Origin of the sequence: Microbacterium sp. Root1433D1 (genome assembly GCF_001426835.1) — a bacterium.
Lineage (GTDB): Bacteria > Actinomycetota > Actinomycetes > Actinomycetales > Microbacteriaceae > Microbacterium > Microbacterium maritypicum.
This window is the reverse complement of sequence record NZ_LMFN01000003.1, coordinates 849740-906801: the sequence shown is the minus strand read 5'-3', so window position 1 is coordinate 906801 and position 57062 is coordinate 849740. Positions and strand designations below refer to the sequence as shown.

The 57062-nt window shown below is 68.7% G+C and carries 54 protein-coding genes (2 of these 54 running past the window's edge); 28 read left to right on the top strand and 26 right to left on the bottom strand.

Annotation, left to right across the window (positions count from 1 at the left end):
* Positions 1 to 1211, top strand: partial view of a nicotinate phosphoribosyltransferase gene (locus ASD13_RS15305; protein WP_055870944.1) — the 3' portion only. It extends 115 nt beyond the left edge of the window; 1211 of the gene's 1326 nt are visible here — the last part of the coding sequence; its start codon lies off the left edge, out of view; its stop codon occupies positions 1209 to 1211.
* A gap of 2 nt (positions 1212 to 1213) precedes the next feature.
* Here the strand turns inward: ASD13_RS15305 and ASD13_RS15300 are convergent, their stop codons facing one another.
* From ASD13_RS15300 to ASD13_RS17830, 3 genes are read right to left on the bottom strand one after another with little or no spacing between them, the layout of a single operon-like run.
* Positions 1214 to 1480 (bottom strand): DUF3039 domain-containing protein, encoded by a 267-nt coding sequence (locus ASD13_RS15300; RefSeq protein WP_017828506.1) that lies wholly within the window; start codon positions 1478 to 1480, stop codon positions 1214 to 1216.
* Positions 1481 to 1520: 40 nt separating this feature from the next.
* Positions 1521 to 3086 carry a hypothetical protein gene (locus ASD13_RS15295; protein WP_055870942.1) on the bottom strand — a complete coding sequence of 522 codons (1566 nt, stop codon included), beginning with the start codon at positions 3084 to 3086 and terminating at the stop codon, positions 1521 to 1523.
* Positions 3062 to 4927, bottom strand: a complete 1866-nt coding sequence (locus ASD13_RS17830) for an ATP-binding cassette domain-containing protein (protein WP_442922330.1) — start codon at positions 4925 to 4927, stop codon at positions 3062 to 3064. Before ASD13_RS17830 ends, ASD13_RS15295 begins: the two co-directional genes overlap by 25 nt.
* Positions 4928 to 5176: 249 nt before the next feature.
* Here ASD13_RS17830 and ASD13_RS15285 point away from each other — a divergent pair, with 249 nt between their 5' ends.
* The 4 genes from ASD13_RS15285 (at position 5177) to ASD13_RS15270 (ending at position 8806) form a co-directional block, all read left to right on the top strand.
* Complete coding sequence (locus tag ASD13_RS15285; protein ID WP_055870939.1) at positions 5177 to 5869, top strand: phosphocholine cytidylyltransferase family protein; 693 nt, start codon at positions 5177 to 5179, stop codon at positions 5867 to 5869.
* Between the two features lie 79 nt (positions 5870 to 5948).
* Entirely contained in the window at positions 5949 to 6887 is a 939-nt protein-coding gene (locus ASD13_RS15280) for a hypothetical protein (RefSeq protein WP_055870936.1), read from the top strand.
* An 81-nt stretch (positions 6888 to 6968) separates the two neighbouring features.
* Entirely contained in the window at positions 6969 to 8558 is a 1590-nt protein-coding gene (locus ASD13_RS15275; protein WP_373695445.1) for an acyl-CoA carboxylase subunit beta, read from the top strand.
* Complete coding sequence (locus tag ASD13_RS15270; protein WP_229778879.1) at positions 8555 to 8806, top strand: acyl-CoA carboxylase epsilon subunit; 252 nt, start codon at positions 8555 to 8557, stop codon at positions 8804 to 8806. The genes ASD13_RS15275 and ASD13_RS15270 overlap by 4 nt, the downstream gene beginning before the upstream one ends.
* Positions 8807 to 9155: 349 nt before the next feature.
* Here ASD13_RS15270 and ASD13_RS15265 read toward each other — a convergent pair whose 3' ends face one another.
* The 5 genes from ASD13_RS15265 to ASD13_RS15245 form a co-directional block, all read right to left on the bottom strand.
* Positions 9156 to 10355 (bottom strand): ROK family transcriptional regulator, encoded by a 1200-nt coding sequence (locus ASD13_RS15265; protein WP_055870932.1) that lies wholly within the window; start codon positions 10353 to 10355, stop codon positions 9156 to 9158.
* A 319-nt stretch (positions 10356 to 10674) separates the two neighbouring features.
* Positions 10675 to 11667, bottom strand: coding sequence for a hypothetical protein (locus ASD13_RS15260; protein WP_235562614.1), 993 nt, complete (start codon positions 11665 to 11667; stop codon positions 10675 to 10677).
* Positions 11664 to 12899 (bottom strand): ATP-binding protein, encoded by a 1236-nt coding sequence (locus tag ASD13_RS15255; protein WP_055870926.1) that lies wholly within the window; start codon positions 12897 to 12899, stop codon positions 11664 to 11666. The genes ASD13_RS15260 and ASD13_RS15255 overlap by 4 nt, the downstream gene beginning before the upstream one ends.
* A complete protein-coding gene (locus ASD13_RS15250) occupies positions 12889 to 13548 on the bottom strand; it encodes a response regulator (RefSeq protein WP_055870922.1) in 660 nt (219 codons plus the stop codon). The genes ASD13_RS15255 and ASD13_RS15250 overlap by 11 nt, the downstream gene beginning before the upstream one ends.
* Before the next feature lie 40 nt (positions 13549 to 13588).
* A complete protein-coding gene (locus ASD13_RS15245) occupies positions 13589 to 14833 on the bottom strand; it encodes a class I SAM-dependent RNA methyltransferase (RefSeq protein ID WP_055870914.1) in 1245 nt (414 codons plus the stop codon).
* A 23-nt stretch (positions 14834 to 14856) separates the two neighbouring features.
* On the opposite strand from ASD13_RS15245, the gene ASD13_RS15240 reads away from it, so the two are divergent.
* Together ASD13_RS15240 and ASD13_RS15235 are read left to right on the top strand one after the other, a co-directional pair.
* Positions 14857 to 15495 (top strand): Maf family protein, encoded by a 639-nt coding sequence (locus tag ASD13_RS15240; RefSeq protein WP_055871245.1) that lies wholly within the window; start codon positions 14857 to 14859, stop codon positions 15493 to 15495.
* A gap of 78 nt (positions 15496 to 15573) precedes the next feature.
* Positions 15574 to 17340, top strand: a complete 1767-nt coding sequence (locus ASD13_RS15235; protein WP_055870912.1) for an acetyl/propionyl/methylcrotonyl-CoA carboxylase subunit alpha — start codon at positions 15574 to 15576, stop codon at positions 17338 to 17340.
* A 63-nt stretch (positions 17341 to 17403) separates the two neighbouring features.
* Here the strand turns inward: ASD13_RS15235 and ASD13_RS15230 are convergent, their stop codons facing one another.
* A complete protein-coding gene (locus ASD13_RS15230) occupies positions 17404 to 18852 on the bottom strand; it encodes an NAD(P)H-quinone dehydrogenase (RefSeq protein WP_055870910.1) in 1449 nt (482 codons plus the stop codon).
* A 48-nt stretch (positions 18853 to 18900) separates the two neighbouring features.
* Here ASD13_RS15230 and ASD13_RS15225 point away from each other — a divergent pair, with 48 nt between their 5' ends.
* From ASD13_RS15225 to ASD13_RS15215, 3 genes are read left to right on the top strand one after another with little or no spacing between them, the layout of a single operon-like run.
* Positions 18901 to 19734 (top strand): purine-nucleoside phosphorylase, encoded by an 834-nt coding sequence (locus tag ASD13_RS15225; RefSeq protein WP_017828488.1) that lies wholly within the window; start codon positions 18901 to 18903, stop codon positions 19732 to 19734.
* Complete coding sequence (locus ASD13_RS15220; protein ID WP_055870909.1) at positions 19731 to 21401, top strand: phospho-sugar mutase; 1671 nt, start codon at positions 19731 to 19733, stop codon at positions 21399 to 21401. The genes ASD13_RS15225 and ASD13_RS15220 overlap by 4 nt, the downstream gene beginning before the upstream one ends.
* A gap of 2 nt (positions 21402 to 21403) precedes the next feature.
* Positions 21404 to 21667 (top strand): HPr family phosphocarrier protein, encoded by a 264-nt coding sequence (locus ASD13_RS15215; protein WP_017828486.1) that lies wholly within the window; start codon positions 21404 to 21406, stop codon positions 21665 to 21667.
* 13 nt (positions 21668 to 21680) lie between these two features.
* Here ASD13_RS15215 and ASD13_RS15210 read toward each other — a convergent pair whose 3' ends face one another.
* Positions 21681 to 23603, bottom strand: a complete 1923-nt coding sequence (locus tag ASD13_RS15210) for a BglG family transcription antiterminator (protein WP_055870907.1) — start codon at positions 23601 to 23603, stop codon at positions 21681 to 21683.
* A gap of 167 nt (positions 23604 to 23770) precedes the next feature.
* Between ASD13_RS15210 and ASD13_RS15205 the strand changes: the two genes are divergently transcribed.
* From ASD13_RS15205 to ASD13_RS15160, 10 genes are all read left to right on the top strand, one after another.
* Positions 23771 to 24088: a PTS sugar transporter subunit IIB gene (locus tag ASD13_RS15205; protein ID WP_055870904.1), complete on the top strand. Its 318-nt coding sequence runs from the start codon at positions 23771 to 23773 to the stop codon at positions 24086 to 24088.
* The gene (locus ASD13_RS15200) at positions 24085 to 24366 is read left to right on the top strand and encodes an HPr family phosphocarrier protein (RefSeq protein WP_055870903.1); all 282 of its coding nucleotides are present in this window, start codon (positions 24085 to 24087) and stop codon (positions 24364 to 24366) included. The genes ASD13_RS15205 and ASD13_RS15200 overlap by 4 nt, the downstream gene beginning before the upstream one ends.
* Positions 24363 to 26048, top strand: coding sequence for a phosphoenolpyruvate--protein phosphotransferase (gene ptsP, locus ASD13_RS15195; RefSeq protein WP_082531528.1), 1686 nt, complete (start codon positions 24363 to 24365; stop codon positions 26046 to 26048). Before ASD13_RS15200 ends, ptsP begins: the two co-directional genes overlap by 4 nt.
* Positions 26045 to 27679: a PTS mannitol transporter subunit IICB gene (locus tag ASD13_RS15190; protein ID WP_055870901.1), complete on the top strand. Its 1635-nt coding sequence runs from the start codon at positions 26045 to 26047 to the stop codon at positions 27677 to 27679. Before ptsP ends, ASD13_RS15190 begins: the two co-directional genes overlap by 4 nt.
* Positions 27676 to 28110 (top strand): PTS sugar transporter subunit IIA, encoded by a 435-nt coding sequence (locus ASD13_RS15185; protein ID WP_055870898.1) that lies wholly within the window; start codon positions 27676 to 27678, stop codon positions 28108 to 28110. The genes ASD13_RS15190 and ASD13_RS15185 overlap by 4 nt, the downstream gene beginning before the upstream one ends.
* Positions 28107 to 29264: a mannitol-1-phosphate 5-dehydrogenase gene (locus tag ASD13_RS15180; protein ID WP_055870895.1), complete on the top strand. Its 1158-nt coding sequence runs from the start codon at positions 28107 to 28109 to the stop codon at positions 29262 to 29264. Before ASD13_RS15185 ends, ASD13_RS15180 begins: the two co-directional genes overlap by 4 nt.
* Positions 29265 to 29349: 85 nt before the next feature.
* Positions 29350 to 30642: a flavin-containing monooxygenase gene (locus ASD13_RS15175; RefSeq protein ID WP_055870892.1), complete on the top strand. Its 1293-nt coding sequence runs from the start codon at positions 29350 to 29352 to the stop codon at positions 30640 to 30642.
* Positions 30639 to 31589, top strand: coding sequence for a bile acid:sodium symporter family protein (locus tag ASD13_RS15170; protein ID WP_055870889.1), 951 nt, complete (start codon positions 30639 to 30641; stop codon positions 31587 to 31589). Before ASD13_RS15175 ends, ASD13_RS15170 begins: the two co-directional genes overlap by 4 nt.
* Positions 31589 to 32554 (top strand): SDR family oxidoreductase, encoded by a 966-nt coding sequence (locus tag ASD13_RS15165; protein ID WP_055870886.1) that lies wholly within the window; start codon positions 31589 to 31591, stop codon positions 32552 to 32554. The genes ASD13_RS15170 and ASD13_RS15165 overlap by 1 nt, the downstream gene beginning before the upstream one ends.
* 9 nt (positions 32555 to 32563) lie before the next feature.
* The gene (locus ASD13_RS15160; protein ID WP_055870883.1) at positions 32564 to 33310 is read left to right on the top strand and encodes an alpha/beta hydrolase; all 747 of its coding nucleotides are present in this window, start codon (positions 32564 to 32566) and stop codon (positions 33308 to 33310) included.
* A gap of 3 nt (positions 33311 to 33313) precedes the next feature.
* Here the strand turns inward: ASD13_RS15160 and ASD13_RS15155 are convergent, their stop codons facing one another.
* From ASD13_RS15155 to ASD13_RS15095, 13 genes are all read right to left on the bottom strand, one after another.
* The gene (locus tag ASD13_RS15155; RefSeq protein WP_055870880.1) at positions 33314 to 34195 is read right to left on the bottom strand and encodes a carbohydrate kinase family protein; all 882 of its coding nucleotides are present in this window, start codon (positions 34193 to 34195) and stop codon (positions 33314 to 33316) included.
* A gap of 26 nt (positions 34196 to 34221) precedes the next feature.
* Positions 34222 to 35331 (bottom strand): polysaccharide deacetylase family protein, encoded by a 1110-nt coding sequence (locus tag ASD13_RS15150; protein WP_055870878.1) that lies wholly within the window; start codon positions 35329 to 35331, stop codon positions 34222 to 34224.
* Positions 35331 to 36446, bottom strand: a complete 1116-nt coding sequence (locus ASD13_RS15145) for an adenosine deaminase (protein WP_017828472.1) — start codon at positions 36444 to 36446, stop codon at positions 35331 to 35333. Before ASD13_RS15145 ends, ASD13_RS15150 begins: the two co-directional genes overlap by 1 nt.
* 50 nt (positions 36447 to 36496) lie before the next feature.
* Positions 36497 to 37810 carry a thymidine phosphorylase gene (locus tag ASD13_RS15140; protein ID WP_055870876.1) on the bottom strand — a complete coding sequence of 438 codons (1314 nt, stop codon included), beginning with the start codon at positions 37808 to 37810 and terminating at the stop codon, positions 36497 to 36499.
* A complete protein-coding gene (locus ASD13_RS15135) occupies positions 37807 to 38205 on the bottom strand; it encodes a cytidine deaminase (protein ID WP_017828470.1) in 399 nt (132 codons plus the stop codon). The genes ASD13_RS15140 and ASD13_RS15135 overlap by 4 nt, the downstream gene beginning before the upstream one ends.
* Positions 38206 to 38231: 26 nt before the next feature.
* Positions 38232 to 39515 carry an ABC transporter permease gene (locus tag ASD13_RS15130; RefSeq protein ID WP_017828469.1) on the bottom strand — a complete coding sequence of 428 codons (1284 nt, stop codon included), beginning with the start codon at positions 39513 to 39515 and terminating at the stop codon, positions 38232 to 38234.
* The gene (locus tag ASD13_RS15125; protein WP_055870872.1) at positions 39515 to 40834 is read right to left on the bottom strand and encodes an ABC transporter permease; all 1320 of its coding nucleotides are present in this window, start codon (positions 40832 to 40834) and stop codon (positions 39515 to 39517) included. Before ASD13_RS15125 ends, ASD13_RS15130 begins: the two co-directional genes overlap by 1 nt.
* Positions 40831 to 42345 (bottom strand): ABC transporter ATP-binding protein, encoded by a 1515-nt coding sequence (locus ASD13_RS15120; RefSeq protein ID WP_017828467.1) that lies wholly within the window; start codon positions 42343 to 42345, stop codon positions 40831 to 40833. Before ASD13_RS15120 ends, ASD13_RS15125 begins: the two co-directional genes overlap by 4 nt.
* Positions 42346 to 42453: 108 nt before the next feature.
* The gene (locus tag ASD13_RS15115; RefSeq protein WP_017828466.1) at positions 42454 to 43575 is read right to left on the bottom strand and encodes a BMP family lipoprotein; all 1122 of its coding nucleotides are present in this window, start codon (positions 43573 to 43575) and stop codon (positions 42454 to 42456) included.
* Positions 43576 to 43735: 160 nt separating this feature from the next.
* The gene (locus tag ASD13_RS15110) at positions 43736 to 44851 is read right to left on the bottom strand and encodes a mannose-1-phosphate guanylyltransferase (protein WP_017828465.1); all 1116 of its coding nucleotides are present in this window, start codon (positions 44849 to 44851) and stop codon (positions 43736 to 43738) included.
* A 44-nt stretch (positions 44852 to 44895) separates the two neighbouring features.
* Entirely contained in the window at positions 44896 to 45525 is a 630-nt protein-coding gene (locus tag ASD13_RS15105; RefSeq protein ID WP_055870866.1) for an AmiS/UreI family transporter, read from the bottom strand.
* 82 nt (positions 45526 to 45607) lie between these two features.
* Positions 45608 to 46816, bottom strand: a complete 1209-nt coding sequence (locus tag ASD13_RS15100) for an acetamidase/formamidase family protein (RefSeq protein ID WP_200935195.1) — start codon at positions 46814 to 46816, stop codon at positions 45608 to 45610.
* 82 nt (positions 46817 to 46898) lie between these two features.
* Positions 46899 to 47324, bottom strand: a complete 426-nt coding sequence (locus ASD13_RS15095; protein ID WP_055870862.1) for a MarR family winged helix-turn-helix transcriptional regulator — start codon at positions 47322 to 47324, stop codon at positions 46899 to 46901.
* Between the two features lie 153 nt (positions 47325 to 47477).
* Between ASD13_RS15095 and ASD13_RS15090 the strand changes: the two genes are divergently transcribed.
* The 7 genes from ASD13_RS15090 (at position 47478) to ASD13_RS15060 (ending at position 54421) form a co-directional block, all read left to right on the top strand.
* The gene (locus tag ASD13_RS15090) at positions 47478 to 48548 is read left to right on the top strand and encodes a substrate-binding domain-containing protein (RefSeq protein ID WP_055870859.1); all 1071 of its coding nucleotides are present in this window, start codon (positions 47478 to 47480) and stop codon (positions 48546 to 48548) included.
* Positions 48549 to 48759: 211 nt separating this feature from the next.
* Positions 48760 to 49194 (top strand): succinate dehydrogenase, cytochrome b556 subunit, encoded by a 435-nt coding sequence (gene sdhC, locus ASD13_RS15085; protein WP_074731658.1) that lies wholly within the window; start codon positions 48760 to 48762, stop codon positions 49192 to 49194.
* On the top strand, positions 49194 to 49643 hold the full coding sequence (locus tag ASD13_RS15080; RefSeq protein WP_055870856.1) for a succinate dehydrogenase hydrophobic membrane anchor subunit: 450 nt from the start codon (positions 49194 to 49196) through the stop codon (positions 49641 to 49643). The genes sdhC and ASD13_RS15080 overlap by 1 nt, the downstream gene beginning before the upstream one ends.
* Positions 49644 to 49660: 17 nt before the next feature.
* Positions 49661 to 51487, top strand: coding sequence for a succinate dehydrogenase flavoprotein subunit (gene sdhA / locus ASD13_RS15075; protein WP_017828463.1), 1827 nt, complete (start codon positions 49661 to 49663; stop codon positions 51485 to 51487).
* Between the two features lie 2 nt (positions 51488 to 51489).
* Positions 51490 to 52257, top strand: a complete 768-nt coding sequence (locus ASD13_RS15070) for a succinate dehydrogenase iron-sulfur subunit (RefSeq protein ID WP_017828462.1) — start codon at positions 51490 to 51492, stop codon at positions 52255 to 52257.
* Between the two features lie 105 nt (positions 52258 to 52362).
* The gene (locus ASD13_RS15065; RefSeq protein WP_055870853.1) at positions 52363 to 53571 is read left to right on the top strand and encodes a YihY/virulence factor BrkB family protein; all 1209 of its coding nucleotides are present in this window, start codon (positions 52363 to 52365) and stop codon (positions 53569 to 53571) included.
* Between the two features lie 10 nt (positions 53572 to 53581).
* Complete coding sequence (locus tag ASD13_RS15060; RefSeq protein WP_200942488.1) at positions 53582 to 54421, top strand: exodeoxyribonuclease III; 840 nt, start codon at positions 53582 to 53584, stop codon at positions 54419 to 54421.
* Here ASD13_RS15060 and ASD13_RS15055 read toward each other — a convergent pair.
* Genes ASD13_RS15055 through ASD13_RS15045 form a run of 3 tightly spaced genes read right to left on the bottom strand, consistent with a single transcriptional unit; the run spans position 54415 to position 56404 of the window.
* Positions 54415 to 55083 carry a DUF4166 domain-containing protein gene (locus tag ASD13_RS15055; RefSeq protein WP_055870847.1) on the bottom strand — a complete coding sequence of 223 codons (669 nt, stop codon included), beginning with the start codon at positions 55081 to 55083 and terminating at the stop codon, positions 54415 to 54417. The genes ASD13_RS15060 and ASD13_RS15055 overlap by 7 nt on opposite strands.
* A complete protein-coding gene (locus tag ASD13_RS15050; RefSeq protein ID WP_055870844.1) occupies positions 55080 to 55763 on the bottom strand; it encodes a DUF4166 domain-containing protein in 684 nt (227 codons plus the stop codon). Before ASD13_RS15050 ends, ASD13_RS15055 begins: the two co-directional genes overlap by 4 nt.
* Positions 55760 to 56404, bottom strand: a complete 645-nt coding sequence (locus tag ASD13_RS15045; RefSeq protein ID WP_082531527.1) for a hypothetical protein — start codon at positions 56402 to 56404, stop codon at positions 55760 to 55762. The genes ASD13_RS15050 and ASD13_RS15045 overlap by 4 nt, the downstream gene beginning before the upstream one ends.
* A gap of 45 nt (positions 56405 to 56449) precedes the next feature.
* On the opposite strand from ASD13_RS15045, the gene trpS reads away from it, so the two are divergent.
* Positions 56450 to 57062: the 5' portion of a tryptophan--tRNA ligase gene (gene trpS / locus ASD13_RS15040; protein ID WP_081603831.1), read on the top strand. Its footprint extends 392 nt past the window's final position; the window shows 613 of its 1005 coding nt (coding positions 1–613); it begins with the start codon at positions 56450 to 56452; its stop codon lies beyond the right edge, outside the window.

Genomic DNA, 57062 nt, shown 5'->3' with positions numbered 1-57062 from the left:
TGTCCGGGGGCCGCCGCTTCGGTGTCGTCGCCGGCACCGGCCGCCTGCTCGGTCTCCTGCGCGACTTCCGCTTCGGTGACGACGAGCTGCGGTTCCTCAGAGACCAGAACGTCGTCGATGCGTCGTCGATCGCTCACCTCGAGGACTACCGGTTCTCGGGAACGATCCGCGGCTATCGCGAGGGTGAGCTGTACTTCCCCGGCTCCCCCATCCTCACCGTCGAGGGCACGTTCGCCGATGCCGTCGTACTCGAGACGCTCGCCCTGAGCGTGCTCAATCACGATTCCGCCGTCGCGACCGCTGCCTCTCGCATGAGCATCGCCGCCGGTGAGCGTCCGCTGGCAGAGATGGGATCACGACGCGCAGCCGAGCGCTCGGCCGTCGCCGCCGCCCGGGCTGCCTACATCGCCGGCTTCGGCGCCACGAGCAACCTCGAGGCCGGACGAAGCTGGGGCATCCCCACCATGGGCACGGCCGCCCACTCCTGGACGCTGCTGCACGACTCCGAAGAGGAGGCGTTCCGCTCGCAGGTCGAGAGCATGGGCATCGGAACGACGCTGCTCGTGGACACGTACGACATCCGCACGGGCGTCGAGACCGCCATCCGGGTCGCCGGCACGGAGCTCGGCGGCGTGCGGATCGACTCCGGCGACCTCCCCATCGTCGCCGGAGACGTTCGCGCGCAGCTCGACGAGCTCGGGGCGACGTCCACTCGCATCACGGTGACCAGCGACCTCGACGAGTATGCGATCGCCGCCCTGGCCGCATCGCCGGTCGACGCCTACGGTGTCGGAACGTCGGTGGTCACCGGATCCGGGTATCCGACCGCGAGCATGGTCTACAAGCTCGTGGCACGACAGGATGCCACCGGATCCTGGATCGGTGTCGCGAAGGCATCGGCGGACAAGGCGTCGCACGGTGGTCGCAAGGCCGCTTTCCGGACCCTGGTGGACGGCGTCGCCACCGCCGAGACGGTCGTCGTCTCCGATGGTTTCGAAGAGCTCGACACCGCGGCGGAGCATCCCGACGGCCGCCCACTGCAGGTGACCTTCGTCGAGGCTGGTGACATCGACTCGAGCTACGAAGGCGTCGAGGGCACGGCAGCCGCGCGGGCGCACCATCTGCGCGTGCGCGAAGAACTCCCGGTGCGCGCTCTCGCGCTCAGCAAGTCCGACCCGGCGATTCCCACCGTGTACGTCGAAGCAGACTGAGGTCAGCCCATCATCGACTCGTAGATCTCCTTGCACGTGGGGCAGATGGGGAACTTCTCCGGGTCGCGGCCCGGGGTCCACTTCTTGCCGCACAGTGCCCGCACCGGCTTGCCGGTGATCGCGGACTCGAGGATCTTGTCCTTCTTCACGTAATGCGAGAAGCGCTCATGGTCGCCCGGTTCGAGATTCTCCTCACGGAGGAGCTCTTCCAGTTCGCGATCAAGCGTTGCCACGCCGCCCTGATCGGGGCTGTCCAGCGGAGTACTCATCCCGTGAGTCTAGCGGCGTCGAATGCCTCGTGGGCGGTCGTCACGCTGTCTCGACGAACTCCATCAGGCGCTCCCCGCTGCGCTCGAAGATGCGACCGCCGATGACCGCCCCCGCGGCCAACACCGCGAGGCCGCCGAGGAGCCCGACCCAGAAGGTCGCCGGGGCGTATGCGGAGCCCTCGAGCATCGTGGCCGCGAACAACCAGATGGTGGGGGCGCTCAGCACGATCGCTCCGAGGAACGCCGCTGCGGGACCGTATGTGCCTCGGGACGTCGGCCGTTGCGGCTGCTGGAACGGGCTGTCACCGGGTCGCGAGACCGCGTACGGGGCGACGACCGAGACGATGCTCGAGATACCCAGAGCGCAGAAGAGCAGGCTCGCGGCCACGCCGCCCATCGGCAGCAGCAGGCTCCAGTTGCCGACGAGGAGGAGCGACAGGGGAACCGCGATCGCGAGCACCGGAATCGCGACGAGAAGGACCGGCACCAGGCGTCCGAGACGGTCGGGAAGACCCCGGACGCCACTGGCCACGTGGGTCCACAGCGCCGTCGAGTCGTAGGCGACGTCGTTGTGCGGCAACCAGCCGAAGAACAGCGCCATCACGGGCACGGGCACGAGCGCTGCGACCTCCAACGGGACACCGGCGACGATGAGCGGAAGCACGGTGAGGACACCGGCCACCGGCACCACGATGATGTTCATGATGTAGCGACGGTCGCGAAGCCAGTAGACGAGGCTTCGAGCCGCGATCGCACCGAAGGCGTTCGACGGCAGCAGACCGAACCAGCCGAGGCCCGTGCGCTCCCTCAGCGTGACCGGACGCTCCGTCGTCGTGAGCAGACGCCGCACGAGCCAGGCCCATGCGATCCCGAGCAGAACGACCGTGAGGACCGCGATGACGCCGCTGACCCACGCCGAGGCGGTCGCCCCGGCTGCGGAGTCGAAGAGGAACGCGGGTGCCGCGGCGAACGGGCTGAAACCGAAGACGCTCGAGAGCGTCGCGAGCGACGGCGGCACGAGGCCGTCCCAGCGGAGCGATCCGAAGAACACCGCGACGGGGAACGCGATCACGATCAGCGCGAGCGCGAACAGCGCCGTGAGCTCTCGGGATCGGCGCTCCGGAAGAAGCAGAGCGTTGAGCGCCATACCGATCCTCGAGACCAGCATCGTCGTGATGACACCGATGATCGTCATCAGCACCGCCAGCGGCCAGGGAGTCCCTGCTCCGATCGCCACGATGCAGACGCTGATGTAGACCGCGAGAAGCGCCAGGCTGGGCACGCTGATGAAGGCGGCCAGCGTGAGCACCCAGGGCATCTGCCGCTCATCGACACCGAAGACCGCGAACCGTCGGGGGTCGAGCTGGTCGACGGCACCGACGAGGATCGGGCCGACGAGGAAGCCGATGAGGAGGGCGGCCCCGCCGAGCACGGTGACTGCGCGTGCCACCGGTACCGGGGCTGCCGCGAGGCTGAACACGGCGATGCACACCACGGCGGTGACGGCGATGACCGCCGCGAGCGAGATGAGCGTCCGGATCCGACGATCGCCGCGCACAGAGCCCAGCAGCAGCGCGAGCCTCAGTCGGAGAACGTGTGCAGCCACTCGAGCCCCTCCACCTCTCCGCTGGAACCGGCGAGCTCGACGAAGCGCGCCTCGAGAGTCTGACCCGCGCGGACCTCGTCGATCGTGCCTTCGGCGAGAACCTCTCCGCCGACGATGATCGCGACGCGTGAGCAGACACGCTCGACCAGATCCATGCCGTGGCTCGACAGGATCACGGTGCCGCCGTGCGAGACGTAGGCGCGGAGGATGTCCAGGATGACCGCCGAGGAGACAGGATCCACCGACTCGAACGGCTCATCGAGCACGAGCACGCGCGGCGAGTGGATCATGGCCCCGGCGAGCATGATCTTCTTCGTCATGCCGGCCGAGTAGTCGGAGACGACGCGGCTGAGGGCATCGCCGAGATCGAAGGCTCGCGCGAGGTCGGCGGCGCGCTTCTCGATCACATCCGCCGCGAGGCCGCGCAGCAACCCGTAGTAGTAGAGCAGCTGACGACCGGTGAGACGGTCGAAGGTGCGCAGCCGATCAGGCAGCACGCCCATCAGCCGCTTCGCCGCCAGCGGCTGCTTCGCCTGATCGATGCCGCAGATGACGACGCTGCCCGCGTCGGCGCGCAGAAGCCCGGCGACGATCGAGAGTGTCGTGGTCTTACCCGCGCCGTTGGGACCGACGACCCCGTAGAACGAGCCGGCCGGCACGGTCAGGTCGATGCCGTCGACGGCTCTGTTGTCACCGAACTGCTTGACGAGACCGCGAATGCTGATCGCCTCGCCGGCGGAGCCGGCATCGTGGGGATCCACGACCCCGGAAGCCGCATCGTCGGACTCCGCCACCGCCGCGGCGATCTCGACGGAACCATCGGGTTCGACTGCGGCAGCAGCCTCCGCAGGCCCGGCATCGACAGGATCGGCCTCGACGGGTTCGGCCTCGACGGGTTCCGAGGCGACCGTCGCTTCCGCGACGGCCGCGGTCTCGACGACGGCGGGCTCGACGACGGCGGGCTCGACGACGGCGGGCTCGACGGCCACGGTATCGACGACGGTGACCTGCTCGATCGCCGCGGGAGTGGAATCGGCCGTCGGGGTGAGTTCCACCGCGGGAGCCGTCTCGACGGTCACCGGCTCGATGACGGGAGTCGCTTCCGGCGCCGCCGTGGCGGTGTCCGCCGCGGCCTTCGCCGCCGCATCGGCAGCCTTCTTCGCCGCGGCCTTCTTCGCAGCCGCCGCCTTCGCGGCCGTGGTCTTGGCCGCCGTGGTCTTCGCTGCGGCCGATCGCGCAGTGGACTTGGACGCCGCTGCCTTGGTCGCCGCCGTCCTCGCCGCTGCCGTCTTCGCGGCGGTGGTCTTCGCCGCGGTGGTCTTCGCTGCCGCCGTCTTCGCCGCGGTGGTCTTCGCTGCCGCCGTCTTCGCCGCGGTGGTCTTCGCCGCAGTCGTCTTCGCCGCGGTGGTGGCCTTCGCGGCGGCCGTGTTCTTCGCGGCGGCCGAGCGTGCGGCTGTCGTGCTGCGGGGGGAGCTCGTGGTCGACGACGGCTCACTCGTCTGGCCGGGCATCGCCTTCACGAGCGGTTCCACCACCACTTCCGCTGTCGGCGCCGCCTTCTCCGCAGCAGCCTTCGTGGCTCCGGTCTTCGCCGCGGATGCCTTTGCCGCAGCGGGCTTCCTCGCGGCGGAGGCCGTGGTCGTACGAGTGGTCGCCGGGCGCTTCGCGGCCGGCCTCTTCGCCGCCGGCTTCTTCACAGCGGGCGCGGACGAGGTCTCATCGGCGGCCGCTGCCGCGGTGGGGGTCTGCTTCTTGGCCGGCGCGCGCTTCGCCGACGTCTTCTCTTGCGCGATCTCGGTTTGGTCCACCTGGGCGGTGCGGTCGTCAGGGGAGGCAGTCACCGTCCTACGGTATCAACGGGTGGCTGTACGCCAAGGCCGCCGCGCAATAAACTGCCCTCGGATCGCGCAGATCCGCCGAGATCCCGAGGCGATCGGAACCCTGTGCATCCGGTGTGTAGTCGATCACGAAATGACAACGGGGGCCTCCTCACCCCGAGGTTCCCAGGCGGAATCGATACCATGACAACGGCACGACGAAGTGTCTGGTCGGTTAATCGACCGTGAACACAACTTCCTTTAGGAGCACTCGTGACTCTTCAGACCGTCATCCTCGCCGCCGGAATGGGCTCGCGCCTCGGCCGCGCGCTGCCGAAGCCGCTCACCGAACTGAGCGACGGCCGCACGATCATGGGCCAGCAGCACGACAACATCCGCGCCGCTTTCGGTTCCGACGCCCGCATCACCACCGTGGTCGGCTACCGCGCAGAGACCATCATCGATGCGTTCCCCCAGGTGAACTACGTCCACAACGAACGCTACGACGAGACCAACACCTCGAAGAGCCTGCTGAGGGCCCTCGGTGCGACCGGTCGCAGCGGAGTGCTGTGGATGAACGGAGACGTCGTCTTCGACCCGATGATCCTCGGCCGCGCGCTCGAGTACATCGAGCGCGACCAGTCCTTCGTGACGGTGAACACCTCCAAGGTCAGCGATGAAGAGGTGAAGTACACGGTCACGGCCGAGGGCTTCATCAACGAGCTGTCCAAGACCGTCAAGGGCGGTCTCGGCGAGGCCGTCGGCATCAACTACATCTCGTCCGCACACAAGAAGGCGTTCATGCGTCAGCTGCAGCGTGTCGAGGACCAGGACTACTTCGAGCGCGGTCTCGAGCTCGCGATCGCCGAAGACGGCCTGCTGCTCGAGCCGATGGATGTCTCCGACCTGTACGCGGTCGAGGTCGATTTCGCCGAAGACCTGGAGCGGGCGAACCTCTTCGTCTGATCGCCGGTCACGAAAGCCCGGTCCCTCCGAGGGACCGGGCTTTCGGCGTTTTCGCGGACTGGCTCCATAGGATCGCAGCATGGCTCCCAAGGTGCACAAGATCCATTCGCTCCCGGACGACGCCCCGTGGGACAAGGGGGTGCCTCCCACCGGATCGGCGGAGCATCCGATGATGGTGCGCGGCCTCGACCGCGTGCTGTCGATCCAGCGCCCGCTCGTGCTAGCGCACATCCGGAGCATCCGCCTGCGCAATCCGCAGGCCTCGCCGGCCGAGATCATCCGCATCCTCGAGCGTCGCTACCTGGCGGCCGTGACCACCGGTGGAGCCGCGGTCGGCGCGACCGCTGTCGTCCCGGGCATCGGCACGGGTGTCACGCTCGCACTCTCCGGCGTGGAGACGGTCGGCTTCGTGGAGTCCACAGCTCTGTTCGCGCAGTCGGTCGCCGAGGTGCACGGGATCGCGGTCGCGAACCCGGATCGCGCCAGAGCGCTGGTGATGACGCTGATGCTCGGGAAGGAGGGCGTCGACCTGGTCGGACAGCTCGCCGGGCAGGTGGCAGGGCGCGGCGGGAGCAGATCGTCGTACTGGGGCGAGCTCGTCACGAAGTCACTCCCCCGCGCCGCCGTCGGACCTCTCGTCGACCAGCTCAAGAGCATGTTCGTGAAGCAGTTCGCTGCCAAGGGCGGCGCGTCGGTCATCGGCAAGGCCCTCCCGTTCGGGATCGGTGCCGCGATCGGAGGCGCGGGGAACAACATCCTCGGCCGCCGCGTGCTGACGACATCCCACAAGGCCTTCGGTGCCGCCCCGATCGACCTTCCCCTCGAACTGGAACCCGTACCCGGCGCCGAGAAGCTGGAGTTGCGGGTGCTGCGTGGTGCCCGCTACGCCGGCAATGCGGTCGCGGGAGCGGCCGGTACGACCGTCCGCGGGGTGGAATGGGCGGGACGCAAGGCCCGCTCGATCGGCCGCCGCCCCAAGGCCGACCCGGAACTCGAGTCCGGTGAGCCCGAGGGCTGAGCGCACCTCGCCAAAGGATCGGCCGACCCGTTGTGGCGAGCATCCAACAGCCGGAGGCGAGCCGACGATAGGGTGGAATCCGTGACGGACAAGCCCGACCTCTTTACCACCGCCGGCAAGATCGCGGATCTGCGCGCTCGCTATACAGAAGCCGTCGTCGACGCGGAAGCGAAGGCGAAGGAGAAGCAGCACGCGAAGGGCAAGATGACCGCCCGCGAGCGCATCGAGCTGCTCGTCGACCCCGGGAGCTTCGTCGAGTTCGACGAGTATGTGCGCCACCGCACCACGGCCTTCGGCATGGATCGTTCGCGACCCTACGGCGACTCGGTCGTCACCGGCGTGGGCACGATCAACGGCCGCACGGTCGCGGTGTACTCGCAGGACTTCTCGACCTTCGGCGGTTCGCTCGGCGAGGTCGCCGGCGAGAAGATCATCAAGATCATGGAGTTCGCCCTCGCCGGAGGGATGCCCTGCATCGGAATCCTCGACTCCGGTGGCGCGCGCATCCAGGAGGGCGTCGTCGCCCTCGGCAAGTACGGCGAGATCTTCCGCCTGAACACCCGTGCATCCGGCGTCATCCCGCAGATCTCCATCATCATGGGCCCGGCTGCGGGCGGAGCGGTGTACTCCCCCGCCCTCACCGACTTCGTGATCATGGTCGACAAGACCAGCCAGATGTTCGTCACCGGCCCCGACGTGATCAAGACCGTCACGGGCGAGGACGTGGGCATGGAAGAGCTCGGCGGTGCGTACACGCACAACACCCGCTCGGGCGTCGCGCACTACCTCGCCGAGGATGAGGACGACGCGATCGACTACGCGCGCACGCTGCTGAGCTTCCTCCCGGACAACAACATGGCGGAGCTGCCGTCGTACGAGAGCGCCTTCGAGTTCGAGACCACCGACGCCGATCGCACGCTCAACACGATCGTCCCCGATTCGACGAATCAGCCGTACGACATCCACACCGTCATCGAGCATGTCGTCGATGAGGGCGACTTCCTCGAGGTCCAGCCGCTGTTCGCGCCCAACATCGTGATCGGATTCGGACGCATCGAGGGCCGGTCGGTGGGTATCATCGCCAATCAGCCCTCGCAGATGGCCGGCACCCTGAACATCGAGGCCGGAGAGAAGGCGAGCCGGTTCGTGCGCTTCTGCGACGCCTTCTCGATCCCGATCGTCACGCTCGTGGATGTGCCCGGCTATCTGCCCGGCACCGACCAGGAATGGACCGGAGTCATCCGCCGTGGCGCGAAGCTGCTCTACGCCTACGCAGAGGCCACCGTGCCCCTCGTCACCGTGATCCTGCGCAAGGCCTACGGCGGCGCATACATCGTGATGGGCTCGAAGCAGCTGGGCGCGGATGTGAACCTCGCGTGGCCGACAGCGGAGATCGCGGTCATGGGTGGCCAGGGCGCCGTCAACATCCTGTACCGCGGCGAGATCAAGAAGGCCGAGGAGGCCGGTGAGGACGTCGCCGCCGTGCGCACCCGGCTCGCGAACGAGTACACCTACAACGTGGCGTCGCCCTTCCTGGCGGCAGAGCGCGGCGAACTCGACGGCATCATCGAGCCGGCGAACACCCGCGTCTCGATCGCCAAGGCGCTGCGCGCTCTGCGCGGCAAGCGTGCGGAGCTGCCTCCGAAGAAGCACGGGAACATCCCGCTGTGACCGCGCAGAACGCTCAGGACGGCACACCGGCCCCGGAGACCCCGGAGGCGCCGATGCTCGACATCACCCGCGGGGCGGCCACCGAGGAAGAGCTCGCCGCGCTCATCGCGGTGATCAGCGAGGCCTATGCGACGGAGGCGGCTGCCGCCGTCGCCGACGAGCCGTCCGTGTCGGCATGGACGCGGACGCAGCGACCGCTGCGACGCCCGCTTCGTCGCGACATCCCCTGGGGGCGCTTCTCCGGCTGACCGCCGCGCGCAGCTGCGGGACGCAGGCGTCTGGAAGGAATCCGACTACGTCTGCGTGATCCGTGAACCCTCCGCCTCACGAATCACGCAGACGATCGTCGCAGGACCCCCAGCGCCCTGCTCGGCGACGTTCCCCGTCGCCGCCTCGCCCTGCCCTGTGCAGGATGGGGCGTGTTCACCCCGACTCGGACCGGGACCGCTTCCCCCCTGCATGCCACGGTGCCGAGCATGCGGAGAGAGGGCGCAGTTCCGTGATCCGACGATGAGGGAACCCTAAATATTACATCGATTAGACATATACCCGCAAGCCCTGATCCGTCGACGGCAGAGACCGGGACGGCGTCTCGGATCAGCTGTCGAGCAGCAGATCCGAGGCACGGGGACTGAGGACCGAGTCGAGGACCACGCACCCGGCACCCACCGCACCGACGTCGTCCCCCACCACCGTGCCATCGACAGGAAGCGTGCGCACCGCGCGCGTCGCACTGGCACGATCGAGCCTGGCGGGGATCTCCCGCAGGTAAACGTCGGCGAGCCGAGCCCAGAAAGGCCCGCCGAACACGACCCGATCCACGTCGAGCATGTTGGTCAGCGCCGCCGTCAGCACGGTGATGTGCGCAGCCGCCTGTCTCAGCACCCCGACAGCCGCTTCATCGCCCTCGGCCGCTCGCTCGCACAGCCGACTGAATCTCTCATGGACGGCGGCGACGTCGCTCGCCTGGCGGTCGTCGCCGAAGACACCCGCACGCTCCGCCTGTTCGACGATCGCCTGCGGGGTGCAGACGACCTCGACGCACCCGCGGGACCCGCACGAGCAGGAGGGCCCGTCCGGGTCGACGATGATGTGCCCGATCTCGCCGATGTTGCGCGTGCTGCCACGCACCGCCTCCCCGTCTCTGGCCAGGGCCGCGCCGATCCCGGTGCCGAGGTAGACGAAGACGAACGAGTCGTCGGCCGACTCGCGTCGAGTCCACAACTCCCCCACCGCGGCAGACGTCGTGTCCTTCTCCAGCACCACGGGCAGCCCGGTGGCCTCCGCCAACACCTCGCGCAGCGGAACACGGTGCCAGCCGACGAGCTTCGGGGGATCGATGACCGTGCCCTTCTCCACGTCGAGCGGGCCGGGGGCCGCGACCCCCACCCCCGCGATCCGCGAGCGATCCACACCCGATCCCACGATCAGGGCGTCGATCGTCGTCGCCATGGCCTCGACGATCCGGTGCGGATCCTCGGCGGGCGTGCGCACGCTCAGGCGTCGAACGATGGCACCCGACAGGTCGAGCAGCACGAATGTCATGAGGGCGGGGTCGAGGTGCACTCCCACCGCGAAGCGGCTGTCTGCGACGAGCCTCAGGGTGACGCGCGGCTTGCCAGGCCCGTTGATCGTGCGCCCGGCCTCCCTGATGAACCCGTCATCGAGGAGCCTCCGGGTGATGTTCGTGACGGTCTGCGCCGAGAGCCGGGTCGCCGTCGCGAGCTCGATCCTGCTCAACCCCTCGCCGGACTGGCGGATGGCCTCGAGAATCACGGACTGGTTGAAGTCACCCATACGCGGGAGATTGGTGCCACGACGCGTTGCCATCGTCCAATGATCCACCATCGAGGCGGATTCTTGTCCCCCAAAATACCTACAGACAATGTTTGCGCAAGCCATCAGACTGAGGGAGACGCTTCGCGTTCGGCTGGTCTCTCTGTCCCAGGGTAGACAGACGCTGATCGGCCACCAGCGGACGGTTTTCGGGTAACTGTCCGCACGGAGAGGGGCAGGCGGATTCGCCGCCCCTCTCCCACTCTCATCATCCTCGACTCCGGTCGCCTCCCCCGGCCGGGGCCGAGGACGTTCGCGAACCGCGTCAGACGACCGGCATTCAGCGCGGGATCTCGTGCCAGAGGTCGACCGCGTCATCGTCGCCGGACGATCGCGAACCGGCGCGGCCGACCACGGTCACCGCGATACGAGGGTCCGGTGACGAGCGGATGATGAGTCGAGAGGTCTGCGCCCGGCTGAGCACCACCGCCAGTTCGTCTCGGATCGCTTTGCGACGCGCCTCGTCGATACCGTCGAAGCCGCCCTCATCGAACACGGTGACGACCACGCCGCGCCGTCGCGCCGCCTCGATCGCGTTGCGCACCGCGTCGTTGAGGAGGTCGGCTCCGCGCAACTCGTCGCGCAGCCGCCCCTCGGCGAGACGTGCATCCAGACGCTCCTGATCGTTCAGCGCGCCCCTCGCCGCCACGACCCTGCTGAGGACCGGGCCGGCGACGGCCAGGGCGAACTGCGTGCGAAGACGCCGCTCACGCTGCCGGACCCGCTGCGTGGCGTGCCATGCGGACACCGCCTGCTGGATCTCTGCGAGACGCTCGGTGTCGCGCACCGCCCGGTCCCAGAACATCACGAGCAGTCGCGCAACGGCCACCCACATGATGGAGCCGACCAGCCCGAGGTTGAGCGCCACGACGAAGCCCAGCGACGCGGACGCCGCCACCACGAGCACCACGAGCACGAGCCAGCCGATCAGGGACCGCCGGCGAACGACGCACACGATGCCGAGCAGGCCGAGAGCACCGATGTACCAGGTCGCGAAAGGGGCGGTGCGATCCGCCGGTTCGAGCGAGAAGGTGACGAGCACGGGGATCACCGCACTCGCCAGCAACGCGAGGACCGCCGACCACATCGGCATCTTCACCGAGGCGCCGTCGCCGAGGATCGCGATGTTCACGACCACCAGGTACACGGCGATCGCGAGGACCATCAGCAGCGGAGCGGTCGGCTGCTCGATCCACCAGATCCCGCGGGCGACGAAGTACAGTGCGAAACCGACGGCGAGAGAGGTGGCGACGCTGCGCACGGTGCGGTTCACGAGCGCACCCATCCCAGCGTCACGGTGGTGCCGTGCTCGTCGGAGACGATGTCGGCCGTGCCGGCGACGCCCGCCATGCGCGCGAAGATCGACGCGCGGATCCCGAGGCGGTCGGCACCAATCGAGTCGACGTCGAAACCCGACCCGGTGTCCGAGACCGTCACGACGACCCCTTCGTCTGCATGCCCCTCGACGATGATGTGGAGCCCGCGTCCGTTGGCATGCGACACGGCGTTGCCGATGGCCTGCCGCGCCGCGAGTACCAGCGCACGAGCCGCCCGCCCGGGGATGAGGCCGATTCCTCCGCGCTCTTCGACGATCGCGTCGGCACCGAGCTCGGACAGGGCCCGACGCAGCTCGACGACGATCTGCGCCGTGCCGACGGGCTCATCGCTGCCCTCCTGTGCGACGGCGGCCTCGGTGTTCGCAAGGCGGGTGAGAGCCTCCCGCGCCATGGCGACGGCCAGTTCCTCCGCACGCTCACCCTCGGCCCTCTCGGCGGCGATCAGCGCGGCGAGGACGCTGTCATGCATCAAGGCGGACATCGCCGCCCGCTCCTCTTCCGCTGCGGCCGCTGCGGCAGCCGTCGAGTACGAAGCCACCGCCTGCCCCCTGGCCTCGTCCACGCCGGCGGCGACGGAGCGGAACATCCAGCCGAGCGAGACGATGACGACACCGAGGATGAGTGTGAACGACACATCGAACGCGGTCGTCACCCAGAACTCACGGGAGAACTCCCCCTGGACGAGGCGCACGTAGCCGTAGACGAACGGCATCCCGGCAGCCCACGCGAACTGGAGCCACAGCGGGAACGCGAGCATGGCCGCGACGACACCGACGTTGACCAGGAAGAAGATCCAGGGCTGGTCTCCCGCGCCCTTGTCCGAGGGGTCGACGACGGTCGGCCAGGCGGCGAGCGCGAGGACGTAGACCACGGCGAAGATTCCGGAGAAGGTGCGAACGCCCCGACCCACCACACAGGCCAGCAGCATCGCGGCGAGCGGCACGAACACCACGATCAGCGTCACCAGGTGCGCAGGATCCGCTGCGGACAGGGAACCCATCGCGGAGATCAGGGCCTGCGCTCCGAGCACGGCCGAACCGATCGCGACGACGATCGCGAGGATCCGTTCCATGCGCTTGCCGGTGAAGCGCTCGTACGCCGTCTCCGTGCTGCCGGGAGAGGGGATCTTGCTCCAGGCGTCGCGGATGCTCAGCGGCTCAGCGGCCACCGGGTGCCTCGTCAGCCGTGACGATCCCGTCCTCCATCGCTCGGCGCAGGAGATCGACCTTCGTCGGCGCGGGGCGCCCGACCTCGACGTACTTCACGCGGATGCGGGTGATGTTCTCCTTGGCGGTGGAGTAGGCGACGCCCAGCTTCTCGGCGACGGCCTTCAACGGCAGGCCGGTCGCATACAGGCGGAGCACCTCGCGCTCCCGTGTGGCGAGCTGCGCATCGGCGAAGGCGCGGTCTCCGTCGACGGCGCTCGCCCACTCGACGTTGTTGAGGGCCTCGCCCTGCGCCACGGTACGGATCGCATCGAGGACGTCGTCGAGGGCAGAGGACTTGCTCACCACTCCGGCGGCACCGGCAGCGAGCGCCTCGCGCACGGCTGCCGGCCGATCGGCGACGCTGTGGATCACGACGCTCGCACCGTCGTTCACGAGGGAGGTCACGTTCTCGGTCACGGTCGTCCCGTCGCCGAGAGTGAGATCGAGCACGACGACCTCGGCAGGCGCCGCCGCGGTGGCGCGGCGCCATTCGAGGTACGACACGACGGTGCTCCCGGAGAAGACGACGGTCTGCGAGTCACGCGCGCACGCGGCCTCGAGACCGAGGCGAACGGACTCGTGATCGTCGATGAGTGCGACCGTGCTCATCCCCTCAGCCTACTGAGTCCCCCGACGAGCCGAGGATCGCTCACCGGGTGAGCAGCGCGACGACCTCGAAGTGATGCGAGTGCGGGAACAGATCGAAGCCACGAAGGCGGTCCACGTTCCATCCGAGAGTCCGGAAGGTGCCGAGATCGCGAGCGAGGGCCACCGGATCGCACGCGACATACGCGATGGCATCCGGCGCGAGCGCGTGAATCGCCTCGACCACCTGACGACCGGCACCGGCGCGCGGGGGATCGAGGACCACGGCTCCTGTGCGCCCGCGCTTCTGCGTGGCCAGGAAACGATCGACGCGCGCCGTCACCGCATTCACCTCGAGGGGAGCGAGGTTCGCGGCCGCGTGCTGGGTGGCGCGGGCGCTGGACTCGACCGTCACGATGTCGGTGCCGCCGAGATCGGCGAGTGTCGCGGCGAACAGACCGACCCCTCCGTACAGGTCGTAGTGCGACTTCTGCTCGTCGACGTGCCCGTCGAGGATCCCGTAGACGGCGGCATCGAGCACCGAGGCCGCGCGCGGGTGCACCTGCCAGAAGCCCGTGGAGTCGACCTGGAAGCGCCGGTCGTTGACCATCTCGTGGATGACCTCGGGAATGGGACGCTTGCGGAAGCCCCTCTGCACCCGTGGTGCACGCTCGGTCTCCTCGCGACGGATGATGCGCACCGTGCCGTCGGCGGGCTCGACGAGTTCGATGCGGCCAGGGGCCTCGCCCTGCAGTGCGAGTGCCGCTTCGGCGATCGCCGGCCGTGCGAGCGGGTGCGAGGTCACGGGGACGACGCGGTGGCTGCGAGCGGCGAACGGCCCGGCCACTCCCGTGTCGTCGACGTGCAGGGTGACGCGCGTGCGCCATCCGAGGCCGTCGCCCGACTCCACGGACTCGATCTCGGGGGCCTCGAGGCCGCTGCCCGCGAATCGGTCCAGCGATTCGGTCAGAACACGCCGCTTGAGCTCGCGCTGGTGGTCCAAATCGATGTGGCCCAGGTCGGCGCCGCCCGGGCGGTCCGCCGGATCACGGGAGACGTCGGCCTCCGCCCACACGTGCGGGCGGCGGTGCTCCGAGGCCTCGAGCACCTCGACGGTCTCCGCCCTCCAGAAGCTGCGGGTCGACGCATCAGCGCCCTCCTGCGGGGCGATCACGCGGGCACGCACGCGCTCACCGGGGATCGCATCGGAGACGAAGACCACGCGTCCCTCGTGGCGGGCGACGAAGGTGCCCCCGTGTGCGATGCCGGTGATGTCGAGTTCGAGCACGTCGGCTGGGGAGGAAGTCATTCTTCGAGGATACGGTGGTGGACATGCGCGTCTGCCTCGCCTCCACCTCCCCCGCCCGACTCATGCTGCTCCGCCAGGCCGGCATCGAACCGCTCACGGTGTCGCCGGATGTGGATGAGGACGCCGTCGCCGCCGCCGCAGAGGCGGAACGAGGCGCACCCCTGCCGCCGGCGGAACTGGTGCTGCTGCTCGCCCGTGCGAAGGCCGCGGCCGTCGCGCACGGTCTCGCCGACGAGGGCACCTTCGACGGCCTGGTGATCGGCGGGGACTCGATGTTCGCCCTCGGTGGGCGGGTGTACGGCAAGCCCTACACCCCGGAGGAGGCGACCAGGCGCTGGCAGGAGATGCGTGGAGCGACGGGCATCCTGCACTCCGGGCACTCCGTGTTCCGGGTCGCTCCCGGATCAGAGCCCACCGAAGCCACCGCCGTCGCCGAAGCCGCCGTGACGTTCGCGCACGACGTGAGCGACGCGGAGATCGCCGCGTACGTCGCCTCCGAAGAGCCACTGCACGTGGCAGGGGCCTTCACTGTCGACAGCCTGGGCGGCGCCTTCATCACGCGGGTGGACGGCGACCCCTCGACGGTCGTCGGCATGTCGCTGTCGACCGTCCGCCGCCTGGCGGCCGAGCTCGGCGTCCGCTGGACGGACCTGTGGTCGTAGACTCCCCTCCACGTTTTCTCGACTTTCTTGTGGGGAGTCGTCAAAGGGATCGGGATCGTTCTCGCTAGGCTGGCAAGCATGCCTGCTATCGCCAAGGTGCTCATCGCCAACCGCGGCGAGATCGCCGTCCGCATCATCCGCGCCGCCCGGGACTCCGGAATCGCCTCGGTCGCCGTCTACGCCGACCAGGATCGCGACGCTCTGCACGTCCGCCTCGCCGACGAGGCCTACGCCCTCGGCGGCTCGACCAGTGCCGAGACCTACCTCCAGATCGAGAAGATCCTCTCGATCGCCCGCCGCGCCGGTGCCGACGCGGTGCACCCGGGATACGGGTTCCTCGCCGAGAACGCCGAGTTCGCTCGCGCCATCATCGGTGCGGGGATGACCTGGATCGGCCCGTCGCCCGAGGCCATCGAGGCGCTCGGAGACAAGGTGACCGCGCGTCACGTGGCAGAGAAGGTCGGCGCACCTCTCGCCCCCGGCACTCCCGGTCCCGTGGAAGGCGCCGACGAGGTCATCGCCTTCGCGAAGGAGTTCGGTCTGCCGATCGCCATCAAGGCGGCCTACGGCGGCGGCGGACGCGGCCTCAAGGTGGCGCGTGAGCTCGACGAAGTCGCCGAGCTGTTCGAATCCGCCACCCGCGAGGCCGTCGCCGCTTTCGGACGCGGCGAGTGCTTCGTCGAGAAGTACCTCGACAAGCCGCGTCACGTCGAGACGCAGTGCCTGGCCGACGCCGAGGGCAATGTCGTCGTCATCTCGACGCGCGACTGCTCACTGCAGCGCCGCCACCAGAAGCTCGTCGAGGAGGCGCCCGCCCCCTTCCTCACGCAGGAGCAGAACGACCTCCTCTACTCGGCGTCGAAGGCCATCCTCAAGGAGGTCGGCTACGTCGGCGCCGGCACGTGCGAGTTCCTCATCGGCGCCGATGGCACGGTGTCGTTCCTCGAGGTGAACACCCGCCTGCAGGTCGAGCACCCGGTCTCCGAAGAGGTCACCGGCATCGACCTGGTGCGCGAGCAGTTCCGCATCGCGGCCGGCGGCACCATCGACTACGACGACCCGAAGCCGCAGGGGCACTCGATCGAGTTCCGCATCAACGGCGAGGACCCCGGTCGCGGGTTCCTGCCCCAGCCCGGCCCGATCCACGTCTTCAAGACGTTCGGGGGTCCCGGCATCCGGCTCGACTCCGGCGTCACCGCCGGCGACGCGGTCTCGGGTGCGTTCGACTCGCTTCTGGCGAAGATCATCGTGACGGGCAAAGACAGGGCGGAAGCACTGGAGCGCTCGCGCCGCGCGCTCGACGAGTTCGAGGTCGCGGGGCTCCCCACCGTCATCCCGTTCCACCGCAAGGTCGTGCGCGATCCCGCGTTCACCGCGGAGAACGGCGAGTTCGGCGTCTTCACGCGCTGGATCGAGACGGAGTTCGTCAACGACATCCCCGCGTGGGACGGCGAGCTCGAGGCGCCGACGCCTGCGGAATCGCGTCACACGGTCGTCGTCGAGGTCTCCGGCAAGCGTCTCGAGGTGAGCCTGCCCGATCGCGTCGCGGTCGCGGCCGGCACTGCCGGGCGCCCTGCCGCCGTCCCGCCGTCGCGTCGCAGCCACGCCACCACCGCCAACGCCGGAGCATCCGGTGACGCGGTCAAGTCGCCCATGCAGGCCACCGTCGTCAAGATCGCCGTCGCCGACGGACAGCAGGTCGTCAAGGGCGACCTGGTCGTCGTGCTCGAGGCCATGAAGATGGAGCAGCCGCTGCAGGCGCACAAGGACGGCGTGGTCGGCAACATCAACGCGGACGCCGGCGCCACGGTCTCCGCAGGACACCAGCTGCTCACGATCAGCTGACGCACCGCATCGACGCGAAAGGCGCCCCACCGAGGTGGGGCGCCTTTCGCATGTCTCCGCGGATCAGGAGATGTTCACGAGGTGCATCGCCCTGCTCGCATCGGTGATGCTGCTGGACAACGAGGGGTACGCCGCGAAGACCCGGGAGACCTGGTCGACCGTGAGACGGCGCTCGACGGCGACCGCGATCGGGTAGATCAGCTCCGAGGCCTTGGGAGCGACGATCACGCCGCCGATCACCGTGCCCGATCCCTTGCGCGCGATGAGCTTGACGAAGCCGTCCTTGATGCCCATCATCTTCGCGCGCGGGTTCGCCGCGAGCGGGAGCTTGTAGACCAGGCCGTCGGCCACGCCGTCCTCGACGTCCTTCTCGCCGTAGCCGACCGTGGCGATCTCGGGCGCGGTGAAGATGTTCGAGGTGATCTTGATCTGCTCGAGCGGGATGACGATGTCGCCCAGGGCGTGGAACACGGCCGTGCGGCCCTGCATCGAGGCGACGGAGGCCAGCGGGAAGAAGTTCGTGCAGTCGCCGACGGCGTAGACGTTGGGGACCGAGGTGCGCGCGACCCGGTTCACACGGACGTGCCCCGACTCGTCGAGCTCGACGCCGGCCTCCTCCAGACCGATGCCCGCGGTGTTCGGGATCGACCCGACCGCCATGAGGCAGTGGCTGCCGTCGACGGTGCGCCCGTCGGACAGCGTGACCGTGACGCCCTCGTCGGTGACCTCGACCCGGTCGGCGCGGGACTTGGAGAGCACCTGCATCCCCCCGCGCTTGAACACCTTCTCGAGAACGGCTGCGGCATCCTTGTCCTCGCCGGGGAGCACCTGCTCGCGGCTCGAGACGAGCGTGACCTTCGCCCCCAGGTTCATGTAGGCGGAGGCGAACTCCGCACCTGTGACACCGGATCCGACCACGATGAGGTGCTCGGGAAGGGCCTTCATGTCGTACAGCTGGGTCCAGGTCAGGATGCGCTTGCCGTCGGGCTTGGCCGAGTCGAGCTCGCGCGGCGAGGCGCCGACGGCCACGACGATCGTGTCGGCCTCGACCCGGTCGAAGTCGGTGCCGCCCTGGCCCGTCGACACGATGATCGCGGTGGGCCCCTCGAGGCGGCCGTGTCCGGACAGGATGCGCACCCCGGCTTCGAGGAGCGTGGCGCGCATGTCCTCGGACTGCTGACCCGCCAGTGCGAGCAGGCGCTTGTTCACCGCGGCGAGGTTGATCGCGATCTCCGGCTTGAGCGGCCTGGAGTGATCGCCCTTCGCGTAGAAGTTCACACCGAGGTCGCTCGCCTCGGAGATGGCGACGGCGGCATCGGCGGTGGCGATCAGGCTCTTCGAGGGCACGACGTCCGTGAGGACGGCGGATCCGCCGACTCCCACGCGCTCGACCAGGGTGACCTCGGCCCCCAACTGGGCAGCCGCGAGGGCCGCCTCGTAGCCGCCGGGACCGCCGCCGAGGACGGCGACGCGCTGAGTGCGCTCGAAAGTGGTGGAAGACATGGAATCCATTCTCGCGCAATCCTGGCACCCGAGCCTGCACCTTCCTAGAGTGGATCCATGCCCGAAACGCACAGCAACCCCCTCGACGACCCGACCGCGAACCCGTTCGAGGTCGCCGCGCAGGCCGCAGCCGACATCGCACGTCTGACCGGTGTCGAGAAGCACGACATCGCCCTCACCCTCGGCAGCGGCTGGGGCAAGGCCGCCGACATCATCGGCGAGACCGTCGCGACGATCCCCGCGACCGAGGTCACGGGCTTCTCCAAGCCCGCGCTCGAAGGCCACGTCGGCACCCTGCGCAGCATCCGCACCCCCGACGGCAAGAACGTGCTCGTCATCGGTGCACGCACCCACTACTACGAGGCTCACGGTGTGCGTCGCGTGGTGCACAGCGTGCGCACCGCCGCCGCCACCGGCGCCAAGATCATGGTGCTGACCAACGGCGCCGGCGGCATCCGCGAGACGTGGACGCCCGGTCAGCCCGTGCTCATCAGCGACCACATCAACCTCACCGCGGACTCCCCGCTCGAGGGCGCCACGTTCGTCGACCTCACGGACCTCTATTCGAAGCGCCTGCGCGACGTCGCCCGCACCGTCGACCCGACGCTCGACGAGGGCGTCTACACGCAGTTCCGCGGCCCGCACTACGAGACCCCGGCGGAGGTGCAGATGGCCAAGCACATCGGCGGTCACATCGTCGGCATGTCGACCGCGCTCGAGGCGATCGCCGCCCGCGAGGCCGGCATGGAGATCCTCGGCTTCTCCCTCATCACCAACCTCGCCGCGGGCATCCAGCAGACCCCGCTCAGCCATGGCGAGGTGATCGAAGCCGGACGTGAGGCCGAACCCGTGATCTCCGCGCTCCTGGCGAGGGTGGTCGAGGCCCTGTGAACGAGGAGCTGCTCGCGCAGGCCAGGGCCTGGCTGCGACAGGACCCGGATCACGAGACGCGCGACGAGCTGGCCGGTGTGATCACCCGTGCCGCCGCCGGCGACGAAGGGGCGATCGCCGACCTGGAGGACCGTTTCCGCACGCGGCTCGCGTTCGGGACCGCCGGTCTCCGCGGCGAGCTCGGTGCCGGCAGCAACCGGATGAACAGGGTGCTCGTCGCGCAGGCCGCCGCGGGCTTCGCCGCCTACCTGCGCGAGAAGTCCGACGGACGCATGCCGACAGTCGTCGTCGGCTACGACGGACGCCGCAACTCCCGCGTGTTCGCGACGGACTCCGCCGAGCTGTTCGCCGGGGCAGGTCTGCGCGCGATCCTGCTCCCCCGGCTCCTCCCGACGCCCGTGCTCGCTTTCGCCGTGCGCCACTTCGGAGCCGATGCCGGCGTGATGGTGACCGCGAGCCACAACCCGCCGAACGACAACGGCTACAAGGTGTACCTCGGCGGCGCCGACCACGGGTCGCAGATCGTCGCCCCCGCAGACGCCGAGATCGCCGCGCACATCCAGCGCACGGCCGACGCGGGATCCGTCGCGACGCTCCCGCGCTCCACGGACTACGAGACAGCCGGTGAAGAGGTCGTCGAGGCCTACATCGCCGCGACCGTCGCCGTGGCCCCGGCCCCGGCGGGCACCACGGGGATGCGGTGGGTGTACACCGCGATGCACGGGGTCGGCTGGGAGACGCTGTCGCGCATCGTGAAGGATGCCGGCTACCCTCAGCCCTTCGTCGTCGACGAACAGCTCACCCCCGATGCCACGTTCCGCACCGTCTCGTTCCCGAACCCCGAGGAACCGGGAGCGATGGATCTCGCCTTCGCGAGGGCCCGCCGGGTCAAGGCCGACTTCATCCTGGCGAACGACCCCGATGCGGACCGCCTGGCCGTTGCCGTGCCCGATGCCTCGACAGCGGACGGATGGCGACGTCTCACCGGCAACGAGGTCGGTCTCCTGCTCGGCGCACGGGCTGCCCGCGCCGCGGCAGGAACCCCTGGTGCATCGCTCGCGTGCTCCCTCGTCTCCTCCCCCGGTCTCGGTGCCGTCGCGGCGCACCACGGACTCGACTTCCACGAGACCCTCACCGGGTTCAAGTGGATCTCGCGCGCCCCCGGCATCGTCTTCGGCTTCGAGGAGGCACTGGGCTACCTCGTGAACCCGGAGACCGTGCGCGACAAGGACGGTGTGTCGGCCGCGGTCGCCATCCTCGGCCTCGCCGCGGAGGCACGCGACCGGGGAGCCACGCTCGTCGATCTGCTCGATGAGCTCGGAGAGACCTACGGGCATTTCGCGAGCGGCCAGGTGTCGGTGCGCGTCGAGGACCTCGCGGTCATCGGCAACGTGATGCTCGCGCTGCGCACGCTTCCTCCGACGCACATCGCCGGACGTTCGATCGCCTCCGCCGAGGATCTTCTGCAGGCAGCGCCGGGCCAGCCATCCGGCGACGTGCTGCGGTACCGTCTCGTCGACGGATCACGGGTGATCGTGCGCCCCAGCGGCACCGAACCGAAGCTCAAGGTCTACATCGACGCCCGCGCGGAGTCGGCGGAGAGTGCGCGCGAGGCGGTCGCAGAGCTCGAAGCCGGAGTCCGCGCCCTGCTCGACGAGCGTTCCTGAGCATGCCCGTCCGACACCTCGTCGTCAGCGCGCACAACGGTGCGCACGCCCGACCGGTGGCCGAGCTGGTACGACTCGCGCAGTCCCACACCGCTCCGGTGACCCTCCGCACGGGCGACGGCACGATCGTCGACCTGACCAGTGTGCTGGCGGTCATGGACCTCGGGATCGCCTCGGGGGATTCGGTCGTGCTCGAGACGGCGCCCTCAGCGACGGCTGAGGCCGTTCTCGATCAGCTCGCGGAGGTGCTCGCTCCCCGCGGATGACGGGTGACCGCGGTCAGCCGTCGATCACGGAGACGAGCTCGTCGAGGAACGCCTCGAAGGTCGTCCCCTTCCGGACGATCCGCTGCACGCTCTCGCGCTCGCTGAACACTTCGACCAGCTGCTCGAACACGGTCTGGAACGCCGCACGATCGCTCTCGCTGAAGGCCGCGAGCGCGACGACCTGCACGCGTCCTCCGCCCCACGCCGCAGAGCCGTCGGCGACGCCGATGGCGATGGCGGTGCGGCTCGCGGTCATCTGGAGCGCGTGCGGGACCGCGAGCGCATCCGTGAAGGCGGTCGAGGACATCCGTTCGCGCACGATGGTGTTCTCGACGTAGTCCTCGCCGATCAGCCCCGCCTGGACGAGGAGCCCGCCGAGGCGTCGGATGATCGCCTCCTCCCCCTCGTCCGGCAGCGGGAACACGTAGGCGTCGGCCAGGAAGTAGCGGGCGAGCTCACCCCGAAGGCGCGTGAGACGTCGTCCCCGACGCACCCGAGCCGCCGCCTGCTGGATGCGGTCGACGTCGGCGTCGGTCAGGAACGGCTGGATGCGCACGAAACGGTCGCCGGAGGACCCAGGTTCGATCGTGCTGAGCACGAGGTCGGTGTCGAACGACGACCAGTCGGGGTCGACGTTCGTCACGACGGTCGTGACCTCGATCGCCGAGCCCAGCGAGCGGTCGACGCTGGAGCGGAGCAGCTCGTGCAGCTCGTGATACCCCGGGCAGACGATCGTGGCGGTGAGGATCGACTCCGCCTTCCGACTGCGTTCGAGGCGCCCGCCCACGTGCATCGCGATGTACGCGATCTCATCGTCGTGGATGGGCGTGCCGACGCGGTCGTGCAGGCCGCTCGCGATCGAGACGGCCACCTCGAAGATCATCGGGTAGGTGGTCTTGAGCGACCGGGTGAGCGGGTTGCGGGTGAGGGCGCTCTCCTCGGCTCGCCGCAGCAGGTTCTGCACGTGGACCGCGAGGCGGAGGACGAACGTCTCATCCACGAGGTCGACCTGGAAGTCTTCCGCGGCTCGTGCGATCTCCGCGCGCACGGCCGCCTCGACGGCCGGATCCACACCGCTGCGCGCGACCTCGCGCGTCGCATCCTCTCCCGGCGCGACGATGCGGGTGAGGACCAGGGAGGCGAGATGGCCGCTGTCGCCCTCGCCGAGGGCCACGGAGAAGTGCTCGAAAGCAAGGCGGGCGATGACGGTTCCGACGCGCGGGATCTCCTCGCGAGTACCCGCCGGGCTCGACTCCAGGGTGTGCCCCGCCGCGACCCGCTCCGCGGCGATGGCGATGTGCAGCAGCACGTCGGAGATGGCGAGCTCGTTCACGTAGTAGCCGAGCTCACCGAGCTCGCGCACCAGTGACGACTTGAAGGGTCCGACCGCGCTCGCAGCGACTGCGGAACCGGAGAGCGCGCGGCGGAATGTCTCGGGATGGAAGGAGGCGTCATCCATCTCGTCATGGGCGAGTCTGCTCAGAAGACGACGCTGCGCCGTCTCGTTGCCTCGCAGCCGCACGGTCTCGCGCTCTCGCTCGAGCACCAGGTCCGTCCCGTCGAGCAGACCGCGTACGCGCACCAGGTCGGCCTCGAGCGTCGCCTCGCTGACGTGCAGATCCTCGGCGGTGTCGAACACGTCGATCCCTCCGTGCTCGTCGAGCAGGAGGCGCACCAGCGTGTGCAGGCGGTCGCGCGGTGCGGACTCTCCGCTCTGACGCATCCGCAGCGCGCCACGGGCACCGGATCCGGCGCGATAGCCGGCAGGGCCCGACTCGATCACCGCAGCCCCGGGAGCGCGGGCGTTCAGCGCCGCGACATAGGAGCGGATGCTGCGCGGCGTCACCCCCATGAGGTCGGCGAGGCTCGCGGCCGTCGCCCAGCCCTCCTGACGCAGCAGCGCCGCGAGGAGCTGGTCCTGGCGCTGGCGCGACATGGTCCTCCCCTTCCCGCGTGCTGACCGCACTGTCTCGACGTGTTCTCCATGATGTCAGGTGCCCTGCGTCCGCGGGCGGAAGAGCCTGTTCCGCAGGGGCGGAAAGGAACGTGTTGGCGCCGACCCCTCGGCGGTTCCCAGACTGTTCTCAGGAAGGGTGGGCATCGATGAGGATTCTCGTGGTGTGCGGTGCGGGCGCATCGAGCACGTTCGTCGCACAGCGGCTGCGCCGCGCGGCAGCCGCTGCCGGTCTCGATTGGGAGACGGCAGCGGGCATGGAGACCTCCGTCGCCGGCTCCGCTCACGACCTCGTCCTCGTCGGCCCGCACCTGGCCGAACGCCTCGCCGCGATCCGCGACCAGGCGAGCGCGCCGGTCGCCGTGCTGCCGGACGACGTCTTCGCCGACCTCGACGGCTCACGCACCCTCGTCTTCGCCCGATCGATCCTCGCCGCTGACGGCGAAACCCCGAAAGGAACATCATGACCGCCACTCGCACCGTCCGGATCGGCTCCTCCCACGGACTGCACGCGCGCCCCGCGAAGCTCTTCGCGCAGGCGGCCAAGGACTCCGGCATCGCCGTGACGATCGCCAAGGATTCGGGCAAGGCCGTCAACGCCGCCAGCATCCTCGGGGTCATCGCGCTGGCGATCGAGCACGGTGACTACGTCACCCTCACGGCCGACGGCGCCGGTGCCGAGAACGTGCTGGACACGCTCACCGAGCTCCTCACCACCGACCACGACCAGGACGCCGCCGGATGAGCGAGCTGCGCGGGGTGGGGATCGGCCTCGGGGTCGCCCAGGGACCGATCGTCCGCATGGCCGAGGCGATGCCCGCCCCGGAGAACACTCCCAGCACCGCGGGTGCGGATGCCGAACGCGCCAGGGTGCGCGACGCCGTCTCGATCGTCGCGAGCGAGCTCAACGAGCGCGGGGAGGCCGCGGGAGGATCCGCGCAGGAGGTCCTCGAGGCACAGGCGATGATCGCCGAGGATCCGACGCTCCAGGACGAGGTCGACACCCGGATCGACGCCGGAGCGACGGCGGAGTGGGCCGTGCACGATGCGTTCGCCGGCTTCCGCGCCACGCTCGAGGCCGTCGGCGGCTACCTCGGCGAGCGCGCGGCCGATCTCGACGACATCGCACAGCGTGTGCTCGCCCGCCTTCGTGGCGTCGAGGCCCCCGGCGTGCCGAACCCGGGACACCCGTTCGTCCTGGTGGCGCGCGACCTCGCCCCCGCCGACACCGCGCTCCTCGACCTGGACCAGGTGCTGGCGCTCATCACGACCGACGGCGGACCCACCTCTCACACCGCGATCCTCGCGAGGGAGAAGGGCATCGTCGCGATCGTCGGCGTCGCCGACGGCGAGATGCTCACCACCGGCGAGACCGTGATCGTGGACGCGGCCAGCGGCGTCGTCACGTGCGAGCCGACGGAGGACGAGAAGGCGCGCGCCACGGAGCGCGCGGCTGCTCGCCGGTCGGCCGATTCCGCCCCACCGACTCCCGGCGCCCTCGCCGACGGCACGCCTGTCGCGCTGCTCGCGAATCTGGGGAAGCCCGCAGACGCGGCCGATGCGGTCGTTCGGGGGGCCGAGGGCGTCGGGCTGTTCCGCACCGAGTTCCTGTTCCTCTCCTCGGCGCAGGCGCCGACGATCGCCCAGCAGCGCGAGTCGTACCGCGAGCTGCTGGCGGCGTTCCCCGGCAAGAAGGTCGTGGTCCGGATGCTGGATGCCGGCGCCGACAAGCCGCTGGCGTTCCTCAACGACGCGCACGAGGAGAACCCGGCCCTCGGTCTTCGCGGCCTGCGGGCGCTGCGCGCGAGCGAGGACATCCTGCGCGAGCAGCTCACCGCTCTCGCCGAGGCCGATGCGTCCACCGAGGCCGACCTGTGGGTGATGGCGCCGATGGTGGCCACCGTCGAGGAGACGGTGTACTTCACGACCCTCGCCCGCGAGTACGGGCTGAAGACGGCCGGCGTCATGGTCGAGATCCCGGCGAGCGCGCTGCTCGCCGACCGCGTTCTCGCTCACGCCGACTTCGCCTCGATCGGCACCAACGACCTCACGCAGTACACGATGGCTGCCGACCGGATGCTCGGCTCGGTCGCCGGCTTCCAGGACCCCTGGCATCCTGCCGTCCTGCGCCTCGTGCGCGAGGTCGGCGATGCGGGCGCGCGTCTCGGCAAGCCCGTGGGCATCTGCGGCGAAGCCGCAGCCGACCCGCTGCTGGCCGTCGTGCTGGTCGGGCTCGGCGCGACCAGCCTCTCGATGGCCCCGTCGGCGCTGGCCGATGTGCGACACGCGCTGTCCGAGCGCACCCCGTCCGAGGCGCGGAGCCTCGCTGCGGCCGCCCTGGCTGCCGATGATGCCTCCTCCGCCCGAACCGCCGTGGCAGCTCTCGCCGCGGAACTCCCCCTCCACAAGAAAGAGACGACATCATGACGACGACGTCACCTGCCGCCACCAGACCCGGCGGCCTCCGCGTAGGAGTGCAGCGCTTCGGCACATTCCTCTCGGGCATGATCATGCCCAACATCGCAGCCTTCATCGCCTGGGGCTTCATCACGATGCTCTTCATCCCGAAGGGCTTCTTCGGCGCGGAGAGCCCCTTCGGCTGGCACTGGGCCGGTGTGGCCGAGATCGTCGGCGGTGGCGGCGATTCCGCCGTCATCGGCTGGCAGGGCGCCATGACCGCAACCGCCGAGGCAGCCGACGGCAACATCCTCGCCTACGTCGGCCTCGTCGGCCCGATGGTCACCTACCTGCTCCCGCTGCTCATCGCCAACACGGCCGGCCGTATGGTCTACGGCGAGCGCGGCGGTGTCGTGGCCACGATCGCCACCGTCGGCGTGATCGTCGGAACCAACATCCCGATGTTCCTGGGCGCCATGATCATGGGCCCGATCGCCGCGTGGATCATGAAGAAGGTCGACAGCATCTGGGACGGCAAGATCCGTCCCGGCTTCGAGATGCTCGTGAACAACTTCTCCGCCGGCATCCTCGGCATGATCCTCGCGATCGTGGGCTTCTTCGCCTTCGGTCCCGTCATGCTCGGTATCAGCGCGGCTCTCGGCGCGGCCGTCGACTGGCTCGTCGCGCTGCAGCTGCTGCCGCTCGTGTCGATCATCGTCGAGCCGGCCAAGGTGCTGTTCCTCAACAACGCCATCAACCACGGCGTGTTCACCCCGCTCGGCATCGAGCAGGCGGCAGAGACCGGCAAGTCGATCCTGTTCCTCATCGAGGCGAACCCCGGCCCCGGCCTCGGCCTGCTGCTCGCCTTCACGTTCTTCGGCGTCGGCGCTGCCAAGGGATCCGCACCGGGCGCGGCCATCATCCAGTTCTTCGGTGGCATCCACGAGATCTACTTCCCGTACGCCCTGAGCAAGCCGACCACGATCCTCGCCCTCATCGCGGGCGGTGCGGCCGGAGTCACCACGAACATGGTCCTCGGCGGCGGTCTGGCCTTCCCGGCAGCACCGGGCAGCATCATCGCGGTCACCTTCGCAGCCCTCGGGGCCGGCGTCGGCAATCTGGTGGTCGTGTACCTGTCGGTCATCATCGCCGCCACCGTCACCTTCCTCATCACCGGCGTGATCCTGCGCGCGTCCCGCAAGCGCGACCTCGAGGCCGAGAGCGACACCTTCGGCGCCGCGATCGCACAGACCGAGGCGAACAAGGGCAAGTCGTCGGCAGCGATGGATGCGCTGCGCTCCTCGACGTCGGGCACGGCCGCCGAGTCCGCTGCCGTCCCGAGCCCGACGGCGGTCGCGACCGCGCCGATCGAGCGCATCGTGTTCGCCTGCGACGCCGGCATGGGATCGTCCGCGATGGGTGCCAGCGTGCTGCGCAACAAGCTCAAGAAGGCCGGCATCGAGGACATCACGGTCACCAACCAGGCGATCGCGAACCTCGACGGAACGGCCGACGTGGTGATCACGCAGCAGCAGCTCACCGAGCGCGCCACCGCGAAGTCGCCGAACTCGGTCCACGTGTCGGTCGACAACTTCATGAACTCGCCCAAGTACGAAGAGGTCGTCGAGATGGTGCGACAGCAGCGAAAGGAAAGCGAATGAGCGTTCTCACCCCCGAACAGGTCCGCATCCACCCCGGAGGCGCATCGCGGGACGAAGCTCTCCAGGAGGCGACCGACATCCTCGTCGCCGCCGGAGCCGTCACCCCGGCCTACGTCGACGCGATGCGACAGCGCGAGGAGACCGTCTCGACCTTCATGGGCAACGGGCTGGCGATCCCGCACGGCACCAACGATGCGAAGGATACGATCCTCGCCTCCGCGCTCTCCGTCGTCCGCTATGACGGCGGTGTGGACTGGTCCGGCGACCCGGCCACCTTCGTGATCGGCATCGCCGGAGTGGGCGACGAGCATCTGGAGATCCTCTCCCGGATCGCGATCCTGTTCTCGGAGGAGGACGATGTGGCACGGCTCTCCGCGGCGAAGACCTCGGAGGAGCTCTACGCCCTCCTCTCGGAGGTGAACGAAGGATGAAGGCGGTCCACTTCGGGGCGGGCAACATCGGGCGCGGATTCGTCGGTCTGCTGCTGCGCGAGGGCGGGTACGAGGTCGTGTTCTCTGACGTCGCCGATGCGCTGGTCGATGCGATCAACGCGGTCGACTCGTACACCGTGCACGAGGCCGGCCCCGGAGGGACCGATCACGTCGTCACCGGATTCCGGGCGGTGAACAGCCGGACGGATCCCGCGGTCGTGGCCGAGGAGGTCGCATCGGCCGACGTCGTCACCACAGCGGTCGGACCGACCGTGCTGAGGTTCGTGGCTCCGTCGATCGTCGCGGGACTCGCCCTCCGCTCCCCCGATGCCGCACCTCTGCAGGTGATGGCGTGCGAGAACGCGATCGGCGCCACCGATCTGCTCCGCCGTGAGATCGTGACGGCCGCAGGACCGGATGCCGAGACTCTGCTCGCCCGAGCGGTCTTCGCGAACACGGCGGTGGACCGCATCGTCCCGGCGCAGCCGGAGGGGTCGGGCGTCGACGTCACGGTCGAGCCCTACTTCGAATGGGCGATCGAGTCAGGGCCGTTCGGGGGGAACCTGCCGAACATCCCCGGTGCGCACTTCGTCGACGATCTGGCCCCGTACATCGAGCGCAAGCTGTTCACGGTGAACACGGGCCATGCGGCTACCGCGTACTTCGGAGCCCGCGCCGGCATCGAACGCATCTCGGATGCTCTGGCGGACCCCGCCATCGCGGCGAGCGTCTCGGCGGCTCTCGAGGAGACGTCGGCGGTTCTGGTCGCCGAGCACGGCTTGGACCCGGACGATCTCGCCGGCTACCGTGCGACGATCCTCGACCGGTTCCGCAACCCAGCACTCATCGACACCGTCCAGCGCGTCGGTCGCCAACCGTTGCGCAAGATCTCGCGGCACGAGCGCTTCGTGGGTCCTGCCGCCATGGCCGCGGAGCGCGGCCTGCCCACTGAGGCTCTGGTGGCGGCCGTCTCGGCGGCGCTCGAGTTCGACGACCCGGCGGACGAGCAGTCGGTCGAGCTGCAGCAGTTGCTGCGGACCGAGGACCCTGACGCTCTCACCACGAGGACGACGGGCCTCGACCCCGAGCATCCGCTGTTCCGCTCGGTCCGCGACGCCGTCGCCGCCCGGCAGCACGGCCTCGAGGTCGCCTGACCCACAGCTCATCCACGCCCCCGCGCTGCCGATACGATCGGTGGGCGGGGGCGTTTTTCGAGCACGACGATGTGCGGGGAGCCAGATGAACAGATATGCCGTGATCGGCGCAGGGCCGTCGGGCCTCGCCGCAGCACGTGCGTTGCACACGCGCGGGGTCACCGTCGACGGTTACGAGGCGTCGCACGGCGTCGGCGGGCTGTGGGACATCACCAACCCCCGCAGCACGATGTACGAATCCGCACACCTCATCTCCTCGCGCACGACCACCGAGTTCGCCGAGTTCCCGATGCGCTCTCGCGTCGACTACCCCGGTCACCGGGTGCTCAAGGAGTACTTCGACGACTACGCGGAGCACTTCGGACTCACCGAGCTGTTCCGGTTCGACACCAGGGTCACCCGCCTCGAGCCGCGCGACGGCGGCTGGGACCTGACCAGTGCGGGCCCCACGGGGAACGAGACCCGCTGGTATCCCGGAGTCGTCCTCGCGAACGGGACGCTCGCCGAGCCGAACGTGCCGACGTTCGCCGGGGAGTTCAGCGGCGAGCTGCTGCACACGAGTGCCTACAAGTCGCCCGAGCAGCTGAAGGACAAGCGCGTGCTGCTGATCGGCGCAGGCAACTCCGGCTGCGACATCGCGGTGGATGCCGTGCACCATGCGGTCTCGGTCGACATGAGTGTGCGGCGCGGGTACTACTTCGTACCCCGCTACCTGTTCGGCAGGCCCAGCGACACCCTCAACCAGGGACGCCCACTGCCGGCGCGCATCAAGCAGGCGGTCGACAGCCGCGTGCTACGGGCCTTCACGGGTGACCCCGTGCGGTTCGGGTTCCCCCGGCCCGACTACCGCATCTACGAGTCGCACCCGATCGTGAACACACTGATCCTGAATCACCTCGGGCAGGGCGACCTGCGCATCCGGCCGGACATCGCCCGATTCGAGGGGACGACGGTGCACTTCCGCGACGGCAGCGCCGACGACTACGACCTGGTGCTGCTCGCCACCGGGTACACCCTCGACTACCCGTTCGTGGACAGGGAGCACCTGCACTGGCGCGGCGCCTCGCCCCGGCTGTTCCTCAATGTCTTCCCCGCATCGTTCAACGGCCTCTACGTGATGGGCATGATCGAGGCCTCCGGCATCGGCTGGCAGGGCCGCTACGAACAGGCCGAGCTGCTCGCGGCCTACCTCTCCGCCGTCGAGGAGGACCCCGCGCGCGCCGCCCGTTTCCGCGAGCGGGTGACCGGAGCACCCTGGCCCGATGTGACCGGCGGCTACCGCTACCTGGGCCTGGACCGGATGGCGTACTACGTCAACAAGGACGCTTACCGGGGCGCTGTGCGACGCGAGAAGATGGCGCTGGAGGTGTCGGCGTGAACGTCAACGACGTGGTCCTGTCCTTCACGCCAGGCACACTCACGATCCTCAACGTCGTGCTCGGCCTGATCATGTTCGGCATCGCCCTCGACACCTCGCCGAGCGACTTCCGCGTCGTGGCGAAGCATCCGAAACCGTTCGTGATCGCGATCCTCGCACAGCTGCTCCTGCTGCCGATCGCCACCTTCGCACTCACCCTCGTGCTTCCCGTTCCGCCGTCGATGGCGCTGGGCATGCTCCTGGTCGCGTGCTGCCCACCCGGGAACATCTCGCAGGTGCTCACCCACCGCGCCGGCGGCAATGTCGCCCTCTCGGTCTCGCTCACGGCGGTCGGGAATCTGATCTACATCTTCGCGATGCCGCTCAGCATCACCTTCTGGGGATCGCTGCACCCGACGGCACGCACGCTGCTGCGTGACGTCGCCGTCGATCCCTGGCGCATGCTGCTCGAGGTCCTGCTCATCGTGGGGCTCCCGTTCGCGCTGGGCCTGCTGCTGCGTGCCGGCGCTCCGCGGTTCAGCGCCCGTGTGCAACCGTTCGTGAAGTGGTTCAGCCTCATCGCGCTGCTCGGGTTCATCATCGCCGCGCTCGTGGGCAACTGGGCGGTGTTCGTGCAGGTCCTCGGCATCATCCTGATCGTGGTCGCGGTCCACGACGCTGTCGCCCTGGCCCTCGGCTACGGCACAGCGGTGATCGGCGGGCTCGGCACCCGCGAGCGCAAGGCCATGACGTTCGAGGTCGGCATCCGCAACGCCGGCCTGGGCCTCGGGCTGGTGTTCCTGTTCTTCGACGGGCTCGGAGGCATGGCCGTCGTCGCCGGCTGGTGGGGCATCTGGGACATCATCGCCGGCCTCGTGCTCGCCGGGCTCTGGGCGCGGCACACCAGAAGACGAACAGGCTCCTCGTCCGGCGACGCGAGCGGCCGCACGAAGGCGGAGGCCGCCTGATGCCGCGCGTGCTCATCACGGGAGGAAGCGGGTTCCTCGGTTCGCATGTCGCCGCGGCCCTCGCGGCCCGCGACGACGTCGAGCTGGTCGTCTGCGGCGATCTTCGACACGGGGCGCCTCGCGACGGCATCATCGACGAGACGCTGGATGTGACGGACTCTGCCGGCCTCGCCCCGCTCCTGCGACGGCACGCGATCGACACGGTCGTGCATCTGGCAGCCATCGTCAATCCCGGTCGCGACGTCGAGCAGGAGTATCGCGTCGATGTCACCGGGTCCGCGAACGTGCTCGCCGCGTGCGTGGAGGCAGGTGTCCGGCGGATCGTGGTCTCCAGCTCCGGGGCCGCCTACGGCTACCATGCGGACAACCCCCGATGGATCGACGAGGAACAGCCTCTGCGCGGCAACGACGCCTTCCCATACGCGCGGCACAAGCGCCTGGTCGAGGAGATGCTCGCGGAGCACCGGGCTGCCCACCCCGGGCTCCAGCAGGTGGTGTTCCGCATCGGCACGATTCTCGGGCCGACGGTGCGGAACCAGATAACGGCGCTCTGGGATGGACGACGGATACTCCGGATAGCCGGAGCCGCATCGCCCTTCGTCTTCATCTGGGTGGATGACGTGGCTGCGGCGATGGTGCGCGCGGCGACCGACGGCCCACCGGGCATCTTCAACGTCGCCGGAGACGGATGCCTGACCGTTCCCGAGATCGCCGAACGCCTGGGGAAGCCGCAACTCGTCCTCCCGGCGTGGGCGTTGTCGGGGGCCCTGCGCATCGGGCGGATGCTGCGTCTCACGGAGCACGGACCGGAGAAGGTCCCCTTCTTGCGGTACCGGCCGGTCCTGGCCAACGGAGACCTCAAGAGAGTGTTCGGCTACACCCCGCTGCGCACGAGCAGGCAGGCCTTCGAGGAGTACCTCCGCACGCACCCCACGATCGCCCGGGAGAGACGCCGGGCGCAGTAGCGTGGAGCCATGCAGAAGAAGCGTGGACGCCGGATCCTGAAGCGTGTTCTGTGGAGTGTCGCGATCGTGCTGGTGCTCGCCGTCGGCGGCGTGCTCGCGTGGTCGCAGATCGGCGTCATGGCCGCTGAGCCGGAACCGCTCGCGGCCGTGCGAGAGAACCCGGCGATCACCGTGACCGACGCGGACGAGGGCATCGTCCTCACCCCGGCCGACGGCGCGTCGGAGCGCGGACTGGTGTTCATCCCCGGAGCCAAGGTCGACCCCTGGGCATACGCCGCGATACTGCAGGTGCTCGCAGAGGACGGGGTCACCGTCGTGATCACCCGCCCCTGGCTGAACCTGGCGTTCTTCGATCCGCGCGGCCTCGATGCCTTCACAGCTGCGGCCCCCGACGTCGATGTCTGGAGCGTCGGCGGTCATTCCCTGGGTGGCGTACGCGCCTGCCAGCTCGCCGCCGACGCCGATGCGCTCGTGCTGTTCGCCTCCTACTGCGCGAACGACCTGTCCGAGAGCGGGCTCCCCGTCCTCAGCCTGTCCGGAAGCGAGGACGGGTTGTCCACCCCGGAGAAGATCGCCGACGCACGGGACCAGCTGCCCGCCGACGCCGACATGGTCGAGATCGACGGCGCTTCGCACGCCTCCTTCGGCGACTACGGCCCGCAGGACGGGGACGGCACTCCCTCGATCTCTCGCGAGCAGATGCACGCAGAGGTCACCCGTCTCACCGAGAGCTTCCTCGCGCCACTCGCCCCGTGAGGGTCACTCCCCCGCCGTCCCGAGGATCGGGTCGAGCAGCGGATGCAGGTGCCGTGTGCGCAGAACCGATGCCGCGGCTCGGGCCCCTGCTCCGAGTGCGGCGGTGACGTCCGCCCCGTCGAGACGCGCATCGAGCACGCCGGCCAGGAAGGCATCACCGGCGCCGTTCGTATCGACGACCGCCACGGGCACAGCTGGAACCCGGTGCAATTCTCCGTTCCCGTCGATCGCCACCGCCCCGTCGGCGCCCAGGGTGCACACGGCGAGGCCGGCCCCCGCCGCGATGCGTGAGCGCAGGAACGCGACCGGGTCATCGAGGCGGTCCGCATTGCAGAACACGGCGTGAGCGGCGTCGAGGAACGGCCGGTGGAAGGGCGCAGTACCGTCGTAGTCGTGCACGTCCACCCAGATCGGGGTGCCGGTCGCTCGAGCGACCGGCAGCAGCCGCAGGGGCTCCGCCGCGAGATCGAGCACGATGGCATCGGCCGCCGTCATCTCGTCGCGCACCTCTTCGTCATGCTCTCCTCGCGTCTCCTGCGGCGTCGACAGGTACAGCGACACGCGCTCCCCCGCCGGTGTCATCAGGTTCAGATGCCGTTCGGTGATGCCGTCGCTCCACCGCGTCCGCACACCGGAGGCACGCAGGGCTTCGCGGACGCGTCGACCCTCCGCGTCCGTCCCGGTGATGGCATGCAGCCGCGTCGTGCGGCCCAGTGCGGTCAGGCTGAGCGCTTTGCCGGCGCTGGTCCCGCCGACCGTCTCCCACGTGTCCTCGGCGAACTGCATGTGCGGCTCCGGTTCCGGCAACCGATCGAGCACGACGATACGGTTCCACGACGCGGGGCCGACGATGAAGACGGACGCGGGTTCGGAGGCGGGAGGCATGACACCATCCTGCCGTGCGGTCCCCCTCAGCCGATGCGGGAGACCAGCGCGTCCAACCCCATGCCGTAGTCGATGCGCACCACGGGAAGAGCGAGCTTGTCCGTGCCGATCTTCACGTATCCGGGTTCGATGGTGCGACCCATCTCGTAGCCGGCCTGAGCGACGCCCTGCTTGGTCGTGTCGTTGTAGTGCCCGTAGGGGTACGCGACCACCTGACCCACGCCGAGGATGTCGGCCGAGGTCGTGAGGTCGGCCGCGATCTGATCGGCGCTCCAGTTGACCATCCGGCCCTTGCCGTTGTCGCCGGCCTGGTGCATGTCGTGGGTGTGCGAGCGGCGCTGCACGTAGATCGACGGCGCCGGATCCTGCCGATAGGCCGTGATCATGAACGACGTCGAGAGCACCTTGTATTTGTCGACGACCGGTACCGCGAGGTCGAACCACGTCTGATCGGCGTCGTCGTCGGTGATGATCACGCTCTTCGCCGGCAGCGAGAGCCGTCCGTCGATGAAGGCGCTGAGCTCATCCCACGTCGGCAGATAGAAGCCCGTGGTCGCGATGTGGTTCATCTGCGCGTCGAAGTCTCCGATGTACGCGTAGTTGCCGCGCAGCCAGCCCTTCTCGCCCTCGGGGTCGGCCGTGAACTGGTGGTACATGAGGATGGGCACCCGCACGTCTTCCGCGGCGTTCTCCTCCGGCGTCTTCCAGGCGGCGAAGAGCTCGACCTGCTGATCCACGCACACCACGGGGTCGGCGCCGTTCACGCGGGCTGCGACCGCGAAAGCTCCCGCATCCGCCGCGCTCGGGTACCAGCCGGCGAAGACCCGGCCGTCGAGCTGCGGGATGGGCAGTCCCTGATACAGAGCTTCCTGGAACTGCAGCATCGGCTCCGCAGGAGCACCTTCGCCCGTGAACGTGACCGCACACGCTCGCGGGTCGTTCGCGTCCGCCACGATCTGCTCCGCCGGCGTCAGCGGATGCTCGATAGCCCCGGACTGCGCCTTCGGGACCGTGTTCTCCGGCGTGCGGGTGAACCACACGAACGCGGCTGCCGCTCCTCCGACGACGACGACCGCCACGGCGGCGCTGATGATGATCGCGGCGCGCGAGCGCCGCTTCCCCCCGGAAGCCATCATCAGGCGTCGAAGCCCTCGGCGATCATCTCGACGAGCTCCTCCCGCTCCTCGACCGGGAGGAATGCTGCGGCTGCTGCGTTGAACTGGAACGTCTCGAGGTCGTCGAGATCGTACTCGAACGCCTCCACCAGCAGCGCGAGCTCACGGGTGAGAGAGGTGGCGCTCATGGTGCGGTTGTCGACGTTCACGGTGACCGCGAATCCGAGCTGGTACAGCAGGTCGAAGGGGTGATCCACCATGGTGTTGCCCCACGCGGCGATCGCACCGGTCTGCAGGTTCGACGACGGCGAGAGCTCGAGCGGGATCTCACGGTCGCGGACCCAGCGCGCGAGGTCACCGAACTGCACCTGCACCTCGTCGCCCTCCTGCGTGATGACATCGAGGTCCTCCGCGATGCGCACACCGTGTCCGAGCCGCAGTGCGCGTCCGTCCAGCAGAGCCGAGCGGATGGAGGCGGGGCCTGCCGCCTCTCCCGCATGCACCGTGACGGGGAAGAAGTTCTCGGCGAGGAAGTCGAACGCCTTGCGGTGGTTCGACGGCGGGAAGCCGTCTTCGGGACCGGCGATGTCGAAGCCCACGGCGCCGCGGCCGCGGAAGTCCACCGCGAGCTCGGCGATCTCGAGGGCACGGTCGGTGTGCCGCATGGCGGTGATCAGCTGGCCGACACGGATGCTGCGCCCCGCGCGGTCGGCGGCATCCTCGCCTTCCTCGATGCCCTGCTGCACGGCTTCCACGGTCTGCTCGAGGGTGAGGCCGCGAGCCAGGTGCTGCTCGGGGGCCCAGCGCACCTCGCCGTAGATCACGCCGTCGGCCGCGAGGTCTTGCACGAACTCGCGCGCCACCCGGGTGAGGCCCTCCTGCGTCTGCATCACCGCGGTCGTGAGGTCGAACGTCTTGAGGTACTCGACCAGCGAGCCGGAGTCGCTCTGCTTCGCGAACCACGACCCGAGAGCTGCCGGCTCAGATTCCGGAACCTCCAGGCCGATCGCATCCGCGAGCTCGATGATCGTGGCGGGCCGCAGCGCGCCGTCGAGGTGGTCGTGCAGCGAGACCTTGGGCAGGCTCCGCAGGGAGACGCCCTGAAGCGTGACGTCGCCGTTCGCATCGATCGACATGGTGATCCTCTCGGTCGCGGATGTGCTCAGTTCAGGCTAGCGGTCGAAGGTCACGCCGTGATGCGCTCGCGGACGATGGGACCGGTGACCGGAGCCTCGTCTCCGATCGCCCAGGAGCCCTCGAGAGCGTCGAGCGCCCTGCCGAATCGGGCGTCGTCCGCGGCGGAGAGCGTGAAGAGCGGCTGGCCGGCGACGACGCGGTCACCCGGCTTCGCGTGCAGATCGATGCCCGCCTCGAAGATCACCGGGTCCTGTGCCCTGGCGCGCCCCGCACCCAGACGCCACGCGGCGACGCCGAACGGGAGGGCGTCCATGCGCGTGACGATGCCATCGGCCGGTGCGAGCACCTGGTGGGTCTCGCGAGCCGTCGGAAGAGCGGCATCCGGGTCGCCGTCCTGGGCGCGGATCATCGCCTTCCAGGTGTCCATCGCGCGTCCGTCATCGAGGGCGGCCTCCACGTCGGCATCCGGCTGCCCGGCGAGGGCGAGCATCTCGCGTGCCAGGGCGATCGTCAGCTCGCGCACATCCGACGGTCCGCCGCCGGCGAGGATCTCGACGGACTCCCTGACCTCGTTGGCGTTGCCGATCGCGAGCCCGAGCGGCACATTCATGTCGGTCAGCAGCGCCGTCGTCGCGACACCCGAGTCGGTGCCGAGCGCGACCATCGTGCGTGCCAGCTCGCGGGCGCGATCGATGTCCTGCATGAATGCGCCGGATCCGAACTTCACGTCGAGCACGAGAGCGTCCGTGCCCTCGGCGATCTTCTTGGACATGATGCTCGATGCGATCAGCGGGATCGCCTCGACCGTGCCGGTGACGTCGCGCAGTGCGTACAGCTTCTTGTCCGCGGGGGCGAGGCCGGAGCCGGCCGCGCAGATGACCGCGCCGACGTCGCCCTGCATCTGCGCGAACATCTCCTCGTTACTGAGAGCGGCGCGCCATCCGGGGATCGACTCGAGCTTGTCGAGCGTGCCACCGGTGTGGCCGAGTCCACGACCGCTCAGCTGCGGAACGGCCACGCCGAACGAGGCGACCAGAGGCGCGAGCGGCAGAGTGATCTTGTCGCCGACGCCGCCGGTGGAGTGCTTGTCGACGGTGCGCTTGCCGAGAGAGGCGAAGCTCATCCGCTCCCCCGAGGCGATCATCGCGTCGGTCAGCACGCGGATCTCATCGCGCTCCATGCCGCGCTGGAAGATGGCCATCGCGAACGACGCCATCTGCGCGTCGGAGACGTAGCCGCGCGTGTAGGCGTCGACCATCCAGCGAAGCGCGGGCTCCGGCACGGCACCGCCGTCGCGCTTGGCGCGGATCACATCGATCGCGTCGAACGGTTCGATGGCTCCCTGAGCCGGTGCAGCGGTCATCGTGCTTCCTCCAGGTCGCGCGGCCCGAATGCGTCGGGCAGCACCTCGTCGATCGTGCGGATGCCGGAGACGGTCTCCAGCAGCATCCCGGGCATCGCGTGCTCGAACAGCAGCTGGCGACAGCGTCCGCACGGCATGATGGTCTGCCCCTCGTTGTTGACGCACACGAACGCGACGAGCTGGCCGCCGCCGGACATGTGCAGGTCGCCGACCAGAGCGCACTCGGCGCACAACGTCACGCCGTAGGAGGCGTTCTCGACGTTGCAGCCGGCCACGATGCGGCCGTCGCCGACCAGGGCGGCCGCACCCACGCGATAGCGGGAGTACGGCGCGTACGCCTTGGTCATGGCGTCGGTTGCGACCTGGCGCAGTTCATCCCAGTCGATGTCCGTCATTGCGATGTTCTCTCTTCCCTGCAGGGCTACGACTTGATGTAGGGCTTGCCGTCGGCGGCAGGCGCCTTGATCTGCCCGGCGAACCCGGCGACCGCGAGCAGCGTCACCACGTAGGGCAGCATCAGCATGAACTCACCCGGGATCGGCGTCTTCAGGATCGACAGCAGGTTCTGCAGGTTGGTGGCGAAACCGAACAGCAGCGCCGCGAGCGTCGCGCGGATCGGGTCCCAGCGTCCGAAGATCACCGCGGCAAGGGCGATGAAGCCGAGCCCGGCCGTCATGTCCTTTCCGAACTGCGGGACCGAGACGAGGGTGAAGTACGCGCCGCCCATGCCCGCGATCGCGCCGGCGAGCAGCACGTTCCAGAACCGGGTCGGGTTCACCTTGATGCCCACGGTGTCCGCAGCCTGCGGGTGCTCACCGACGGCACGCAGCCGCAGACCCCACCGGGTGCGGTAGAGGCCCCAGGCCACGACGCCGACGGTGATGAACATCAGGTACCCGATGAACGTCTGGTTGAACAGCACCGGTCCGATGATCGGGATGTCGCTGAGCACCGGGATCTCGACGCGCGGGAAGCGCACCGGCCTGTTCAGCGTCGCCTCGTTCGGAGCGAGCAGCGCGCCGTAGAGGAAGCCCGTGAGACCGGTGACGAGCACGTTGAGCACGACACCGACGATGACCTGCTCGACGAGGTACTTGATCGCGAATGCGGCGAGCACACTCGCCACCAGGACGCCGCCGATCATGGCGCCGACGAGACCGACGAACGGGTTGCCCGTGATGCTCGACAGGAGCGCCGCGGAGAACGCGCCCAGGAGCAGCTGCCCCTCGATCGCGACGTTCACGACGCCGGCACGCTCGCCGATGACGCCGCCGAGAGCTCCGAAGACCAGGGGCACCGAGAGCGAGACCGCACCGAACAGCAGGCTCGTGACCGGCACGAGTCCGCCGGCGGCCGCCCAGACGAGGAACGCGAACACGGCCAGCACGCTGAACGCGATCACCAGCCACAGCGAGGGCGCACGGTAGGTCCATGCCCGAAGGAACGCCCCCACCGTCAGCACCACGAGGATGCCGATCACGACCCAGAAGGTCGAAGCCGTGGGCAGCGCCACGTCCGGCAGCGCGAGCGCCGAGGACTGGTCGGAGAGGCGGAACGTGCTGGTGCCGTCGCGCGGCACGAACAGGAACAGCAGCGCGAGGAGCACGGTGGCGCCGGCGAGGACGATCGGCGCCTTGAGGTGCCGTTCCTTCACGGTCGCCAGCTGGACCGTGCCGTCGGCGGCCTGAGTCTGCACGAGGGACATCATGCCGCCACCGCCTTCTTCGCGGCCTTGGCTCTGAGCCTGGCCGCCTTCTCGATATCGGTCTTCGGGAGGAAGAACACCGCGCGCAGCAGCGGCGGCGCGGCGATGAACAGCACCACGAGCGACTGCACGACGAGCACGATGTCGACCGGGATGTCCTGCGCCTGCATGGAGAAGGACCCTGCCTTGAGCGCGCCGAACAGGATGCCGGCGGCGAACGTGCCCCAGGCGCGACTGCGGCCGAGGAGGGCGACGGTGATCGCGTCGAAGCCGATCCCGGCATCGATGGTCTCGGTGACGCCCGTGGTGACCGCGCCCTGGATCTGGTTCATGCCCGCGAGACCGGCGAGGCCACCGGCGAAGAGCATGGCGTAGACGTAGACGCGCTGGACGCTGATGCCCGCGGCGCGCGCAGCGTGCGGGTTCTCCCCCACGGCGCGCATGCGCATGCCGAGCGACGAGCGCTCGATGAGCCACCAGACGAACAGGGTCGCCACGATCACGATCACGAAGCCGAGGTCGAGCAACGGGAACTGCGGTCCGAGCAGCGTCGGGAACTGGGCGCTCTCCGGCGTCGCCGATCCGAGCGCCTGGTTCGTCCCCGGCTTCTGCAGCAGACCCGGGGTGCGAATCATCCACAGCAGCAGGTAGTACGCGATGTAGTTCAGCATGATCGTGAGGATCACCTCGTGCGCACCCGTGCGCGCCTTGATGAGTCCCGCGATCGCGCCCCAGAGCGCACCGCCCGCGATGCCGGCGATGAGCGTGACCGGGATGTGCAGCCAGATCGGCAGGTCGAGCGAGAACGTCAGCAGTGCGGCGACGGCCACACCGATGAGCATCTGGCCGCGAGCACCGATGTTGAACAGGCCGACGCGGAATGCCAGCGCCACGCCGAGGCCGGCCGCGATGAGCGGCGCCGCGAAGCCGAGCGTGTTGGTCAGCGGTCGGATCTGCGCCGCGAAGTCCGCGCCGCGGGCGTTGAAGATCGCTCCGCGGACCAGGGCCTCGTACCCGTTGTAGACGGCGTTCCACGCGGCGGCGAACGTATCACCGGGCTGTGCGAAGAAGTAGACGGATGCTTCCAGCACGTCTTCGTTCGTGAAGGCGATCAGGACGCCGCCGACGATGAGTGCCAGCACGATCGCGAGGATCGTGGTGACCGCATTGCCGCGGAGGATCTCTTTGAGGATGACGTTGCCGCGCGGGGGCGGCGGCACATCGGAGGGGTCGCGCGGGACCGTGCCGGTGCTCGTGCTGAGCTCCTGCGGCGGAATCCCCTTGGTCACATCTCCTGCGCCGGGTGTCGCTCCGCTCACGCGGCCACCTCCCCTTCGGCCGCTCCGGCCATCATGAGTCCGAGCGTCTCCCGAGGCGTGTCGCCGGGGACGATGCCGACGATCGTGCCGCGGTACATGACCGCGATCCGATCGGCGAGAGCTGCGACCTCGTCGAGCTCCGTGGAGACGACGATCACGGGCACACCCGCGTCGCGCGTCTCGATGATCCGCTTGTGGATGAACTCGATCGAGCCGACGTCGACACCACGGGTGGGCTGCGCCGCGACGAGGAGGCGCAGATCGCGGCTCATCTCCCTGGCGATGACGACCTTCTGCTGGTTTCCGCCGGACAGCGTTCCTGCGGCCGTCTCCGGACCCTGGGTGCGGATGTCGTACTCCTTGATGCGCGCACGGGCGAACTCGTCGAGCACCGAGCGCCGCAGTGTTCCCGCGCGACTGAACGCCGGGTCGTCCGAACGGTCGAGGATCAGGTTCTCCGCGACGGAGAAACCGGCCACCAGGCCGTCTTCCGTGCGGTCTTCCGGCACGAAGCCGACTCCGGCGTCGAGGATCGCGCGCACGCTCTTGCCGACGAGCTCGTTGCCGTCGAGCTCGATGCTGCCTTCGACGCGGGCGGCGAGGCCGACGATGGCCTCCACGAGCTCGGTCTGGCCGTTGCCCTGGACACCCGCGATCGCGAGCACCTCTCCCGGTCGGACGGCGAAGTCGACACCATCGACGACGATGGCCCCGGTGGGAGTCAGCACGCGCAGTCCCTTGACTTCGAATCCGCCCTCGCCCAGGCGCGGCGGTTCCTTGTGCACGGTGAGCTCGACGGCTCGGCCGACCATGAGCGAGGCGAGCTCGCCGTTGGTCGCGGTCGGGGACGCCTCGCCGACGACGCGGCCGAGACGGATGATGGTGATCTTGTCGGCGACCTCGCGGACCTCGCGCAGCTTGTGCGTGATGAACACGATCGCCGTGCCCTCGTCGCGCAGCTGACGCATGATGCTCATCAGCTCGTCGGTCTCCTGCGGCGTGAGCACGGCCGTGGGCTCGTCGAACACGAGCACCTTCGCGTCGCGCGACAGCGCCTTGATGATCTCGACGCGCTGCTGCACGCCGACGGGAAGGTCTCCGACGAGGGCGTCGGGGTCGATGTCGAAACCGAAGCGGGCGGCGACCGATCGCACGTGCTCTCGCGCCTTCGCGATGTCGAGCGTGCCGAGGGCCTTGGTCTGTTCGTGTCCGAGCATCACGTTCTCGGCCACGGTGAACACCGGGACGAGCATGAAGTGCTGGTGGACCATGCCGATCCCCGCAGCCATCGCGTCACCGGGACCGCGGAAGCGCTGCACCTCGTCATCGAGGAGGATCTCGCCCTCGTCGGCCTGATACAGGCCGTAGAGCACGTTCATGAGGGTGGACTTGCCTGCGCCGTTCTCACCGAGGAGCGCGTGGATCTCACCCGGTTCGACCACGAGATCGATGTGGTCGTTGGCAACGAGGGTGCCGAATCGCTTGGTGATGCCGCGAAGTTCGAGCTTCATATCTGCACCTTATCCAGAAGAGTTGTCCAGGAGAATCATCGTCCGTCCACGACACGGGGCGAGTGGCATCCTGCTCACCACTCGCCCCGTGCGGGAACTGCGACGGAATTACTTGGAGGTCGGGGAGTTCGGGGACTCCACCTTGATGTCGCCAGAGATGATCTGCTCCTGCAGAGCCTTGAGCTCGTCGGTCAGACCCTCCGGCAGCTTCGACTCGAAGTCACCGAAGCCGGAGAGCTTGACGCCCTCGTTCTCGAGCGTGCCCACGTACGGGGCCGGGTCGAACTCGCCCTTGGCCGCAGCCAGGGTCGCGTCCTTCACGGCGACGTCGATCGCCTTCATGATCGAGACGAGCGTGATGCCGGCCACCTCGGGGTCGGCGACGGCGAGGTCGCTGTCGACACCGAGCATCAGGGTGTCCTTGCCGCTGTCGGCGATCGCCGCAGCCGCGCTCTGGTAGACGGGGCCGCCGACCGGGAGGATGACGTCGACGCCCTGGTCGAGCACACCCTGTGCGGTCTGCTTGGCGGTGTCGTTCGCGTCGAAGCCGCCCGTGAACGAGCCCTTCTGCGTGGCCTCGTCCCAGCCGAAGACCTCGACCGCAGCGGACTTGTCCTCGTTGTACTTCTCGACACCGAGCTGGTAGCCGTCCATGAACACGGCGACCGACGGGATCTGCATTCCGCCGAACGTGCCGACCTTGTTCACACCGCTCTGGGCAGACCACGATGCGGCAGCGTAGCCGCCGAGGTATGCGGCCTGAGCCGTGTCGAAGACGAGGGGCTTGATGTTCGGGGCATCGACGGTGCCGTCGAAGTCGTTGTCGGCCCAGTCGTCGATGATCGCGTAGTCGATGTCGGGGTTCGCGAGAGCGGACTCGACCGTGGCGGCGGACAGCTTGAAGCCGACCGAGACGATGAGCGAGCAGCCCTCGGAGACCGCGGTCTCGAGGTTCGGCGCGTAGTCGTTGTCATTCGCCGACTCGAACTCGAGGGGCTTGATGTCCAGCTCCTCGGCGGCACTGTCCATGCCCTCCTTGGCGGACTGGTTGAACGACTTGTCGTTCCATCCGCCGGCGTCGGAGACGAGGCAGGGAAGGAAGTCGGAGGCGACCGGCTCGCCGGAGCCGGCGGGCTTGTCTGTCGGTGCCTGGCCGCAACCGGCGAGTGCGAAGACGACGCCAGCGGCGACGGTGACGCCGAGCAGCTTCTTGGTGGTGGAGATGGTCAACTGATGCCTCCCTCAACGAAACCGCGGCCATCGCGGATCGATCAAAGTTACCTACTGTTTCGGCTTTTGTGCACGCCCGCCCCGCATGTGCTGGCCAATGGTTACCAAGCTGAAATCAAGACAGCCGATGAGCGTGAGAGCGTGCTCATCGGAGCAGGCGTCAGAGCACGTCTCCGCGACCGGTGAGCTTGAGCGACTCGACCACGCCCTTGACCCGCTGCGCGTGCTGCACGGTGGTGACCAGCAGCGCGTCGGGGGTGTCGACCACGACGATGTCCTGCACCCCCACCAGGCTGATCACGCGCGAGGTCTGGCTGACGAGGATTCCGCTCGCGCCGTCGGTGAGAACGCGCGCGTTCGGGCCGAGAACGGCGAGATCGTTCTTGCGACCGTTGGTGATGAGCTTGGTCAGCGAGGCGAAATCGCCCACGTCGTCCCAGTCGAAGTGGCCGGGGACGACGGCGAGGCGTCCGCGGCGGGCGGCGGGTTCGGCGACCGCGTAGTCGATCGCGATCTTCTTCAGGCGCGGCCAGATCCGATCGACCGCCGGTCCTCGACGATCGCGGTCGTCCCATGCCTCGGCGAGTTCGAGCAGACCGGCGTGCAGTTCGGGCTCGTTCACGGCCAGCTCCTCCAGCAGCACGCTGGCCTTGGCGATGAACATGCCCGCGTTCCAGAGGTACCCGCGATCAGCGATGTAGGACTTCGCCGTCTCGAGATCGGGCTTCTCCACGAAACTCTCGACGAGAGCGGCCTCGCGCGCGCCTTCGACCACGAGCTCGGGCCCCATCTTGATGTAGCCGAAACCGATCGCCGGCTCGGTCGGCGTGATGCCGATCGTGCAGATGTAACCCTCCCGCGCCACCTCGACGGCGTCGCGCACCGCGAACTCGAACACGCGTGTGCCGCGGATCACGTGGTCCGCGCTGAACGAGCCGATGATCACGTCGGGATTGCGGCGGTGCAGAATCGCCGCGGCGAGTCCGATCGCCGCCGCCGACTCGCGCGGCTCGGACTCCAGGAAGACGTTCAGGTCGGGGATGCCGGGCAGCTCCGCCTCGACGGCCGCGCGATGGGCACGGCCGGTGACGACGGCGATCCGGTCCGCCCCGGCGAGCGGGACGAGCCGATCCCAGGTGTCGCGCAGCAGCGAGTGCCCGGACCCCGTCAGGTCGTGCAGGAACTTCGGTGCGTCCGCCCGGGAGAGCGGCCACAGCCTGCTGCCGATGCCGCCGGCGGGAATGACTGCGTAGAAATCCTTGATGGGTGCGCTCACCCTGCCAGGGTAGCCGCAGAGAAGCAGCCGACATCCGGGGCCGATCATCCGACGCCCGGGGCCACGGCCTCTGCGCTGGAGGAACCGGCAGTACGCACCCTCGTGAGTACGTAGAGGATCGGCAGGACGAGGACGGCGGCGACCGCGTACACCAGCGCCAGCGTGTCCGAGTCCCGGAGCCCGCCGGTCAGCGAGAGCCACGCGGGGATCGCTGCCGTGCCGATGCCTTCCGTCACCGCGACGGCACCGGTGAAACGCGTCAGTCCCTGCTTCTCCAGACCGAGGACCAGGAAGAACAACATCCACAGCACGGCCCACAGGATCCAGATCACGACGAAGACCCGGCCGCCCTGCGCCCAGGTGGCCCCCGCGAAGCCGATCGCCGCGACCGCCACGAACAACGAGAACCATCCGAGCCCGCGAGCGGGAAGGCCCGCGAGCGCATTTATCCCCACCCACAGGTACGTGAATCCGAAGAGATAGAGACCGCTCGCCGCAAGGATCACCGCGTCATCGCCCTGCGCCCCGACGACCATCAGTGTCGGCGTGAAGACCTGCATCGCGCCGACGAACAGATTGAGCGGTGCGGCATCGCGACCCGTCATCACCCCGAGCAGCATGACGCCGTTGATGATCAGCACCGCACCGACGTAGAGAAGGCCGATATCCGACATCCTCGTCTCCTTCCTTGAGGCGCGATGGCAGACGCGTTCGATTCGCGCCCGCCATCGCGCCGGAGGTGGGTCGTCCCGCCCGTCAGACGTTGCGGGGCAGGATGTCCTTGTCGAAGATGTCGAGTGGCACCTTCAACACCACCGCGGCATTGGGGATGTCGACGATCCCGCCGACGTGCATCTCGCACGGGGCGACGGAGATGATCGTGTAGGCCTGCTCCGGGGTATACCCGAACTTGCCCAGATACTCGATCGCCTGTTCGATGGCCTGCACCGCCGCCATCGTGGTGTCGAGGTACTTCTGCTCACCGCCCGCCGCCGACAGCCCCGTGAACGAGATGTAGCGTGTCCCGAAGTCCGGGTCGAACGGCGACGGCCGGAACATCGGCGTGCGCACGCCGTATCGCGCCATGCCGTCCTTGATGACCGAGAACCGGAACCAGCCGACACCGTCCATCTCGATCGCGTTCCAGGTCACTTCGCCGTCGCCCTCCGCGAAGTGGAAGTCTCCGGCGGAGAAGAGCGCCCCTTCCACGAACACGGGGAAGAACACGCGCGACCCCCGCGAGAGGTTCTTGATGTCCATGTTCCCGCCGTTCTCGCGGGGAGGAATGGTACGAGCCGCCGTCGCGGCCACGCGCTCCCATTCCTCGCCTTCGAGCGTTCGCAGCACGGACGCATCCTTGGCATCGAGCCGTGGGGCCGCGAGTCCGTCCGCGATCAGCGGGTCCTCCCGTTCGTTCCAGACACGGAGCAGGTCGTGAGAGGGAGCGACACCGGTGATGCCCGGGTGGCTGATGGCGGGAATCGCCACTCCGGGGATCTGGCGGCTCGTCGCCGACGTGCCGTGGAGATCCCACACCGTCTTGAAGCCCTCGGGGAACCAGGAGGCCAACGGCCCGCCCATCCCGGGCAGGATGTTCGAGTAGCCGATTCCCGAGAGAGGCTGGACGTCGAGGATGTCCACGACGAGCAGATCTCCCGGCTTGACACCGTCCACCCGCACCGGTCCGGTGAGCGGATGCGTCCGGAACAGATCGAAGTTCTGGATGTCACTCGGGTCGTCGTCGTCCTGCAGCTGGTAGTCGTCGTACCCACCGCACTCCAGGATCAGTTCTTCGCCCAGCCCGACCTCCACGAGCGGCGGGATGTCAGGGTGCCAGCGGTTGTGCCCCAGCTCCTTCTGCTCCGCGAGTGGCACCCCCACTTCGCATCGGAATCTCTGCACACCCAGGTCCCGATCCGGGAACCGCGAGACCCCGGTCGTCGTGAAATCCGTACCTTCAGACATCGTCGTCCTCCTCTGCGTTGAACAGTTAGGAGGATTTAATTCCATTTGGAACTAATAGTCAAGGACCGCAGGACCCGATCGCTTACCGGAGCGGCACCCCGCGGAGCATCTCGGTGAGAGCCTGCGTCTCCCACTCGCGCAAGTCGGGCAGCGCCCCCGCGATCTCCGCGTCCACCAGGTCGGCATAGGCAACGGCCTTCCCTCTCCCGCGGTCGGTCAGGCGGACGACGATCCTCCGCCGGTCCTCCTCGTCGAGCACGCGGTGCACGAGGGCGAGATCGACGAGCTTGTCGATCGTTCGCGTCAGAGTCGCCGGAGGGACGAGTGCGATGCGACCGAGCTCGGATGTCGTCGCCACCTCGCACTCACGCAGGTGGTCCAGCACGAGATAGTGCGCGACGCCGAGCCCCGTACCTCGCAGGCCGGACGCCATCGCGCGTTCGATGCCGTCTGCCGCCACCAGCAATGCTCGCGCCAGGTCCGCCCGAACCACGGAATCAGCGACCATGAGTGAACCCTCTCCCGTCCAGCGATACGTCACATCTTGACCATTCGCTTCCCGCGCATCATACTTCCATATGAGTGCAAAAGCGGTCACGAGCGTCCCGGCGCGACCGGCAGACCCCGACGCCGGCACTACTTCGATCAGAGAGGATCGACAATGCGGATCGATGAGCCCCTGCGCATCGGCCTCGCGATCCCCCGCCAGGGACCGGGCGGCATCTTCGGCCCTTCCTGCGAGGCGGTGGCAGAGCTGGCGGCATCGCAGCTCAACGCACGGCACGGCATCCTCGAACGCGAGGTCGTCATCGAAGTCATCGATGCGGGGGGCAGCGTGCAGGAGACTCAGCGCAACGTGGTCGCCGCGATCCAGGAGGACCGCGCCCACGCGATCACCGGTTGGCACATCTCGTCGGTACGAGAGCACCTCGCCCCCGTCCTGGCGAGATACGGCGTCCCCTACGTCTACACGTCCCTCCACGAGGGAGCGCGCACACCCGGCGTGCTCTCGACGGGAGAGACGCCTGCCGACCAGATGACCCCGGGTCTGGAATGGTTGCGTCGCGAATTCGGTGTGCGGCGGTGGGCGATCGTCGGCGCGGACTACATCTGGCCGCGTGAGACGGCGCGATCCATCCGCCGTCACGCCGACGCCACCGGACTCGAGATCGTGCACGAGAGTTTCGTGCGATACGGCTGCCGCGACTTCGGCGCCGTGCTGGGCGAGCTGTCGACGGCCCGCGCCCAGGGCGTCGTGATGCTGTTGGTCGGCCGCGATGCCGTGCTGTTCAACCGCCAGTTCGCTGCGGCGGGGCTGCAGGATCACCTGATCCGATTCACCCCGCTCATGGAGGAGAACATGCTGCTGGCCTCCGGAGAGGATGCGGTCCACGAGCTCTATGTGGCTGCGGCGTACTTCAACACCCTCGCCACGCCGTCGGCACTCGATTTCGCCGGCGCCTACGGAGCGGAGTTCGGCTTCGACGCCCCCGCGCTCAACAACGCGGCCGAGTCCTGCTACGAGGGGATTCTCGCACTGGCCGCAGCCGCCGAGCACGCACGCTCCCTCGACGTCCGCTCGCTGCTGTCCAGCGCGAGCGAAGGAGTCTCCTACGAGGGCCCGCGCGGACTCGTCACCCTCTCCGAAGGGGGCACGCGTCAACGCGTGCACATCGCCCGCGCCGACCGGTTCGAGTTCGATGTCCTGGCGTCCTTCGGCGGTGTCCCCTGAGCGCACACGCACCGGCCGCAGGGTGGGGACGGGGCACGCAGGATGCTCGGGCTCTCCCGACATCGAGAGACTTAGGCTCCCCTTCGTCGCTCCCAGTGATCTGACAGGAATAAGATGGACAGCGATCGGGCGTGCCTGAGACTTCGCCAGGCTCACACTTGAACGAGAGCAGTGCACGCGACCGAGTCACATCGATCCAGGGAGGACGACCGTGTCCACAAGCGCCCGCTTGACACCGTCGATTTCGGAAACCACGTCCAAGACCCCACGCGGCACCCTCTATCGGGGTCGCGAAGGCATGTGGTCGTGGGTGCTTCACCGCATCACCGGAGTCGCCATCTTCTTCTTCCTGTTGGTGCACGTGCTCGACACGGCGCTGATCAGGGTGTCGCCGGAGGCGTACAACGCCGTCATCGGCACATACAAGAACCCGGTCATGGCCCTCGGTGAGGTCGTGCTCGTCGCCGGCATCGTGTTCCACGCGATGAACGGCCTGCGCATCATCGCCGTCGACTTCTGGTCGAAGGGCGCCAAGTATCAGCGTCAGCTGTTCTGGGGCGTCCTGCTGGTGTGGGGCATCATCATGGCCGGCTTCGTGCCCCGCCACCTGATGCTCGCGTTCGCCGGGTTCGGAGGGGGACACTGATGTCTGCACAGACCATGGCGACCGCCCCGGTGCGCCGCCGCCGCGGAGTCAACCTCGAGAAGTGGGGCTGGATCTTCATGCGCGTCTCGGGCGTCGTGCTCGTCGTGCTGATCTTCGGCCACCTCTTCGTCAACCTCATGGTGGGCGAAGGCATCCACGCCCTCGACTTCGCGTTCATCGCCGGCAAGTTCGCCACGCCGTTCTGGCAGTGGTGGGACGTGCTGATGCTGTGGCTCGCACTCATCCACGGCGCCAACGGCATGCGCACGATCGTGAACGACTACGTGACGAACAGCACGGCGCGCAAGGCGCTGGTCTGGGCGCTCGGGCTGGCCGCCGGCCTGCTCATCATCCTCGGCACGCTCGTGGTCTTCACGTTCGACCCGTGCCTGGGTGTGACCGAGGACAGCGTCCTCTGGTCCGAATGCGCCGCGATCGTCGGGAACTAGAAGAAGGCATACGAGAAGTGACTACCGAGACGCAGGATTCCGTCGTCCGTGACGGCGTGCACTACCACCAGTTCGACATCGTCATCGTGGGAGCCGGTGGGGCGGGCATGCGTGCCGCCATCGAGGCGGGCCCCGGGGCGAAGACCGCCGTGATCTCCAAGCTGTACCCCACGCGCTCGCACACCGGTGCGGCGCAGGGCGGTATGGCGGCGGCCCTCGCGAACGTCGAAGAGGACTCCTGGGAGTGGCACACCTTCGACACCGTCAAGGGCGGTGACTACCTCGTCGACCAGGACGCGGCCGAGATCCTCGCGAAGGAGGCCATCGACGCGGTCATCGACCTCGAGAACATGGGCCTCCCCTTCAACCGCACGCCCGAGGGCAAGATCGACCAGCGCCGCTTCGGCGGGCACACCGCAGAGCACGGCAAGACCCCGGTCCGCCGCGCCTGCTATGCCGCCGACCGCACCGGCCACATGATCCTGCAGACGCTGTTCCAGAACTGCGTCAAGCTCGGCATCAACTTCTTCAACGAGTTCTACGTCCTGGATCTGCTCACGGTGAAGGATGCCGACGGCAAGACCCAGGTCTCGGGCGTCGTCGCCTACGATCTCGCGACCGGCGAGCTGCACGTCTTCCAGGCCAAGGCCGTGATCTTCGCGACCGGCGGTTTCGGCAAGATCTTCAAGACGACGTCGAACGCGCACACCCTCACCGGCGACGGCGTCGGCATCGTGTGGCGCAAGGGACTCCCCCTCGAGGACCTGGAGTTCTTCCAGTTCCACCCGACCGGCCTCGCCGGTCTCGGCATCCTCCTCACCGAGGGCGCACGAGGAGAGGGCGCGATCCTGCGCAACGCCTCGGGTGAGCGCTTCATGGAGCGCTACGCCCCGACCATCAAGGACCTCGCCCCGCGCGACATCGTCGCCCGCTGCATGGTGCAGGAGGTCCTCGACGGCCGTGGCGCCGGTCCCCACAAGGACTACGTGCTGCTGGACTGCACGCACCTGGGAGCCGAGGTTCTCGAGACCAAGCTCCCCGACATCACCGAGTTCGCACGCACGTACCTCGGCGTCGACCCGGTCGTCGAGCCCGTGCCCGTGATGCCCACCGCGCACTACGCCATGGGCGGCATCCCGACCAACAACGACGGCGAGGTGCTCGCGGACAACACCACCGTCGTCCCCGGCCTCTACGCCGCCGGCGAGTGCGCCTGCGTCTCGGTGCACGGCGCGAACCGCCTCGGCACCAACTCGCTCCTGGACATCAACGTCTTCGGAAAGCGCGCCGGCCGCAACGCCGTCGAGTACGTCAAGACCGCCGAGTTCGTGCCGCTCCCCGAGAACCCGGCGGCATTCGTGTCGGGCATGCTCGAGGACCTGCGCAACAACCAGGGCACCGAGCGCATCGCCGTGCTCCGCAAGACCCTGCAGGACGAGATGGACAAGGGCGCGCAGGTCTTCCGCACGCACGATTCCCTCCAGCACGTGCTCGGCGTGATCGCCGAACTGCGTGAGCGCTACAAGAACGTCCACGTCGACGACAAGGGCCAGCGGTTCAACACCGACCTGCTCGAAGCCGTCGAGCTGGGCTTCCTCCTCGACATCGCCGAGGTCGTCGTCTACGCCGCGCAGAACCGCGAGGAGAGCCGCGGCGGACACATGCGCGACGACTTCCCGAAGCGCGACGACGAGAAGTACATGAAGCACACCATGGCCTACCTGACCGGTGACCCGCACTCCTCCACGCCGAGCGATCACATCAAGCTCGACTGGAAGCCGGTCGTCTTCACGAAGAACGAGCAGGGCGAGTTCAACTACCCGCCGATGGAGAGGAAGTACTGAGCATGTCGACCGCCATCGCAGAGGCACCTGCCGACACGACCGAGGAGACCGGCATCCAGTCCTTCGTCGTCACGTTCAACATCCGCCGGTTCAACCCGGAGGTCGACGCCGAGCCGCACTGGGTCGACTACGACGTGGAGCTCTACTCCACCGACCGTGTGCTCGACGCCCTGCACAAGATCAAGTGGGAGGTCGACGGCTCCCTGACCTTCCGCCGCTCCTGCGCTCACGGCATCTGCGGCTCCGACGCCATGCGCATCAACGGCCGCAACCGCCTCGCCTGCAAGACGCTGATCAAGGACCTCGACATCTCGAAGCCGATCTACGTCGAGGCGATCAAGGGCCTGCCGCTGGAGAAGGACCTGGTCGTCGACATGGAGCCGTTCTTCGCGTCGTACCGCGAGGTGCAGCCGTTCCTGGTCGCCAGCTCCGTGCCGGAGAAGGGCAAGGAGCGCGTCCAGTCCATCGCCGACCGCGAGATCTTCGACGACACCACCAAGTGCATCCTGTGCGCCGCGTGCACCTCGTCCTGCCCCGTGTTCTGGACCGACGGGCAGTACTTCGGCCCGGCCGCGATCGTCAACGCCCACCGCTTCATCTTCGACTCCCGCGATGACAACGCAGCGGTCCGCCTCGACATCCTCAACGACAAGGAAGGCGTGTGGCGCTGCCGCACCACCTTCAACTGCTCCGAGGCATGCCCCCGTGGCATCGAGGTCACCAAGGCCATCGCCGAGGTCAAGCAGGCCGTGCTCCGCGGGCGTCCCTGACGACGCTTCTGCAGTCGCATGCGAACAGGCGGTCCCTTCGGGGGCCGCCTGTTCGCGTATCCGCCACCACTCTCCCCGCCCCCACCTCTTGGGTAGGGTGGGGAGGTGTCCGAACCCGATGGCTCCGAGGCCGAGTCCGGTCGCCTCGATGCGGCCGTCGAGCGCGCGACCGCACTGACACAGCGCACCCTCGGTCTGTTCCCGGTGCGGGTCTGGCGCCATTTCCTGCAGCACAACGGATTCCTCCTCGCTGCGGGCGTGAGCTATCAGGCGCTGTTCGCGATCTTCGCGGCGATCTATCTCGTCTTCGCGATCGCCGGGCTCTGGCTCGGTGGCAGCGAGGAGGCGGTGGATGGCCTGATCGCCATGATCAACCGCTACATCCCCAATCTGATCCTCCCCGAAGGCGGTGTCTTCACGCCCGCACAGGTGCAGGAGATCGCGGTGAACACCACGGGGCTGCTGAGCGTGACCGGTCTGATCGCCCTCGGCACCGTGATCTGGACGGCCATCGGATGGGTCACGTTCTCGCGTCGGGCGACGAGGGACATCTTCGGCCTGCCGCCGGACCGGCGCAGCTACGTGCTGCTGAAGGCCAGGGACCTGCTGGCGGCCGTGATCTTCGGTGTCTCTCTCGTCGTCGGCTCACTGCTCAGCTCCGCCAGCGCGGCGGTGCTGAGCTGGCTCCTCAGCCTGCTGGGGTGGGACTCCGGCTCCGACGGGATCAACATCAGCATCCGCATCGGCACCGTGCTGGTGTCGTTCGCCCTGATGTCCGGGGCGCTGGCGGCGATGGTGCGCTTCCTGACGGGAACGTCACTGCACTGGCACGTGATCTGGCCGGGGGCGCTTCTCGGCGGCGGCGCGATGACCATCCTCCAGTACGGGGCCGGATTCCTGCTGAGCTACACGCCCTCCAACCCGCTGCTCGCCACGTTCGCCATCTTCATCGGGCTCCTGCTGTGGTTCCGCGTGAACGGGGTGGTGATGCTGGTGGCGTCCTCCTGGATCGCTGTCGCCGCGCAGGATCGCGATTTGCCTCTGTTGACGCTCACGGATGCCGAACGCCGCGTGGCCGAGTATCAAGCGCTGTTGACGGCGGCGCGCATCCGGGTGCGCAAAGCCCACGCCGCCCGCGAGAGTGCGCCGTGGTACCGCGCGTGGGCTGCGGAGAGGGCCGTGCGCGACGCGGAGCAGGAGCTCGCGGACCTCGAGGCCTCTCCTCCCCCACCCGACGACCCGCGCGGCCCGCTGGCCCAGCGCCTGCTCACGGAGCTGCATCGACCGGGACGGGATGTCGGCGGCGCTCGTTAGGCTTGTGACCATGCCCCATCTGCGTATCGCCACGGTCAATGTCAACGGAATCCGAGCGGCGGCTCGCAACGGGATGAGCTCCTGGTTGGACGATGCCGGCGTCGACATCCTCACGCTCCAGGAGGTCCGCGGGCAGGACGAGCACCTCGAGGCCGCACTCCCCGGCTGGTCTTTCGTGCACGACGAGGCCACAGCGAAGGGGCGGGCCGGCGTCGCCATCGCCAGCCGCACTCCCGCGCTGGCCTCCCGCACCGATTTCGGCCCCGACGACTTCGACTCCAAGGGTCGCTGGATCGAAGCCGACTTCCTGATCGGCGATCGCCCGCTCACCGTCGTGAGCGCCTACGTGCACTCCGGCGAGGCCGACACCCCGAAGCAGGACGAGAAGTGGAAGTTCCTCGACGCGTTCGGGACGCGCCTGGGCGAGCTCGGCTCCGACGGCACCCTCGCGCTCGTCACAGGCGACCTGAACGTCGGGCACCGTGAGCTCGACATCAAGAACTGGCGAGGCAACCGCAAGAAGGCCGGTTTCCTCCCCCGCGAGCGCGCCTACTTCGACCGCTTCCTCGGCGAGGCGGGCGCAGAGGTCTCGGGGGTCGACGGCACCGTGGGCACCGGCCTCGGCTGGATCGACGTCGGCCGAAAGTTCCACGGCGAGGTCGACGGCCCGTACACCTGGTGGTCGATGCGAGGACAGGCGTTCGACAACGACTCCGGGTGGCGCATCGACTATCACCTCGCGACGCCCGCACTCGCCGAACGCGTCGAGAGCTATCACGTCGCGCGCGCCGCGGCCTACGACCAGCGCTGGAGCGACCACGCGCCCGTCGTCGTCGACTACCGCTACTGATCCGCGACGGGCACGCCACCCGACGTCGTGACGTCCGGCCCGGTGAGGTCCGCATAGCGATACCACCCGCGGTACTCCAGAACCGTCCCGAGAACGGGGCTCGTCGCGCGCATGTCGATGGTGCGTCGACGGCGGGCCTCGTCCCAGCCGTCGACGAGCTCCACCTCGATGCGCAGGATGCCGCGGAGCGGGATCCGATACCGCCCCAGCCGCAGTGCGACGGCGCGAGTGCTCATGCGCAGCGCACCCTCGTCGGTCACCGAGCAGTGCTCGAGCATCTGCACCCGCCCTCGCGCGCCCAAGGCGTTCTGGACGATGCCGGGGTGACCGGTCGCGAAGAGTCGATCCGTCACGTGCTGCGTCGCGCCGGGGAAGCGGAACTCGCGGACGGTGTCGAGCGTCGCCCGCCCCGAGCGCGATCGGCCTGACACGGTATCGATCCGGAACGGCACGTCACGCGCGAACCGCGTCACCAGCAGGCCGGGACCGATGACAGGGGCGGCGAGACCGGCGACGCGTCCGAACCGGCTCCCGGCGACCGCGAACACGCCCTCGGCGCTGTCGCGGGTCGCCTCGACGCTCATCTGCGCGAGGATCTCGGGATGCAGCCGCTGCGCCTGCTCCCCCAGGGCTTCGAGGAAGGCCGCTCCACGCGCGGTCACTCTCGAGCCTCCTCACGGTACGGCTTCACGGTCTCCGGGGCGGGGCCGTCGACGAACTCGCACGTGAACGCGCCCCGATAGCCGAACAGGAACCCGAAGACGTCGTTGTGGATCTCGAGGTCGATCAGGTAGCACTCCTGCTCGTCGTCATAGCGCTCGACGAGCCGCGCCCGTCCGCTGAAGACCATCGGGAAGCGGAAGGCCGCACGCCCCTCGTAGAAGCGCTGTGCCCCCGAGGTGAGCAGGAGCCCGCCGTCATCGGTGACGGCGAGGTCGAGGTCGACCGCGAGGTGCTGGTGGGTGCCGAGGTAGTCGACCACTCGCCGCCGGGCCTCGCTGTAGATCATGGTCGCGTCGAAGCGGCGGCGGCGACCGGGGCGCACGTCCATGGTCCGCACGAAGGTCACGGTCTCACGGCCGAAGTCGTCGACGTAGGCGTGGTTGTCGATCCGGAACGGCACGTCCTGTCCCCGCTCGGGGAAGAGGATATTCCGGAAGGTCCCGATGAGGAGGAACGGCAGCGTCCACCACGGGCCCCGGCGCACCTCGGTCATCACTCCGCGCCCGATGCAGCCGTAGCCGGCGTCGACGCCGACCCCGAACCGGCGCTGGAGCTGCGGGTGGAGCCGCGCGAAATCGGCTCCCAACGCGCGCTCGAAGATCCCGGCGCCTGTGGTCATACGAGCTCCTCCAGAGATTCCGGTGCGTCCTCCATGATCGTGCGTCCGGTGCGTCGCGGAGGCCGGGAGAGGCAGTTTCGTGCGCGAGGTCGGTGACCTCGGCGCAACGATCGCCATCCGCTGGTCTCCTCGGGCGTGATCCCCTGCTCGGCCCAGAGCCGCAGGCGATCGAAGCTCCGCGCCGTGAGCCACCAGACGAAGCGCCGCGTGATCAGCGGATCCAGCACGCGCCCGAGCCAGCCCCAGCCCGGGACGTAGTCGTACCCGGTGAGGAATCGCACGCCGTCATCCGTCGGCACGTAGCGCCAGTACCCACGCCCGACTCCGAGCGGGGAGAGCGCGTCGTCCGTGTCGAAGAGGAGCGCGGAGGTCCGCTCGCCCGTGCGGCTCTGCTTCGTGGCGAGCGAGACGCCGGTTCCGCGGATCGTGTGCACCCGCAGATCGAGTTCGTAGCGGAAGTCCTGTGCGCCGTCCGCCCGGGTGCGCTGCGGCACGATGTCGCTGAAGCGCGCGTCCCAGCGCACGTGCGAGGACGGGTCCTGGGTCAGCGCCCACACCTCGTCCAGGGGCGCGCGGATGAGGATCTCGACGTAGAGGGCCCGATCCCCTCGCGACCGTGGGAGAGGAGAAGCGGAAGCCATGCGCCCATCGTAGGGGCACAGCACGCACCCCATAGGATTGATCCCGTGACGAGACCTCGCCTTTACTCCGGAATGCAGCCCTCCGCCGACTCCCTCCAGATCGGCAACTACATCGGCGCGCTGCTCCAGTGGCGGGAGCTGCAGAGTTCCTACGACGCCTATTTCTCCGTCGTCGATCTGCACGCGATCACCGTCGCCCAAGACCCGGCAGAGCTGCGTGAGAAGACGCGTCGTACGGCAGCGCAGTACATCGCCGCCGGTATCGAGCCCTCGCTGTCGACGCTGTACGTGCAGTCGCATGTGCGCGCTCACGCCGAGCTCGCGTGGATCCTCAGCACCATCACCGGCTTCGGCGAAGCCGGTCGGATGACGCAGTTCAAGGACAAGTCCTCGCGCTACGGTGCGGACTCGACCAGTGTCGGCCTGTTCACCTACCCGGTGCTCATGGCCGCAGACATCCTGCTCTACCAGACCGATGTGGTGCCGGTGGGCGATGACCAGAAGCAGCACGTCGAGCTCACGCGCGATCTCGCCGAGCGTTTCAACTCACGATTCGGTGAAACCTTCACGGTGCCGATGCCCGTCATCCAGAAGGAGACCGCGCGCATCTACGACCTGCAGAACCCGACGTCGAAGATGTCGAAGTCTGCCGAGAGCG

Bases quoted from the DNA above. Each gene is read 5' to 3' on its own strand.
- ASD13_RS15190 (WP_055870901.1), top strand. From the start codon at position 26,045: ATGACGACGACGTCACCTGCCGCCACCAGACCCGGCGGCCTCCGCGTA.
- ASD13_RS15235 (WP_055870912.1), top strand. From the start codon at position 15,574: ATGCCTGCTATCGCCAAGGTGCTCATCGCCAACCGCGGCGAGATCGCC.
- ASD13_RS15280 (WP_055870936.1), top strand. From the start codon at position 5,949: ATGGCTCCCAAGGTGCACAAGATCCATTCGCTCCCGGACGACGCCCCG.
- ASD13_RS15215 (WP_017828486.1), top strand. From the start codon at position 21,404: ATGCCCGTCCGACACCTCGTCGTCAGCGCGCACAACGGTGCGCACGCC.
- ASD13_RS15090 (WP_055870859.1), top strand. From the start codon at position 47,478: ATGCGGATCGATGAGCCCCTGCGCATCGGCCTCGCGATCCCCCGCCAG.
- ASD13_RS15245 (WP_055870914.1), bottom strand. From the start codon at position 14,833: ATGACTTCCTCCCCAGCCGACGTGCTCGAACTCGACATCACCGGCATC.
- ASD13_RS15225 (WP_017828488.1), top strand. From the start codon at position 18,901: ATGCCCGAAACGCACAGCAACCCCCTCGACGACCCGACCGCGAACCCG.
- ASD13_RS15180 (WP_055870895.1), top strand. From the start codon at position 28,107: ATGAAGGCGGTCCACTTCGGGGCGGGCAACATCGGGCGCGGATTCGTC.
- ASD13_RS15145 (WP_017828472.1), bottom strand. From the start codon at position 36,446: ATGTCGATCGATGCGAACGGCGACGTCACGCTTCAGGGCGTCTCCCTG.
- ASD13_RS15060 (WP_200942488.1), top strand. From the start codon at position 53,582: ATGCCCCATCTGCGTATCGCCACGGTCAATGTCAACGGAATCCGAGCG.
- ASD13_RS15080 (WP_055870856.1), top strand. From the start codon at position 49,194: ATGTCTGCACAGACCATGGCGACCGCCCCGGTGCGCCGCCGCCGCGGA.
- ASD13_RS15100 (WP_200935195.1), bottom strand. From the start codon at position 46,816: ATGTCTGAAGGTACGGATTTCACGACGACCGGGGTCTCGCGGTTCCCG.
- ASD13_RS15050 (WP_055870844.1), bottom strand. From the start codon at position 55,763: ATGACCACAGGCGCCGGGATCTTCGAGCGCGCGTTGGGAGCCGATTTC.
- ASD13_RS15155 (WP_055870880.1), bottom strand. From the start codon at position 34,195: ATGCCTCCCGCCTCCGAACCCGCGTCCGTCTTCATCGTCGGCCCCGCG.
- ASD13_RS15140 (WP_055870876.1), bottom strand. From the start codon at position 37,810: ATGACCGCTGCACCGGCTCAGGGAGCCATCGAACCGTTCGACGCGATC.
- ASD13_RS15045 (WP_082531527.1), bottom strand. From the start codon at position 56,404: ATGGCTTCCGCTTCTCCTCTCCCACGGTCGCGAGGGGATCGGGCCCTC.
- ASD13_RS15230 (WP_055870910.1), bottom strand. From the start codon at position 18,852: ATGGATTCCATGTCTTCCACCACTTTCGAGCGCACTCAGCGCGTCGCC.
- ASD13_RS15175 (WP_055870892.1), top strand. From the start codon at position 29,350: ATGAACAGATATGCCGTGATCGGCGCAGGGCCGTCGGGCCTCGCCGCA.
- ASD13_RS15105 (WP_055870866.1), bottom strand. From the start codon at position 45,525: ATGTCGGATATCGGCCTTCTCTACGTCGGTGCGGTGCTGATCATCAAC.
- ASD13_RS15130 (WP_017828469.1), bottom strand. From the start codon at position 39,515: ATGTCCCTCGTGCAGACTCAGGCCGCCGACGGCACGGTCCAGCTGGCG.
- ASD13_RS15210 (WP_055870907.1), bottom strand. From the start codon at position 23,603: ATGTCGCGCCAGCGCCAGGACCAGCTCCTCGCGGCGCTGCTGCGTCAG.
- ASD13_RS15070 (WP_017828462.1), top strand. From the start codon at position 51,490: ATGTCGACCGCCATCGCAGAGGCACCTGCCGACACGACCGAGGAGACC.
- ASD13_RS15300 (WP_017828506.1), bottom strand. From the start codon at position 1,480: ATGAGTACTCCGCTGGACAGCCCCGATCAGGGCGGCGTGGCAACGCTT.
- ASD13_RS15265 (WP_055870932.1), bottom strand. From the start codon at position 10,355: ATGGGTGACTTCAACCAGTCCGTGATTCTCGAGGCCATCCGCCAGTCC.
- ASD13_RS15240 (WP_055871245.1), top strand. From the start codon at position 14,857: ATGCGCGTCTGCCTCGCCTCCACCTCCCCCGCCCGACTCATGCTGCTC.
- ptsP (WP_082531528.1), top strand. From the start codon at position 24,363: ATGAGCGAGCTGCGCGGGGTGGGGATCGGCCTCGGGGTCGCCCAGGGA.
- ASD13_RS15120 (WP_017828467.1), bottom strand. From the start codon at position 42,345: ATGAAGCTCGAACTTCGCGGCATCACCAAGCGATTCGGCACCCTCGTT.
- ASD13_RS15200 (WP_055870903.1), top strand. From the start codon at position 24,085: ATGACCGCCACTCGCACCGTCCGGATCGGCTCCTCCCACGGACTGCAC.
- ASD13_RS15185 (WP_055870898.1), top strand. From the start codon at position 27,676: ATGAGCGTTCTCACCCCCGAACAGGTCCGCATCCACCCCGGAGGCGCA.
- ASD13_RS15205 (WP_055870904.1), top strand. From the start codon at position 23,771: ATGAGGATTCTCGTGGTGTGCGGTGCGGGCGCATCGAGCACGTTCGTC.
- ASD13_RS15165 (WP_055870886.1), top strand. From the start codon at position 31,589: ATGCCGCGCGTGCTCATCACGGGAGGAAGCGGGTTCCTCGGTTCGCAT.
- ASD13_RS15160 (WP_055870883.1), top strand. From the start codon at position 32,564: ATGCAGAAGAAGCGTGGACGCCGGATCCTGAAGCGTGTTCTGTGGAGT.
- ASD13_RS15150 (WP_055870878.1), bottom strand. From the start codon at position 35,331: ATGATGGCTTCCGGGGGGAAGCGGCGCTCGCGCGCCGCGATCATCATC.
- ASD13_RS15250 (WP_055870922.1), bottom strand. From the start codon at position 13,548: ATGAGCACGGTCGCACTCATCGACGATCACGAGTCCGTTCGCCTCGGT.
- ASD13_RS15135 (WP_017828470.1), bottom strand. From the start codon at position 38,205: ATGACGGACATCGACTGGGATGAACTGCGCCAGGTCGCAACCGACGCC.
- ASD13_RS15095 (WP_055870862.1), bottom strand. From the start codon at position 47,324: ATGGTCGCTGATTCCGTGGTTCGGGCGGACCTGGCGCGAGCATTGCTG.